This is a genomic window from Sphaerisporangium sp. TRM90804, from assembly GCF_029846175.1.
Taxonomy (GTDB): domain Bacteria; phylum Actinomycetota; class Actinomycetes; order Streptosporangiales; family Streptosporangiaceae; genus Sphaerisporangium.
In genome coordinates, this window is the sequence record NZ_JARWAC010000021.1 from 56,164 (window position 1) to 113,834 (window position 57,671).

48 protein-coding genes and 1 pseudogene (2 of these 49 only partly in view) are annotated in these 57,671 nt (G+C 72.2%); 26 read left to right on the forward strand and 23 right to left on the reverse strand.

Annotated elements, in window-relative coordinates; translation table 11 throughout:
• Both PYR91_RS25415 and PYR91_RS25420 read right to left on the reverse strand, forming a co-directional pair.
• Positions 1 to 1,060: the 5' portion of a PQQ-binding-like beta-propeller repeat protein gene (locus tag PYR91_RS25415; RefSeq protein ID WP_279783535.1), read on the reverse strand. Its footprint begins 293 nt before the window's first position; only the first 1,060 of its 1,353 coding nucleotides appear in the window; the start codon lies at positions 1,058 to 1,060; its stop codon lies off the left edge, out of view.
• Between the two features lie 51 nt (positions 1,061 to 1,111).
• Positions 1,112 to 2,116: an SGNH/GDSL hydrolase family protein gene (locus tag PYR91_RS25420; protein WP_279783537.1), complete on the reverse strand. Its 1,005-nt coding sequence runs from the start codon at positions 2,114 to 2,116 to the stop codon at positions 1,112 to 1,114.
• Positions 2,117 to 2,412: 296 nt separating this feature from the next.
• On the opposite strand from PYR91_RS25420, the gene PYR91_RS25425 reads away from it, so the two are divergent.
• The gene (locus tag PYR91_RS25425) at positions 2,413 to 3,792 is read left to right on the forward strand and encodes a cystathionine beta-synthase (protein ID WP_279783539.1); all 1,380 of its coding nucleotides are present in this window, start codon (positions 2,413 to 2,415) and stop codon (positions 3,790 to 3,792) included.
• Positions 3,793 to 3,799: 7 nt separating this feature from the next.
• Here the strand turns inward: PYR91_RS25425 and PYR91_RS25430 are convergent, their stop codons facing one another.
• Positions 3,800 to 4,945 carry a histidine kinase gene (locus PYR91_RS25430; RefSeq protein ID WP_279783541.1) on the reverse strand — a complete coding sequence of 382 codons (1,146 nt, stop codon included), beginning with the start codon at positions 4,943 to 4,945 and terminating at the stop codon, positions 3,800 to 3,802.
• A gap of 196 nt (positions 4,946 to 5,141) precedes the next feature.
• Positions 5,142 to 6,524 (reverse strand): MMPL family transporter, encoded by a 1,383-nt coding sequence (locus PYR91_RS25435; RefSeq protein WP_279783542.1) that lies wholly within the window; start codon positions 6,522 to 6,524, stop codon positions 5,142 to 5,144.
• A gap of 217 nt (positions 6,525 to 6,741) precedes the next feature.
• Here PYR91_RS25435 and PYR91_RS25440 point away from each other — a divergent pair, with 217 nt between their 5' ends.
• A complete protein-coding gene (locus PYR91_RS25440) occupies positions 6,742 to 7,887 on the forward strand; it encodes a cystathionine gamma-synthase (protein WP_279783544.1) in 1,146 nt (381 codons plus the stop codon).
• 39 nt (positions 7,888 to 7,926) lie between these two features.
• Here the strand turns inward: PYR91_RS25440 and PYR91_RS25445 are convergent, their stop codons facing one another.
• From PYR91_RS25445 to PYR91_RS25460, 4 genes are all read right to left on the reverse strand, one after another.
• Positions 7,927 to 8,364: a hypothetical protein gene (locus PYR91_RS25445; protein WP_279783546.1), complete on the reverse strand. Its 438-nt coding sequence runs from the start codon at positions 8,362 to 8,364 to the stop codon at positions 7,927 to 7,929.
• 105 nt (positions 8,365 to 8,469) lie between these two features.
• The gene (locus PYR91_RS25450; RefSeq protein ID WP_279783548.1) at positions 8,470 to 8,622 is read right to left on the reverse strand and encodes a hypothetical protein; all 153 of its coding nucleotides are present in this window, start codon (positions 8,620 to 8,622) and stop codon (positions 8,470 to 8,472) included.
• 252 nt (positions 8,623 to 8,874) lie between these two features.
• Positions 8,875 to 10,833 (reverse strand): hypothetical protein, encoded by a 1,959-nt coding sequence (locus PYR91_RS25455; protein WP_279783550.1) that lies wholly within the window; start codon positions 10,831 to 10,833, stop codon positions 8,875 to 8,877.
• Between the two features lie 54 nt (positions 10,834 to 10,887).
• A complete protein-coding gene (locus tag PYR91_RS25460) occupies positions 10,888 to 12,366 on the reverse strand; it encodes a sigma 54-interacting transcriptional regulator (protein ID WP_279783552.1) in 1,479 nt (492 codons plus the stop codon).
• 167 nt (positions 12,367 to 12,533) lie between these two features.
• Between PYR91_RS25460 and PYR91_RS25465 the strand changes: the two genes are divergently transcribed.
• From PYR91_RS25465 to ilvA, 3 genes are all read left to right on the forward strand, one after another.
• Positions 12,534 to 13,745, forward strand: coding sequence for an FIST N-terminal domain-containing protein (locus tag PYR91_RS25465; protein WP_279783554.1), 1,212 nt, complete (start codon positions 12,534 to 12,536; stop codon positions 13,743 to 13,745).
• Positions 13,742 to 14,914, forward strand: a complete 1,173-nt coding sequence (locus PYR91_RS25470; protein ID WP_279783556.1) for an ROK family protein — start codon at positions 13,742 to 13,744, stop codon at positions 14,912 to 14,914. Before PYR91_RS25465 ends, PYR91_RS25470 begins: the two co-directional genes overlap by 4 nt.
• A 777-nt stretch (positions 14,915 to 15,691) precedes the next feature.
• The gene (gene ilvA / locus PYR91_RS25475; protein ID WP_279783558.1) at positions 15,692 to 16,906 is read left to right on the forward strand and encodes a threonine ammonia-lyase; all 1,215 of its coding nucleotides are present in this window, start codon (positions 15,692 to 15,694) and stop codon (positions 16,904 to 16,906) included.
• 21 nt (positions 16,907 to 16,927) lie between these two features.
• Here the strand turns inward: ilvA and PYR91_RS25480 are convergent, their stop codons facing one another.
• Both PYR91_RS25480 and hppD read right to left on the reverse strand, forming a co-directional pair.
• The gene (locus tag PYR91_RS25480) at positions 16,928 to 18,376 is read right to left on the reverse strand and encodes a M1 family metallopeptidase (RefSeq protein ID WP_279783560.1); all 1,449 of its coding nucleotides are present in this window, start codon (positions 18,374 to 18,376) and stop codon (positions 16,928 to 16,930) included.
• Positions 18,377 to 18,497: 121 nt separating this feature from the next.
• A complete protein-coding gene (hppD, locus tag PYR91_RS25485; protein WP_279783562.1) occupies positions 18,498 to 19,571 on the reverse strand; it encodes a 4-hydroxyphenylpyruvate dioxygenase in 1,074 nt (357 codons plus the stop codon).
• Between the two features lie 129 nt (positions 19,572 to 19,700).
• Between hppD and PYR91_RS25490 the strand changes: the two genes are divergently transcribed.
• The 3 genes from PYR91_RS25490 (at position 19,701) to PYR91_RS25500 (ending at position 22,785) form a co-directional block, all read left to right on the forward strand.
• A complete protein-coding gene (locus PYR91_RS25490; protein WP_279783564.1) occupies positions 19,701 to 20,180 on the forward strand; it encodes an Lrp/AsnC family transcriptional regulator in 480 nt (159 codons plus the stop codon).
• A 214-nt stretch (positions 20,181 to 20,394) separates the two neighbouring features.
• Positions 20,395 to 22,509 carry a transglycosylase domain-containing protein gene (locus tag PYR91_RS25495; protein WP_279783566.1) on the forward strand — a complete coding sequence of 705 codons (2,115 nt, stop codon included), beginning with the start codon at positions 20,395 to 20,397 and terminating at the stop codon, positions 22,507 to 22,509.
• Between the two features lie 69 nt (positions 22,510 to 22,578).
• Complete coding sequence (locus PYR91_RS25500) at positions 22,579 to 22,785, forward strand: DUF397 domain-containing protein (protein ID WP_279783568.1); 207 nt, start codon at positions 22,579 to 22,581, stop codon at positions 22,783 to 22,785.
• Positions 22,786 to 22,848: 63 nt separating this feature from the next.
• Here the strand turns inward: PYR91_RS25500 and PYR91_RS25505 are convergent, their stop codons facing one another.
• Positions 22,849 to 24,816, reverse strand: coding sequence for a thioredoxin domain-containing protein (locus PYR91_RS25505; protein ID WP_279783909.1), 1,968 nt, complete (start codon positions 24,814 to 24,816; stop codon positions 22,849 to 22,851).
• 521 nt (positions 24,817 to 25,337) lie between these two features.
• Here PYR91_RS25505 and aspS point away from each other — a divergent pair.
• Both aspS and PYR91_RS25515 read left to right on the forward strand, forming a co-directional pair.
• Positions 25,338 to 26,636, forward strand: a complete 1,299-nt coding sequence (gene aspS, locus PYR91_RS25510; RefSeq protein ID WP_279783570.1) for an aspartate--tRNA(Asn) ligase — start codon at positions 25,338 to 25,340, stop codon at positions 26,634 to 26,636.
• 594 nt (positions 26,637 to 27,230) lie between these two features.
• Positions 27,231 to 27,698 carry a hypothetical protein gene (locus PYR91_RS25515; RefSeq protein ID WP_279783572.1) on the forward strand — a complete coding sequence of 156 codons (468 nt, stop codon included), beginning with the start codon at positions 27,231 to 27,233 and terminating at the stop codon, positions 27,696 to 27,698.
• A gap of 122 nt (positions 27,699 to 27,820) precedes the next feature.
• Here the strand turns inward: PYR91_RS25515 and PYR91_RS25520 are convergent, their stop codons facing one another.
• The gene (locus tag PYR91_RS25520; RefSeq protein ID WP_279783574.1) at positions 27,821 to 29,710 is read right to left on the reverse strand and encodes a helix-turn-helix domain-containing protein; all 1,890 of its coding nucleotides are present in this window, start codon (positions 29,708 to 29,710) and stop codon (positions 27,821 to 27,823) included.
• A 112-nt stretch (positions 29,711 to 29,822) separates the two neighbouring features.
• The gene (locus tag PYR91_RS25525) at positions 29,823 to 30,698 is read right to left on the reverse strand and encodes a helix-turn-helix transcriptional regulator (RefSeq protein WP_279783576.1); all 876 of its coding nucleotides are present in this window, start codon (positions 30,696 to 30,698) and stop codon (positions 29,823 to 29,825) included.
• 170 nt (positions 30,699 to 30,868) lie between these two features.
• Here PYR91_RS25525 and PYR91_RS25530 point away from each other — a divergent pair, with 170 nt between their 5' ends.
• Entirely contained in the window at positions 30,869 to 31,645 is a 777-nt protein-coding gene (locus PYR91_RS25530; RefSeq protein WP_279783578.1) for an SDR family NAD(P)-dependent oxidoreductase, read from the forward strand.
• Positions 31,646 to 31,715: 70 nt separating this feature from the next.
• Here PYR91_RS25530 and PYR91_RS25535 read toward each other — a convergent pair whose 3' ends face one another.
• From PYR91_RS25535 to PYR91_RS25545, 3 genes and pseudogenes are all read right to left on the reverse strand, one after another.
• A complete protein-coding gene (locus PYR91_RS25535; RefSeq protein WP_279783911.1) occupies positions 31,716 to 32,231 on the reverse strand; it encodes a deaminase in 516 nt (171 codons plus the stop codon).
• 12 nt (positions 32,232 to 32,243) lie between these two features.
• Positions 32,244 to 32,960: pseudogene (locus PYR91_RS25540) on the reverse strand (RibD family protein); the annotation flags it as partial.
• 102 nt (positions 32,961 to 33,062) lie between these two features.
• Positions 33,063 to 33,794 carry a hypothetical protein gene (locus PYR91_RS25545; RefSeq protein ID WP_279783580.1) on the reverse strand — a complete coding sequence of 244 codons (732 nt, stop codon included), beginning with the start codon at positions 33,792 to 33,794 and terminating at the stop codon, positions 33,063 to 33,065.
• 161 nt (positions 33,795 to 33,955) lie between these two features.
• Between PYR91_RS25545 and PYR91_RS25550 the strand changes: the two genes are divergently transcribed.
• From PYR91_RS25550 to PYR91_RS25565, 4 genes are read left to right on the forward strand one after another with little or no spacing between them, the layout of a single operon-like run.
• Entirely contained in the window at positions 33,956 to 34,162 is a 207-nt protein-coding gene (locus PYR91_RS25550; protein ID WP_279783581.1) for a hypothetical protein, read from the forward strand.
• Positions 34,163 to 34,198: 36 nt separating this feature from the next.
• Entirely contained in the window at positions 34,199 to 35,839 is a 1,641-nt protein-coding gene (locus PYR91_RS25555; protein ID WP_279783583.1) for an alpha/beta hydrolase, read from the forward strand.
• Positions 35,840 to 35,844: 5 nt separating this feature from the next.
• Positions 35,845 to 36,795, forward strand: coding sequence for a sensor histidine kinase (locus tag PYR91_RS25560; protein WP_279783585.1), 951 nt, complete (start codon positions 35,845 to 35,847; stop codon positions 36,793 to 36,795).
• Entirely contained in the window at positions 36,792 to 37,481 is a 690-nt protein-coding gene (locus PYR91_RS25565) for a response regulator transcription factor (RefSeq protein WP_279783587.1), read from the forward strand. The genes PYR91_RS25560 and PYR91_RS25565 overlap by 4 nt, the downstream gene beginning before the upstream one ends.
• 4 nt (positions 37,482 to 37,485) lie before the next feature.
• On the opposite strand, the gene PYR91_RS25570 is transcribed toward PYR91_RS25565, so the two are convergent.
• A complete protein-coding gene (locus PYR91_RS25570; protein WP_279783589.1) occupies positions 37,486 to 38,163 on the reverse strand; it encodes a helix-turn-helix domain-containing protein in 678 nt (225 codons plus the stop codon).
• Between the two features lie 145 nt (positions 38,164 to 38,308).
• On the opposite strand from PYR91_RS25570, the gene PYR91_RS25575 reads away from it, so the two are divergent.
• Complete coding sequence (locus tag PYR91_RS25575) at positions 38,309 to 39,148, forward strand: methyltransferase domain-containing protein (RefSeq protein WP_279783591.1); 840 nt, start codon at positions 38,309 to 38,311, stop codon at positions 39,146 to 39,148.
• Between the two features lie 318 nt (positions 39,149 to 39,466).
• On the opposite strand, the gene PYR91_RS25580 is transcribed toward PYR91_RS25575, so the two are convergent.
• Entirely contained in the window at positions 39,467 to 43,957 is a 4,491-nt protein-coding gene (locus tag PYR91_RS25580; protein ID WP_279783593.1) for an HAD-IC family P-type ATPase, read from the reverse strand.
• A gap of 104 nt (positions 43,958 to 44,061) precedes the next feature.
• Here PYR91_RS25580 and PYR91_RS25585 point away from each other — a divergent pair, with 104 nt between their 5' ends.
• The 3 genes from PYR91_RS25585 to PYR91_RS25595 all read left to right on the forward strand — a co-directional run bounded on the left by PYR91_RS25585 (position 44,062) and on the right by PYR91_RS25595 (position 46,308).
• A complete protein-coding gene (locus tag PYR91_RS25585; RefSeq protein WP_279783595.1) occupies positions 44,062 to 44,721 on the forward strand; it encodes a hypothetical protein in 660 nt (219 codons plus the stop codon).
• 24 nt (positions 44,722 to 44,745) lie between these two features.
• Positions 44,746 to 44,889 carry a hypothetical protein gene (locus PYR91_RS25590; protein ID WP_279783597.1) on the forward strand — a complete coding sequence of 48 codons (144 nt, stop codon included), beginning with the start codon at positions 44,746 to 44,748 and terminating at the stop codon, positions 44,887 to 44,889.
• A gap of 273 nt (positions 44,890 to 45,162) precedes the next feature.
• The gene (locus PYR91_RS25595) at positions 45,163 to 46,308 is read left to right on the forward strand and encodes a hypothetical protein (RefSeq protein WP_279783599.1); all 1,146 of its coding nucleotides are present in this window, start codon (positions 45,163 to 45,165) and stop codon (positions 46,306 to 46,308) included.
• Positions 46,309 to 46,418: 110 nt separating this feature from the next.
• On the opposite strand, the gene PYR91_RS25600 is transcribed toward PYR91_RS25595, so the two are convergent.
• The 3 genes from PYR91_RS25600 to mca form a co-directional block, all read right to left on the reverse strand.
• Positions 46,419 to 46,727 (reverse strand): GNAT family N-acetyltransferase, encoded by a 309-nt coding sequence (locus PYR91_RS25600; protein WP_279783601.1) that lies wholly within the window; start codon positions 46,725 to 46,727, stop codon positions 46,419 to 46,421.
• A 28-nt stretch (positions 46,728 to 46,755) separates the two neighbouring features.
• On the reverse strand, positions 46,756 to 46,956 hold the full coding sequence (locus PYR91_RS25605; RefSeq protein ID WP_279783603.1) for a hypothetical protein: 201 nt from the start codon (positions 46,954 to 46,956) through the stop codon (positions 46,756 to 46,758).
• Between the two features lie 81 nt (positions 46,957 to 47,037).
• Positions 47,038 to 47,922: a mycothiol conjugate amidase Mca gene (gene mca / locus PYR91_RS25610; protein ID WP_279783605.1), complete on the reverse strand. Its 885-nt coding sequence runs from the start codon at positions 47,920 to 47,922 to the stop codon at positions 47,038 to 47,040.
• A gap of 134 nt (positions 47,923 to 48,056) precedes the next feature.
• On the opposite strand from mca, the gene PYR91_RS25615 reads away from it, so the two are divergent.
• The 7 genes from PYR91_RS25615 (at position 48,057) to PYR91_RS25645 (ending at position 55,941) form a co-directional block, all read left to right on the forward strand.
• Positions 48,057 to 48,494 (forward strand): DUF4307 domain-containing protein, encoded by a 438-nt coding sequence (locus PYR91_RS25615; protein ID WP_279783606.1) that lies wholly within the window; start codon positions 48,057 to 48,059, stop codon positions 48,492 to 48,494.
• A gap of 91 nt (positions 48,495 to 48,585) precedes the next feature.
• Positions 48,586 to 49,083: a transcription elongation factor GreA gene (gene greA / locus PYR91_RS25620; protein WP_279783607.1), complete on the forward strand. Its 498-nt coding sequence runs from the start codon at positions 48,586 to 48,588 to the stop codon at positions 49,081 to 49,083.
• Positions 49,084 to 49,300: 217 nt separating this feature from the next.
• Positions 49,301 to 50,635: an NlpC/P60 family protein gene (locus PYR91_RS25625; RefSeq protein WP_279783608.1), complete on the forward strand. Its 1,335-nt coding sequence runs from the start codon at positions 49,301 to 49,303 to the stop codon at positions 50,633 to 50,635.
• A gap of 81 nt (positions 50,636 to 50,716) precedes the next feature.
• Positions 50,717 to 51,238, forward strand: coding sequence for a hypothetical protein (locus PYR91_RS25630; RefSeq protein WP_279783609.1), 522 nt, complete (start codon positions 50,717 to 50,719; stop codon positions 51,236 to 51,238).
• Positions 51,239 to 51,603: 365 nt separating this feature from the next.
• Positions 51,604 to 53,406, forward strand: a complete 1,803-nt coding sequence (locus PYR91_RS25635) for a phosphoenolpyruvate carboxykinase (GTP) (protein WP_279783610.1) — start codon at positions 51,604 to 51,606, stop codon at positions 53,404 to 53,406.
• 190 nt (positions 53,407 to 53,596) lie between these two features.
• The gene (locus PYR91_RS25640) at positions 53,597 to 54,358 is read left to right on the forward strand and encodes an isoprenyl transferase (protein ID WP_279783611.1); all 762 of its coding nucleotides are present in this window, start codon (positions 53,597 to 53,599) and stop codon (positions 54,356 to 54,358) included.
• A 245-nt stretch (positions 54,359 to 54,603) separates the two neighbouring features.
• Entirely contained in the window at positions 54,604 to 55,941 is a 1,338-nt protein-coding gene (locus PYR91_RS25645) for a PhoH family protein (RefSeq protein ID WP_279783613.1), read from the forward strand.
• 181 nt (positions 55,942 to 56,122) lie between these two features.
• Here the strand turns inward: PYR91_RS25645 and PYR91_RS25650 are convergent, their stop codons facing one another.
• Entirely contained in the window at positions 56,123 to 56,704 is a 582-nt protein-coding gene (locus PYR91_RS25650) for a hypothetical protein (protein WP_279783614.1), read from the reverse strand.
• Positions 56,701 to 57,671, reverse strand: partial view of a sensor histidine kinase gene (locus PYR91_RS25655; protein WP_279783616.1) — the 3' portion only. 469 nt of this gene lie beyond the right edge of the window; only the last 971 of its 1,440 coding nucleotides appear in the window; the start codon falls outside the window, past its right edge; its stop codon occupies positions 56,701 to 56,703. The genes PYR91_RS25650 and PYR91_RS25655 overlap by 4 nt, the downstream gene beginning before the upstream one ends.

Consider the following 57,671-nt stretch of genomic DNA (forward strand, 5'->3'; position numbering starts at 1 on the left):
CGCCGGCGGTGCCCGGCTTGAGGAAGCCCAGCCGGGACATGTCGGAGGGGAACGCGAGCCACCAGCCCGCGCCCGGCACCTGGTCGGCGGTGATCTGCCCGACCACCCGGCCGGAGGCGGGGTCGAGGCGGGCGAAGCCGCCGTACTGCCCCTGCTGGTCGACCGGGCGGACGACGGGGGCCATGCCCGGGTTGCCGCTCGGGTAGACGCGCACCACCGAGGGGCGCAGCCAGTTGACGGCGCCGTCGGCCAGCTTCACCGAGAACAGCCCGAAGGTGGACGTCCGGTCGTCCTTGGGGTTGGTGTACGGGGCGACGTAGCCGATGAGGTCGCCGCCGGCCGTGCCGAAGGCCCAGCCGCCCGACAGGTCGATGCCGGGGCTCAGTGCCTCCTCCAGGGGGAGCCGCCAGCCGAGCTTGCCCGTGCGCAGGTCGTAGGAGGCCAGCAGGGGGTGCTTGGCCAGGCGCAGCACGACGACCCTGGAGGAGTCGGACCACTCGACCTCGGCGATGCCGGGCAGCTTCCACAGGACCTCGCCGGTGAGCGCGTGCAGCACCACCATGCGGGCCGAGGCGAGGGAGGTGTTCTCTGCCAGGCAGATGTGGACGCCGCACCGCTGGGGGCCGAAGGTGGACTGCAGGGGGCGGGCCCAGAGCTGCCGCCCGCCGCGCGCGTCGCGGACCACGAGGGTGGCCTTCGCCTTGCCGGACGCGGCCGGGGCCACCGCCGCCACCACCGCGCGCCCGGGAGCTGCCTCTACGGCGGCAGGCGGCTGCACGCCCATGCCGGGCAGGCGCCCGGCGATCGCGGCGGGATGGCTCCACAGCCGCCTGCCGGTGGCGAGGTCGACCGCGGCGGTCTCCAGCGTGCCGTCCGGCCTCATCGAGGTGACCGCGGCCGCCCCGGCGGCCACGGTGGCGCGGCTGACGGCGTTCACCCCGGCGTTGTGCCAGGTGGGGAGGGTCTCCTCGGTGGCGGCCTTACTGCCGGAGCAGGCGGCCAGGGCCATGGCCCCGGCGAGCGCCAAGGCCGGTTTCACGAGGGGCCGGATCACGGGCATTCCACTCCAATGCGTGCAGAGTGACGACTGCGTCGCGGAGGGTGACCGGATCTAGGCGTGCCGAGGCGTCACCCCCGGCCGGCGGCGAAGTATCGTGGCCCATCTTCCGTAGGGGCCGGTCGCACGGCCGGCGACGCGGGTCGCGGTGACCTCGGTGCCGGGCTCCTCCGCGGCGATGGCCGCCGCGAGGTAAATCGGTTGCGATCCCTCGCCGCGCTCGGACGGTGGCGTGAGCCCCAGCCCCAACGCGGCGCATACAGAAGGTAGCACCGCGTGAGCGGCTTGTTCGTAGCCTCGGGCAGATGGGTGGAATCGATCGGGACCGAACATCTCGCCCGGATATGTGGAGAATTCCGGGCCGAGGATGTCCGCGAAAGCCACCGTACGGCCGCCCTCCTCGACCACGGCCACGGTCTGCGCCGCCGCGAGCTGGCGGCTCCAGTAGCGCGTGAGCCAGCGCAGCGGCGGCGCGATCAGGCGCACCGTGCCGAGGTCGGGGCACGTCCCGACGACGACCTCCGCGCCCGCGGCGCGCAGGCGGCGCACCGCCTTCTGCAGTTCGGCCACGGCGTGCGCCGGCTTGGTCTGGGTGGTCACGTCGTTGGCGCCCACGAAGACGACCGCCACGTCCGGGGTGTCCTTGATCGCGCGGTCCACCTGCCAGGCCAGGTCGGCCGAGACGGCCCCCGACCGGCCGAACACGCGCAACCGCACGGGCCTGCCCGCCACCTCCGCCAGGCCGGTCGCGATCAGCACGGCCGGCGTGGCGGCCGGTTCTGAGACGCCGAGCCCGACCGAGGTGGAGTCCCCCAGCATCGCCAGGGTGATCGGCCTGCCGCCCGCGGGCCCCTCGCCGCCGGGCGGCGGCGTCACGTAGAGGCCGTCGGACGCCGGCCCGTCCATGCCGTGCGGCTGCCCCACCAGCCTGCGCGCGATCATTCCCTCGGCCACCAGCAGGCCGTACACCGCCGCGCCGAGCGCGGTGACCCCCCCTCCGCCGACGGCGGCCGCCGTCGCGATGCGGCGGGCGGCCCGGGCGGTTCCCGGCGTCCACATGGATGACGAACCTCCTCTCACAACAGCGGACCGGCGTCGCGCGCGTCCCCCCGGTGCCCGTTCTCGCCGTGCCGGGGTCCAGCGCCGCCCCATCGGGGTGCCCCGGCGCCGTCCCCTGGTCAGGCCCGTCTTGTTCATTCCCCATGGCTCGGGGTCACGACTCGCACCGGAGGTCCCAGGTCCTGGTAGCCATAGCGGTACGGTGAGGAGTTGAAACCAGCCGGTGACCAGATAAGCCATCCGATATCCGGCATAGCAAAGCTGACAAAGCTCTGGCAAATGAGGTGTTATACCCGGTGCGCGTACACGACTCGCTCATCGAGCTCATGGGCGACACACCGCTCGTGCGGCTGCGCAAGGTCACAGCCGGCGTGCCCGCGCAGGTGCTCGCCAAGGTGGAGTACTTCAACCCGGGCGGCTCGGTCAAGGACCGCATCGCGCTGCGCATGGTCGAGGCGGCCGAGCGCTCCGGGGCGCTGCGCCCCGGCGGCACGATCGTCGAGCCGACGTCCGGCAACACCGGCGTCGGGCTGGCCATCGTGGCGCAGGAGAAGGGCTACCGCTGCCTGTTCGTGGTGCCCGACAAGGTCGCCCAGGACAAGATCGCCGTGCTGCGCGCGTACGGGGCAGACGTGGTGGTGTGCCCCACGGCGGTGTCGCCCGACCACCCGGACTCCTACTACTCGGTGTCCGACCGCCTCGCCCGCGAGGTGCCCAACGCCTGGAAGCCCGACCAGTACTCCAACCCGGAGAACCCCGAGAGCCACTACCGGACCACCGGGCCCGAGATCTGGGAGCAGACCGAGGGGCGCGTCACGCACTTCGTCTGCGGCGTCGGCACCGGCGGCACGATCAGCGGCACCGGGCGCTACCTCAAGGAGGTCTCCGGCGGCCGGGTGCAGATCATCGGCGCCGACCCCGAGGGCTCGGTCTACTCCGGCGGCTCCGGCCGCCCGTACCTGGTCGAGGGCGTGGGCGAGGACATCTGGCCGGCCACCTACGACACCACGATCGCCGACCGCGTCATCGCCGTCTCCGACAAGGACTCCTTCGGCATGACCCGCCGCCTCGCACGCGAGGAGGCCCTGCTGGTCGGGGGCTCGTGCGGCATGGCCGTCGTCGCGGCCCTGCGGGTGGCGGCCGAGGCCGGGCCGGACGACGTCGTCGTGGTCCTGCTGCCGGACGGCGGCCGGGGCTACCTGTCCAAGATCTTCAACGACGACTGGATGGCCGACTACGGCTTCCTCACCACCACGAGCGACGAGGGCCTGGTCGGCGACGTGCTCGGCCGCAAGGGCGCGGGCCTGCCGGAGTTCGTGCACACCCACCCGTACGAGTCGGTCAACACCGCCATCTCGATCATGCGGGAGTACGGCGTCTCCCAGCTCCCGGTGATGAAGGAGGAGCCCCCGGTCATGGCCGCCGAGGTGGTCGGCTCGATCGTCGAGCGCGACCTCCTGGAGGCCCTGTACCGCGGCCGGGTGCGCGGCGATGACCCGCTCGCCGACCACATGTCGGCCCCGCTGCCCACGATCGGCGCCGGAGAGCCCCTCTCGGTCGCCATCGAGGCCCTGGAGAAGGCCGACGCCGCGGTCGTCCTGGACGACGGCAAGCCCGTGGGCCTCATCACCCGCCAGGACCTGCTGGCGTTCCTCGCCGGGGGAGGCTCGCACTGAGGCGTGCTCAGCCCGCGGGGAACCAGGCGCGGACCTCCCAGGCGCCCTCGGGGGTGGGGCCGGCGCGCAGGTCGCCGCCGAGGGCGGTGACCCGCTCGGCCATGCCCACCAGGCCGTAGCCGCCGCCGAGGGCGGAGACCCGCGGGTCGGCGATCGAGTGGGGGTTGCGGATGCGCAGCAGCACGCCCTGGTCGGCCGTCCTGAGGTCGACCTGGGCCCAGCGGGCGCCCGGCGCGTGCCGCCGGAGGTTGGTCAGCGACTCCAGCAGCACCCGGTGCAGGGTGGTGACCACCTCGGGCGGCAGCGCGGAGTCGCTGACGCCCTGGCCGACCTCGTACGCCACCGGCGGGCCGTCCACGCTGAACTTCTCGACCAGGACCCGCAGGTCGGTCAGCGAGGAGCCCGGACGGCGGGACGCGTCGTCCTCCGACCGCAGCACGCCCACCAGGCGCCGCATCGACGTCAGCGCCTCGGCCCCGGCGCCCGCTATCGCGTCGAGGGAGGTCGTCACCGCTTCCGGATGCTGGTCGGCGACCGTCCTGGCCGCCTGGGCCTGGACGACGATCCCGGTGATGTGGTGGGCCACCAGGTCGTGCAGCTCACGGGCCAGCTCCAGCCGCTCGGCCCTGCGGACCGCCTCGACGGTCTGCCGGCGACGCTGGAGCTGGTAGCGCAGGTAACTGCCGATGCCCACCGCCGTGGCCCAGGCGACGAAGAACAGGAACCCGAACGAGACGGCGTCCCCCTCGCCTTCGGCGCGCAGCACCGCGGCGAGCTCCAGCACGACCATGACGGCCGAGGTGATCCAGACCGCCCGCCGCAACGGGGCGACCCACCGCAGCACCCCGATCGTGATGAGCAGCAGCGACCCCGCCTCGGCGAACCCGGGGAACCCGCTGCCCAGGCCGTGCCGGCCGACGGACAGGGAGATCGCGGCCGACAGCGAGATGAGCAGCACCGCGCCCCCGACGCGGTGGCGGCGCCGCAGGACGTAGGCGCCGGTGCCGACGAGCCCGCACAGGGGGACGGCGAGGTCGGCGCCCCCCAGCGACAGCCCGCGCGCGGTGTCGGCGAGCAGCAGCAGGCCGAGCACGCCGACCAGCACGACCTCGCTGATCCGCTCGACCCACGACACGAACTCCGGCTCCCTCACGGCATCCGAGCGTAAGCCGAACGACCGAGAAGCGGGATCGGCCATTCGGCCGAACCCCCGCGCCGGGCCCCGTGGGCGAGGCGGCCCGTCGCGTGAAGGCGGCGGGGCGGGGCGGCCGGGCGCGTGAAGGCGGGACGGGGCGGCTCACCGCGTCGTGAGGGGGCCGGGGGATCAGCGCGGGGTGGGGCCCGGCGGGTCAGCGGGTGGCCAGGACGGGCGCGGGCTCGTCGGTGGTGGCGGTGCCGGGCCACCAGGCCCTGGTTCCGAGCAGGGCGGTGAGGCCCGGGACGACGACCAGGGACAGCACGCCGCAGCCGGCGACGAGCACGAAGGCGGGCACGACGCCGTAGACCAGGGCGGTGAGCGTGCCGGCGGCCAGCGGCGCCGCCAGCGCCGCCGGGCCCGCGTACCTGACGGCGAGCGCCGAGGACGTGCGGGGATCACGGCCGGCCCTGGCGGTCTCCCGGACGCGCGCCAGCATGAGCAGAGCCGTGGAGACGGCCGTGACCAGCCCGAACATGAAGACCACCGCCCCGCCGCCCGCGCCGGTCGCCGCGCTGCCGGTGGCCCAGGCCACCGCCGTCGCCCCGGAGGCGACGTAGGCGGGGGAGACCAGGCTGCGCCACACCAGCGCGAGCACCAGGGCGGTCAGCACGCCGGCGACCCCGACGACCTCCAGCGGGGGCGGGCTGGCGACGAGGCCGGCGGCGCCGAGGGCGGTGAGGAAGACGGCCGCGCCGGCCGTCCAGGGCCCCGGGCGGGCGGCCACGGCGCGGCCCAGGCGGGCGGCGGCCGTGGGCGGGGCGGCCCTCCGGCGCCTCGGCGTCCAGGACAGGCGGCCTCCGAGCGCCGCCAGCAGGGCCGGAAGCAGCGTGAGCGGCACGACGATGCCGACCGCGGCGGTCACGGCGAGCGCCGGGCCGAGCCCGGGCGTCCACGCGCCGGCCGCCAGCGGCAGCGCGCCGCAGGACGCCATCCAGGCGGCGCCGCCCGTCGCGACGACGCCTCCCACCTGGTCGAGCGAGGTGCGGACGGCCATGGGCGGCCGGTCGCCCGCGGTCAGCAGCTCCCCGAACCGGTGGGCGAGCATGAGGGCGCACCCGGCGGCCGTGCCGTAGGCGAACAGGGCGGGCGGCACGGGCAGCCCCATGGCCGAGACGAGCACCGCCGACAGTCCCTGGACGGCGACGGCGGCCAGCAGGACGCCCATCGCGGCGACGGGCGAGCGCAGGAAGGCCGTCAGCGCGGCGAACACCACGGCGGCCACCGCGGCCGTGACGCCGCCGCTCCCCGTCCAGAGCGGGACGCCGCCCCCCGGCGCCGCGAGGGCGCCTGTAAGGGCGCCCGTGGCGGCGTGGCCTCCAGGCACCGTGGCGGGGCCGCCGGACGAGAGCGGGCCCGCGGGGCCGGACGGGATGGAGCCCGCGGGGCCGGGGCCGGGGAGGGGCGGGGCGTCGGGTCCGAGCAGCACCGGCAGCGTGTCGAGCCAGGCCGGGACGGCGGCGGCCAGCGCGGCGGCCCAGGCGGCGAGTACCCACCAGGCGCGGCGAGTGGTGAAGCTGCCGATGACGTCGAGCATTCGCCCCCGATCCCCGTCGTGTCGCCTGACCCGGCGCGGGCGGCGAAGCGGCCTGGCTCCAGTGTCGGGGCGCAGGGGGCCGCGCGCGAGGGTCCAGAGCCGACGGTAGGGGGCGAAGGGGCCTCCGGCATCGGTCTAGGGGCTGATCCCCTTCTGCTACTTCGGCCGTAGTCCGTGGAGGCCGACGGGGCCACCGGGATGGCGGTAACGTTGGGCCATGATTGAGGGTTTCGAGACGCTGGCCATTCACGCAGGCCAGGAGGCCGATCCGTACACCGGTGCGGTGGTTCCTCCCATATACGCCGTGTCGACCTACAAGCAGGACGGCGTCGGCGGGCTACGGTCCGGTTACGAGTACAGCCGCTCGGCCAACCCCACCAGGACCGCCCTGGAGGAGTGCCTGGCCGCCATCGAGGGCGGCGCGCGGGGCCTGGCGTTCGCCTCCGGGCTCGCCGCCGAGGACACCCTGCTGCGCACGGTGTGCGTCCCCGGCGACCACGTCGTCATCCCCGACGACGCCTACGGCGGCACGTACCGGCTGTTCGCCAAGGTGCTGGGCCGCTGGGGCCTTGAGTACGACCCCGTGCCGCTCGGCGACCTCGCGGCGGTGCGCGCGGCCGTCCGTCCCGGCGTCACCAAGGCCATCTGGGTCGAGACGCCCACCAACCCGCTGCTCGGCATCGCCGACATCACGGCGCTGGCGGAGATCGCGCACTCGGCCGGGGCCGTGCTGCTGGTCGACAACACCTTCGCCTCGCCCTACCTCCAGCAGCCGCTGGCGCTGGGGGCGGACGTCGTGGTGCACTCCACCACCAAGTACGTCGGCGGCCACTCCGACGTGATCGGCGGGGCGCTGGTCGCCCGCGACGCCGCGCTGGGCGAGGAGCTGGTGTACAACCAGAACGCCATCGGCGCCGTCGCCGGGCCCTTCGACGCCTGGCTCACCCTGCGGGGCGTGAAGACGCTGGCCGTGCGCATGGAGCGCCACTGCGACAACGCCGAGCGGGTCGTCGAGCTGCTCCAGGCCCACCCGCGGGTCACCGAGGTGTTCTACCCGGGCCTGGCCGCGCACCCGGGGCACGAGGTGGCGGCCAAGCAGATGCGCCGCTTCGGCGGCATGGTGTCGTTCCGCGTGGCGGGCGGCGAGGAGGAGGCGGTGGCGATCTGCGACCGCACCACGGTGTTCACGCTCGGCGAGTCGCTCGGCGGCGTGGAGTCGCTGATCGAGCACCCCGGCCGCATGACTCACGCCTCGGCCGTGGGCACGCCTCTGGAGGTGCCCTCCGACCTCATCCGGCTGTCGGTGGGCATCGAGAGCGTGGGCGACCTGCTGGCCGACCTGACGCAGGCCCTCGGCTCCTGACGGCGGCGGGCGCCCGACGGTCGTCCGGGCGCCCGCCCGTCACGGGCCGGGGTTGAACCAGACCATCAGCACCAGGATGATCAGCCAGATCAGGGCCATGATCGCGGCGAGCGTGGCGATGCGGCCGGTCTGCACCTTGGCGTCGTCTTCTGGCACATCGTTCGAGAGCACCCTGACGGCGGTGCGCTGGTCGCGGTCGATGATGACCAGGAGCACCGCCGCCACGATGAAGAGCGTCATCGAGATCGACAGATAGGGCAGGCCGAGGTTCCTGCCGCCCGCGGCCAGGCCGAACAGGAAGACGCCCAGGGTGAGGAGGCCGAAGATCCTGGTGCTGCGATGCAGGTAGCGCAGCACGTTGAGATCTTTGGCTCTGATGTATCTCGGGGTGAACATGGTGGCGGCGGTGACCGGGCCGAGCGCGAAGATCGCGAAGCCGATGTGCAGCCACAGCAGGATTTTGTCGAGGAACGACATGTTGCCGAGGCTATCGCCTTATTGATCGACTAGGGAACTCTCCGGGCCCGGTCGAACCGATTCAGTGGGTCGTGCGGGTCGCCGGCGTCCGCGCCGACGGGGTGGTCAGGCGGTTGAGGGGTCGGCCGTCTCGTCGAGCTGCTCGGCGCGCGCGGGCTCGGGGCCGAGGCGAGGGGATCTGGGACGGTTGTTCACGCTGACCTCGAACAGCGCCACCGTGAGGATCATCAGTATCAGGAGAATGGCTGCCGCGAACATCGTTCTCTCCTTTCACGGCAGGCAATGGGCCGGGGGCCTGGAGACCGCCGGTCATTACCCTTGATGAATATCCTCCGGTATCGCATAAGAGTCGGCAATGGATTTTCAAGGCACGAATGCGCGTCCTTTAAGCTCGGCGATTGCCTGAATGGGACATACCCCCATGAACCCCATTCAGAACAAGCGGGCGGACGCCGAGCCGGCCGCCCCGCTCACCCGCGGGTGACGGAACGGCCGCCGCGGCCGGTGCGGTCAGCGCGAGCGGCGGGCGCGCAGGAAGTCGCTGACGACGTACTCGCCGAGGCGGTCGGCGCTGGGAGAGAAGACCCGGCCGCCGTTGCGGCGGGCGACCTCGTCGACGAAGTCCTTCAGGCGCTCGTCGGTGGCGAGCATGAAGACGTTGAGCGTGGCGCGGCGCCGGGTCATCTTGTCGACCTCCGACAGCGTGAGCTCCAGCGTCTCGCGCGACGGCGGCCACTCGAACCAGTAGCGGCCGTTGCGCATGAGGTGCGCCGTCGGCTCGCCGTCGGTGACCACCAGCACCACCGGCTCGAAGTCGGGGTGGCGGTCGAGGTGGCGCCCGGCGATCAGCAGCGCGTGGTGCAGGTTGGTGCCCTGCACCATGTCCCATTCGAGGCCGGCCAGCTCCTCGGGCTGCAGCACCCGGGCGTAGTTGGAGAAGCCGATGATCTGCACGGCGTCGCCGGGGAACTTGGAGGCCACCAGCGCCTGGAGCGCCAGCGCCGTCTGCTTGGCCGGGGCCCACGTGCCCCGCAGCGCCATCGAGTACGACAGGTCGACCAGCAGGCAGACCGCCGCCGCCGTCCGGCGCTCGGTCTCGGCCACCTCGAAGTCGTCGACCGACAGGGCCACCCGGCCGCCCTCGGCCCGGGCCGCGCCGCGCCGCACGCCGTTGACCACCGTGCGGACGACGTCCAGGGGCTGCTCGTCGCCGAAGCGCCAGGGACGCGAGCCGCCGGTCAGCTCGCCGGCCGCCCCGGCGTCGCGCTGGTCGTGGTCGCCGCGCCGCCCGCCGTCCAGGGAGTCGAACACCCGGCGCAGGGCGGTCTCACCGAGCCGGCGCACGCCCTTGGGGGTCAGCTCCAGCTTGCCGCGCTGCCGCCGCAGGTAGCCCTGCTGCTCCAGCTCGCGCTCGATCTGCTTGAGCGTCTCGAGGTCGTCCACGGCCGAGCGGCCGAGGGCGCGGCGCACGGCGGCCTCGTCGATGTCGTCCAGCCGGGCGCCCGGATAGTCCTGGCGCAGCGCCGACTCAAGCTGGTCGAGGTCGGCCAGCTCCTCCAGGGCGGTGACGGCGTCGCCCATGCCCAGCGGCTGCTGCCCCTCCATGCGCTCGGAGGAGTCCCAGGCGAGGTCGGGACGCCGGGCGTACAGCGACTGGCCGAGGCGGGCCATCTCCTGGCCCAGGCCGGCGTCCTCCAGGGTCTGCTCGATCAAGGACTGGAGCTCCTCGCGCTGCTCGGGCGTCATCGACGCGAGCATGCGCTGCGCCGCCGCCGCCCGGCGGGCCAGGATGTCGACCAGCTCGGCCAGGTCGCGCGGCTTCTCGGGGAAGAACTCCCCGTGCTGCTCCATGAACCGGTCGAAGTCGGCCTGGGTGTGCTCGCCGCGGGCGTCCCGGTCGAGCATGTCGTTCAGGTCGGCCATCATGCGCCGGACCCGCTCCATGGCCTCGGGGTCGGGGTTGGCCAGCGCGTCGCGCATGCCGCGGAACCGGCTGTCCAGGACCTCCCTGCGCAGCAGGTCGCGCAGCTCCTCGAACGTCTGGCGCGCCGCCGCCGAGCGCCACTCGTACGAGCTCAGCTCGCGCACGGCGCTCGCGGTCTCGCCGGGCAGCGCGTCCAGCTCGGCCTCGCGCAGACGGGCGTCGTCGGAGGGGTCGGGGAACAGCTCGGCCCGCTCCTGGCCGATCGCCTTGTCCAGCAGCGCCCTGGCGCGCTCCAGCGTGCCCGAAAGGTCGCCGCGCTCGCGGAGCTCACGGCGGCGCTTGCGCACCTCGCGCAGCAGCTCGTCCAGGCCCTTGCGGTCGGGGGCGCCCGGCAGGCCCTTCCTGAGCAGGTCGCGCAGGGAGTCGGCCGGGGTGGAGCCGGACAGGATCGCGTCGCCCATCTCGTCGAGGGCGGCGCGCACGTCGTAGGGCGGCGCCAGGGGGTCGGGCCCGTCGTGGTACTCGCCGTATCGGTAACCACTCATCTCTTGGCAGCCTAACCGTCGTATGTCCGATATACGAAGAAATGCGCGCCGAGGTCAGGTGCGGTAGACGGCGCCCGCTTCGGTCTCGTCCTTCGACAGGCGCCGCATGAGGTAGAGCCCTTCGAGGGCGAACTCCAGCGCGGCGGCGGCGTGGCCGGGGGACTCGTCGCCCTCGCCCATGCCCACCTGCGACATGATCTTCGACAGTCCGTTGACCGGCCCGATCTGGCGCAGCAGCTCGGTGGCGGTGGTCAGCTCGCCGGAGGAGATCTGGGTGCCCTCGGTGAACTTGTCGAGCAGCGCGGAGAGATCCATGCCGCCGAGCGTGCGGCGGAAGGTCTCGGCGACCGCGCGGCGCAGCAGGTGGGCGAGCACCTCGACCTCGCGGCCCTCCTCGCTGACCTCGAACTCCACCTTGCCCCGCAGGGTGGGCACCGCGCCGGGGAGGTCGGCGACCCGGGTCACGGGGCGCTCCTCGCCGGTGAGCGCGGCGCGCCGCACGGCGGAGGCGGCGGCCGTCTCGGCGGCGGCGATCGAGAAGCGGGCCGACACGCCGGACCGCGAGTCGACGGCCGTCGACTCGCGCACCAGGCGGGTGAAGCGGGCGATGATCTCGATGATGTGCTCGGGCAGCTCGGCGCTGAGCCCGGCCTGGTCGCCGGTGCCGGCGGCCGGGCCGCCCGCGGAGTCGAGCGCGCCCCAGGCGAGCGTGGCCTCCTGGCGGATCAGGCTGAGCTCGTCGTCCAGCGTGAGCGGGTAGTGCGTGCGGATCTCGGCCCCGAAGCGGTCTTTCAGCGGGGTGATGATGCGGCCGCGGTTGGTGTAGTCCTCGGGGTTGGCGCTGGCGATCAGCAGCACGTCGAGCGGCAGGCGCAGGTTGTAGCCGCGCACCTGGATGTCGCGCTCCTCCAGCACGTTGAGCAGCGACACCTGGATGCGCTCGGCGAGGTCGGGCAGCTCGTTGACCGAGAACACGCCCCGGTTGGTGCGCGGCACCAGGCCGTAGTGGACGGTCTCGGGGTCGCCGAGCGTGCGGCCCTCGGCGATCTTGATCGGGTCGACGTCGCCGATCAGGTCGCCGACCGAGGTGTCGGGCGTGGCGAGCTTCTCGCCGTACCTGTCGTCGCGGTGCTTCCAGGCGATCGGCAGGTCGTCGCCCAGCTCGCCCGCCAGGCGGACGCACCGGACGCAGGCGGGCGCGTACGGGTGGTCGTTGATCTCGCAGCCGTCGACGACCGGGGTCCACTCGTCGAGCAGGCCGGTGACCGTGCGGATCAGCCGGGTCTTCCCCTGACCGCGCTCACCCAGCAGCACGAGATCGTGCCCGGCGAGCAGGGCCCGCTCCAGATGGGGCAGGACGGTCTCGTCGAATCCGACGATGCCCGGGAATCGGGGAACGCCTGAGCGTAGTCTGGCCAGCAGGTTCTCGCGGATCTCGGCCTTGACCGTGCGGTAGGTGTGGCCACCTTCGCGCAGGTCGCGCAGGGTCCGTGCTCGCGGCGTCTCGCTTCGCGGTGTGGGCGATTCATGCACGGGAACGAGACTACGTCGCGATGCAGGGTTGTGGCAGCTTATGCACATTTCGGATCTTGACCATTGGGTGACGCTCCGCGTGCGTCGTTACTCCCGTAGTGGGGAGAATTCGTGCAAGAGGGGCAATGTATGACACGCGGCTCGGGAGGCAAGGGGAGGCGAGGCGTGTGGCAGTGCTGACAAGCCGGTTCGCGGACGGTCTCGCCGTGGGCTCCGACCTCGTCATCGCCGCCGAGACCGCCGTGCGCCAAGCGCTCTCCGGCCTGTCGGGGCCGCCCGACCTGCTGTGCTTCTTCATCTGCGGCGACGATCCCGACGAGGTCTCCCGGGCGGGGCTGCGCGCCATGCGCATGGCCCCCGGCGCCGAGGTGATCGGGTGCAGCGCCACCGGCGTGATCGGCGACAACCAGGGCGTCGAGCTGACGCCGGCGGTCAGCGCGTGGGCGGCGAGCCTCGACGGCGCCCGGGTCACGAGCTTCGTGCTGGAGACGCTCCGCATGGAGGACCGCTTCGTCATCATCGGCCTGCCCGACCGCGACCCCGACGACCGCGTGGCCGTCCTGCTCGCCGATCCCTACAGTTTCCCCACCGACGCCTTCGTGGAGAACTCCGCCGACGTGCTCGGCAACCTGCCCCTGGTCGGCGGGCTGGCCAACGGCATGGGCGGCCAGGGCTCGGTCCGCCTGTTCGCCGGCGGCGAGATGTACACCGAGGGCGCGGTCGGCGTCATGCTGAGCGGCTCCATCGACGTCAGCACGGTCGTGAGCCAGGGGTGCCGCCCCATCGGGCCGACGATGGTCGTCACCCGCTCGGAGGACAACCTGCTGCTTGAGCTGGCCGGGCAACCGGCCCTGGCCCGCCTGGAGGACATCGTCAGCGCCCTCGACGAGGAGGACAGGGAGCTGGTCGCGGCCGGGCTGCAGATCGGCGTCGCCATGGACGAGTACGCCGAGATCCACGAGCGCGGCGACTTCCTGATCCGCGGCATCCTCGGCATCGACCCCGAGCGCGAGGCCGTGGCCGTCGGCGACGTGCTCGACATCGGGCAGAGCGTCCGGTTCCAGGTGCGCGACGCCGCCTCGGCCGACGAAGATCTCTACGCGCTGCTGGACGCCCATGTGGAGCAGCGCGGGCGCATCGACGGCGCGCTGCTGTTCGCCTGCAACGGGCGGGGCTCGGCGATGTTCGGCAGCTCCGACCACGACGCGCTCGCCGTCCGCGACACGCTGGGCGCGATCGGCATGGCCGGGTTCTTCGCGGCGGGCGAGGTCGGGCCGGTGGCCGGGCAGAACCACGTCCACGGGTTCTCGGCGGCGCTGCTGGTGTTCTCCAGCTCCAACGGCTCGGGAGGCGCCAAGGCGGCGCGTGGGGCCAGATGAGCCCGGCCAGGCTGCCCTTTCCCGCAGGCGCGGCCGTGGAGGTCGTGCTGGCGATCGACGTCGGCGGCACCAAGTTCGCGGCCGGGCTCGTCGGCTCCGACGGTGAGGTGCTGGTCGCCGACCGCGTCCCCACGCCGCCCGGGGGAGACGCCGCCGCGCTGTGGAAGACGCTGACCACCTTGGTCGACTCCGTGCTCGACCGGTGGCCCCAGGCGGTCGTCACCGGGGTCGGCGCCGGGTGCGGCGGCCCGATGACCTGGCCCGACGGCGTCGTCTCGCCGCTCAACATGCCCGGGTGGCAGGCCTTCCCGCTGCGGGCCATGCTCGCCGCCCGGTTCCCCGGGATGCCGGTGCGCGTCCACAACGACGCGATCTGCCTGGCCGCCGCCGAGCACTGGCGCGGCGCCGGGCGGGGCAGCGCCGACATGCTGGGCATGGTGGTGTCCACCGGCGTCGGCGGAGGCCTGATCCTCGGCGGGCGGCTGATCGACGGCGGCACCGGCAACGCCGGCCACATCGGCCACGTCGTCGTCGACCCCGAGGGCCCCGAGTGCCGCTGCGGCGGCCGAGGCTGCCTGGAGGCCGTCGCCCGAGGCCCCGGCCTAGCCGCCTGGGCCCTGGCCCAGGGCTGGACCCCGGGCGCCGGGAACTCGTCGGGCAGCGGGGACACGTCTGGCACCGGGAACATCCAGGACGCAGGGAGCATCCCGGGCGTCGGACACACGTCGGGCACCGGGGACGCACCGGCCATTGGGGACGCGCCGAGGGCCGGGACCACGCCGAGCGCCGGGGATACGCCGGGGGGAGAGCCCTACGTCGAGGCGACGGCCGCGAGCGGCCGCCAGTTGGCGGCGGACGCCGCCGCCGGCGACGAGATCGCCCTGCGCGCCCTCACCCGGGCCGGGCGGGCGCTCGGCATCGCCATCGCCTCGGCCACCCACCTGTGCGACCTCGACATCGTGACCGTCGGCGGCGGCCTGTCCCAGTCCGGCCCCTTGCTCTTCGACCCCCTGGAGCAGGCCCTGCGCGCCCACGCCCGCATGGACTTCGCCCGCCGCCTCCGGGTGGTCCCCGCCCGCCTGGGCCAGGACGCCGGCCTCATAGGCGCCGCCGCCCTCCTCCACGCCGCTGCCCACTACTGGACCGCCCCACCCCAAGACGCGCCGTAGTCCCCGGCCATCGACGCCTTCGGGTGACCTCACCCTCGTCCGGCCGGTGGCCGGCCTTCCCCGCCATGCCACCCGAAGTACCTCCCGGGCCGGTGATCAACCGGTCGCCGTCCCGAAATGGTGCCTTCGGCGCGCTCTATCAAGGGCGACCCTCGACCTGAGCCCGCCCCACGGTGGCGCAGGGAACCGTCCATGACCGTAGAGGGAGCGGGCCGAGGCGACCGGTCGTGGTTACGCCTCATCCGAGTCCGCCTGGAGGTCGGCATGGTGTCGATGACCACCGCCTGTCGGACGACCGAGTCGACCGGGATGCGGTCGGGGCCGGTTGGGGCGTGGTCGGGGTCGACGACAACCGGGTTGCTCGGCGTACGGCGGCGCCGGCTTCGTCGTCCCAGCTCTCGCCGACGCGGCGCCGGGAGTGGGCAGTTGGCTGGCGGGGGTGATGTGGTCGCGCCCTGGGTGCGGGGGCGCTGGCTGCGTCGACCGGGTGCGGGCGGGGCCGGTTGGGGCGGGTCGGGGCTGGCTGGGGCGGGTCGGGCCGGTTGGGGGCGTGGTCGTGGTAGACGACAACCGGGTTGATGGCCGCCGTTTCCTCAACCACCTCGGGACGGTTGCCCGCGCGAGGCACAGGGGGGTGGGCGAGGGGCGCCTTCTAAAAGCGCGTCGAAGGCACCATGGTGGAGGCGGGGGGATCGTGCCGCACTGCTGGAGTGGGGGGATGATCTGCTGGGTGGGGCGGTGGTGGGTGGGGTTTCGGGTGGGTGGGAGACTTCGGGCATGGCGGTACCCGAGGTGACCTACGACGACGTCGTGGCGGCGCGCGACCTGCTTGACGACGTGGTGGTGCGGACGCCCATGTTGTACTCGCGCGTGCTGTCGGAGCTGGTCGGCGGGCCGGCGTACCTCAAGTGCGAGAACCTCCAGCGGGCCGGCTCCTTCAAGATCAGGGGGGCGTACGTCCGGATCGCCCGGCTCACCGACGAGGAGCGGGCGCGCGGGGTGGTGGCCGCGAGCGCGGGCAACCACGCCCAGGGGGTGGCGCTGGCCTCGGGGCTGCTCGGGTGCAAGGCCACGGTGTTCATGCCGCTGGGCGCGCCGTTGCCCAAGATCGAAGCCACCCGCTCCTACGGCGCCGACGTGATCTTCGCCGGGATCACCGTCGACGAGTCGCTGATCGCGGCCAAGGAGCACGCGGAGACCACCGGGGCCGTCTTCATCCATCCCTTCGACCACGCCGACGTCGTGGCCGGCCAGGGCACCCTCGGGCTGGAGATCCTCGACCAGCTCCCGGAGGTCGGCACGATCGCGCTGGCCGTCGGCGGCGGGGGGCTCGCCGCCGGGGTGGCGCTCGCGGTCAAGTCGATGCGCCCGGGCGTGCGGGTGGTGGGCGTGCAGGCCGAGCGGGCCGCCGCCTACCCTGCGTCGCTGGCCGCCGGCCACCCGGTCATGGTCGAGCCGGTGTCCACCATGGCCGACGGCATCGCCGTGGGCCGTCCCGGCGACATCACGTTCGAGATGATCCACTACCTGGTCGACAGCGTGGTGACGGTCTCGGAGGAGTCCCTGTCGCGGGCGTTGCTGCTCTGCCTGGAGCGGGTCAAGCAGGTGGTGGAGCCGGCCGGGGTGGCCGGGGTGGCCGCGCTGCTCGACCAGCCGCACGCGTTCGAGCCGCCGGTCGTCGCCGTGCTGTCGGGCGGCAACATCGACCCTCTGCTGCTGTCGAAGGTGCTCAGGCACGGCCTGTCGGCCGCCGGGCGCTACCTGGCCTTCCGCATCCGCCTGCCCGACCGCCCGGGGGCCCTGGCCACCCTCCTGGGCCGCCTGGCGGGCCTGGGCGCGAACGTGCTCGACGTCGTGCACGAGCGCATGGCGCCCCGCCTCCAGATGGACGAGGCCGAGGTGCTGATGCACCTGGAGACCAGGGGCCCGCTCCACTGCGACGAGGTGCTCGCGGGCCTGCGCGGCTACGGCTACAAGTTGATCTTCAACTGACGGGCCCGCCGGGGACGCCGGTCAGCGCAGGATGGTGGGGCGACGGGCCTTGAACAGCCAGGCGTCGAAGAGGTCGCCGAGGGGCTTGCCCGAGACCTTCTCGGCGAGCTCGATGAACTGCCCGGTGGTGGCGTTGCCGTACTTGTGCCGGTCGGTCCAGGTGCGCAGCAGCCGGAAGAACGCCTCGTCGCCGATCCTGCGGCGGAGCACGTGCAGCGTCATCGCGCCTCGGGTGTAGACCGACACGTTGAACAGGTCTTGGCGCCGGGCCACTCCGGGCGGGTACTCCCACAGCGGCGCCCGGGCGACCGCGTACATGTCCTCGAAGGTCTTCTGCGCGGGAACGCCCTTGTCGTGCTCGGTCCACAGCCACTCGGCGTAGGTGGCGAACCCCTCGTTGAGCCACAGGTCCTTCCAGCGGGTGATGCTGACGCTGTTGCCGAACCACTGGTGGGCGATCTCGTGGGCGATGATGTTGGCGTCCGGCTCGAAGCCGCCGTACATGGGCTTGGTCTGGTTCTCCAGCGCGTAGCCGCTGGAGAAGTCGTCGATCACGCCGCCGGTCGACTTGAACGGGTAGGGCCCGAACACCGTGGCCCAGTAGTCGGTGGTCCTCGCCGAGGTGTCGTACAGGAAGTCGAGCTTGCGGCGGAACGCCGGGTCGGTGGCGGCGTACATCGGGATGCCGCCGCGGGTCTTGCCGGTGCGGACGTCGAACCTGCCCATCGTGATCGTGGCCAGGTAGGTCGCCATCGGGTTGCTCTCGCGCCAGGCGAAGGTGGTGGTGCCGCCGGAGGTGGCGGGGGCTGCGCGCATCTCGCCGTTGGCGATGACCGTCGTCCCGGCGGGCACGGTGACGTCGAAGTCGAACGTGGCCTTGTCGGCGGGGTGGTCGTTGCAGGGGAACCAGGTCTTGGAGCCGTTGGGCTCGCTGGTGACGAACGCGCCGTCCGCCGTCGGGATGAAGCCGTAGGTGCCGAGGTTGGGGGACTCGCGCACGGGGTCGGGCCTGCCGGCGTACTCGACGGCGACCTTGAACGCCGCGCCCTTGGCGATCGGCGAGGCCGGGCTGACCACCAGCTCGTCGCCCCTGCGGGTGAAGCTCGCGGGCTTGTCGTCGACGCTCACGCGGTGGACGGTGTAGCCGTGCAGGTCGAGGTCGAACCGTGACAGGCCCTGCGTGGCCGTCGCCCTGACGCTGGCCGTGCCCGAGAGGTTCTTGGTCGGCGGATCGTAGGCGAGCTTCAGCGCGTAGTGGCCGACGTCGTAGCCGCCGTTGCCGTCCTCGGGGAAGTCGGGGTCGCCGATGCCCGCGGCGCCCGGGAGGGCCGCGGCCACGGTCGCCCGGACGCCGCCCGCGAGGGGGGCCGGAGTGGGCGCGGTCGCCCCGTTCGACGCCGAGCAGGCGGTGAGGGTGATCATCACCGTGGACAGGACGGCCGTCACCCGTCGGGGACCCCTGAGCTGCATGGCAGGCAGCCTACGCGAGAAAGGGCAGGTCATCAGGGATCTCCACCGCGACGGGAGATGCTTTGCCGCCTCTCCCGGGCTGCGGGAGAGGCGGCTTCACCACCTTCCGGGGCGAACCGGATTAAAGGTTGCCGCGCCGGTCCTGCTCGCGTTCGATGGCCTCGAACAGGGCCTTGAAGTTGCCCTTGCCGAACCCGAGCGAGCCGTGGCGCTCGATGAACTCGAAGAACACCGTCGGCCGGTCCTGGACGGGCTTGGTGAAGATCTGCAGCAGGTACCCGTCCTCGTCGCGGTCGACGAGGATGCGCTGCTGCTTCAGCTCCTCGACGGGCACGCGCACCTCGCCGATGCGGGCCCGCAGGGCGGGGTCGTCGTAGTAGGAGTCGGGGGTCTCCAGGAACTCCACCCCGGCGGCGCGCATTTGCGCCACGGTGCGCAGGATGTCGTTGGTGGCCAGCGCGATGTGCTGGACGCCGGGGCCGCCGTAGAACTCCAGGTACTCGTCGATCTGCGACTTCTTGCGGCTGATCGCCGGCTCGTTGAGCGGGAACTTCACCTTGCGGGTGCCGTTGGCGACGACCTTGGACATCAGCGCGGAGTACTCGGTGGCGATGTCGTCCCCGACGAACTCCGCCATGTTGGTGAAGCCCATCACGCGCTTGTAGAACTCCACCCACTCGTCCATCTTGCCCAGCTCGACGTTGCCGACGCAGTGGTCGATCGCCTGGAAGAACCTCTTGGCCGGCGGCTCCACCATCGGCTCCGCGGGGACGAAGCCGGGGAGGTAGACGCCGCTGTAGTTCGACCGGTCGACCAGGGTGTGCCGGGTGTCGCCGTAGGCGGCGATGGCCGCGAGCACGACCTTGCCCTTCTCGTCCTCCATCGTGTACGGCTCGGCCAGGCCCTTGGCCCCCGCGGCGACGGCGTGCGCGTACGCGGCCTCGACGTCGGGCACGTCCAGCGCGAGGTCGACCACGCCGTCACCGTGCTCGGCCACGTGGCGGGCCACCGCCGTGCCCGGGCGCACCGAGCCGCGCAGCTCGAACCGCGCGCTCCCGGAGGTCAGCACGTAGGCCACCTCGTCGCGGCTGCCGGTCTCCGGCCCCTTGTACGCCGTCAGGCGCATGCCGAAGGCCGAGGAGTAGTAGTGCGCCGCCTGCTTGGCGTTGCCGACGGCGAAGACCACTGAGTCCATGCCATGCACGGGAAAGACATCGCTCATGAGCCCACTGTCTGGCGTGGTGTCCTATATGCGCAAGTGTTACAGAAATAGGTGGTCAGATTGTCTAGTAACCGGGGTCTACCAGCGGCGATCCTGTGCAGCATGACGATCGACGAGCTGGACATCCGGTTGATCTCGCTGCTGGCGGCCGAGCCGCGGGTGGGCATCCTGGAGGCCTCCCGGCGGCTGGGAGTCGCGCGCGGCACCGTCCAGGCGCGCCTCGACCGCCTGGTCCAGACCGGGATCGTCACCGGCTTCGGGCCGGACGTCGACCCCGCCGCGCTCGGCTACGCCGTCACGGCGTTCGTCACCCTGCAGATCCGCCAGGTCAGCGGTCATGATCCGGTGGCGGGGCTGCTGGCCGCGATCCCCGAGGTGCTGGAAGTGCACACGATCACGGGCGGCGGTGACATGCTGTGCCGGGTGGTCGCGCGCAGCAACGCCGACCTCCAGAGGGTCATCGACCTCATCGTGGAGGTCGAGGGGGTGGTGCGCACGTCGTCGGTGATCGCCCTGGACACGCCGGTCGCCTACCGGGTGCTCCCGCTGGTGGCGGGCTCGCTACGGCGAAGATCGCCATAGCGTCGTCCGGGCCCGGCCTTGACCCCGGGCGCCGCCCGGCGGGTGCCGTCCGAACGTGCCGTTGACGCGTCCTATATGTGGCGGCTCGTGAGGCTCGACGCGCGCGGCAGTGTTATCTATCGTTTACTGTGGACGATCCGCCCAGCTCACGGGGTTTTGCTGAGTGGCAGATCGGGGGTCAGGCCGAATGCGGGACGTAGAGAAGAGGCGCCAGGTGAGGCGACGTCTTCTCCGCCGGTTCCTCATCGCGGGGGGCATCGCCGTCCTCGGCGTCGTGGGGGTCCTCGCCGTGGTCTGGGTTCTCACCCCGATCCCCGACACCACGCAGAAGCTGGCGACCGCCCAGGGGTCCCTGGTCTACTACCGCGACGGCAAGACGGTGCTGGCCCGCGAGGGCGTCAACCGCAAGAACGTCCCCCTGAAGCAGGTGCCGCAGGTCGTACGTGACGCGGTGATAGCCGTGGAGAACCGTACTTTTTACCAAGACCAAGGCGTCTCCCTGCAGGGCACGGCGCGCGCCATGTGGTCGACCGTCACCGGGAGCCAGCTCCAGGGCGGCTCGACGATCACCCAGCAGCTCGTCCGCAACTACTACAGCGGGCTGAGCCAGGAGCGGTCGGTCACCCGCAAGTTCAAAGAGATCATGATCGCGCTGAAGGTCGACCAGTCGCGGTCCAAGGGGTGGGTGCTCGAGCAGTACCTCAACACCATCTACTTCGGGCGCGGCGCCTATGGCGTCGAGGCCGCCGCGCAGGCCTACTTCGGCAAGAGCGTCGGCAAGCTGACCCCGGCCCAGGGCGCCTACCTCGCCGCGGTGATCCAGCAGCCGTCGCGGTTCGCCTCCCCCAAGGGCGCCGATCTGGACGCCGCCAAGGCCCGTTGGCAGGCGGTGGTCGACGCCATGGTGGGCACCGGCACGCTCAGCCCGTCCGACGCCGCCGCGCTGACCTTCCCCAAGCTGGCCAAGCTGAAGAACCCGCTGTCGCTGAGCGGGCAGAAGGGCTACATCCTGGCCCAGGTGCGCTCGGAGCTGAACAGCCGCGGGTACTCCGACGAGGACATCCAGCAGGGCGGCCTGAAGATCACGACGACGTTCGACAAGAACCTGATGACCGCCGCCCAGCGCGCCGTCGAGGACACGCTGCCGGAGGGCACGTCCGGCAAGGTGCGCACCGGCCTGGCCGCCGTCGTGCCCGAAACCGGCGAGGTTGTCGCCTTCTACGGCGGCAAGGAGTACACCGCCAACCAGTACGACAACGCGTTCTCGGCGAAGGTGCAGGCCGGGTCGACCTTCAAGCCGTACACGCTGGCGGCGGCGCTGGAGCAGGGGCTCGACCTGAACACCAGGGTCGAGGGCAACTCGCCCATCAGGGTGGCGTCCGCGAAGGATCCGATCCCCAACTCCGGCGGCACCTCCTACGGTTCGGCCATCGACCTGGTCGAGGCCACGCGCGACTCCGTCAACACCGCGTTCGTCGACCTCGCGCAGAAGGTCGGCCTGGAGAAGGTCGCCGAGGCCGCCGAGGCCGCGGGCATCCCGGCCGACCAGATCGCCCGGCAGAAGGACTTCCCCACCTTCCCGCTCGGCACGGCGTCGGTGAGCGCCGTCCAGCAGGCGTCCGGGTTCGCCACCTTCGCCGCCGAGGGCGTGCACCGCAAGGCGCACGTCATCCGCTCGGTGACCGACGCCGCCAAGATCACCCGCAAGTTCGCCGAGCCCGGCGTGCGCGCGTTCAGCGAGCACACCGCCGCCGACGCCACCTACGCGATGCGGCAGGTGGTCGAGGGCGGCACCGGCACGGCCGCCCGGCTCTACGACCGCCCGGCGGCCGGCAAGACCGGCACTAGCGACGCCGCCAGCTCGGTCTGGTTCGTGGGCTATACGCCGCAGCTCTCCACCGCGGTCAACATGTTCCGCGACGACAACAAGACCGTCCGCGTGCCCGGCTACGGCGCCCTCTTCGGCGGCTCCCTGCCCGCCCGCGTGTGGAAGGCCTTCATGGCCGAGGCCATGGCGGGCAAGCCGGTGAAGGAGTTCCCCGAGTCCACCTCGTACGACCCGTACAACGGCGGCTGGTACGACGAGGACAACGGCTGGGGCGGCAACGGCGACGAGTACCAGGAGGACGGCTGGGGCGACCAGCCCCCCACCCAGACCCCGCCCGGCGACGACCAGACGCCCCCGCCCTCGTCCCCGCCCACCGACACCGTCCCCGACCCCGACGCCACCCCTCCGCCCCCGCCGGACGCCCCCGACAACCCGCCGGACGACCCGCCCCAAGAGGAACCCGAGGTCCCCCCGATCGTCCCCATAGGCCCTCCGGGCTGACCTCTACCAGATCTCGCACGTCAGACTGGAAAAGATCAAGGAAGTGGCGGCTCAATGGAGTAAAAGGGCTTGACCTCGGCAGAGCTATCAAAGGCCGCGTGGAGGAAGAGTTCCCGCAGCGGGAACAACGGCGGCCAGTGCGTCGAGGTCGCAGGAAATCTCCCCGGCCTGGTCGCCGTTCGGGACAGCAAGAATCCCGCTGGGCCGGTGCTTGTTCTCGGGCCGGCGGCGTGGAGGGTCTTCGTCGGTGGGGTGAAGGGCGGAGAGATTTCCTGACCGGTGTGAGGCCGGGCCCTGCGCGGGCCCGGCCTTGCCGGAGTGGTCGGGGTGGGCTGCCTGTCAGGCGGGGTTGAGGAGTTCCTTGGTCAGTTCCGCCGGGGTGGTCACGGGGGCGTGGCAGGTGAAGTGGCGGCAGACGTAGGCGGCGGGGTGGCCGTTCACGAGGGTGCGGCCCTCCATGAGGGGGACGTCGCCGTCGCCCAGGGCGATGACGGCGCCGGGGACGGCGGCCATGAGGGCGGCGCGGTGCAGGGCGGTGGTGCGCGGGTCGTCCAGGGGGCCGGCGATGGCGATCTCGGCCGGGCCGGCCAGCACGGCCTCGGCGACCGCCAGGCCCCAGCCGGCGAAACGGGCGCTCTGGCGTTCGGTCAGGGCGGTCACGGTGCCGAGGGCGGCCTCGGCCGCCTCGCGGTGGCGGGTTGAGCCCGTGAGCGCGGCGTACGAGAGCAGGGCCCCGGCCGCCGCCGAGCGGCCCGAGGGGGTGGCGCCGTCGGTCGGGTCCTGGGGGCGCTGGAACAGCGCCTCGCCGTCGTCGGGGGTGTCGTAGAAGCCGCCGGAGCCGTCGGGGAAGTGTTCGAGCACGGTGTCGAGCAGCGCGCCCGCCCGGTCGAACCACCGCGTCTCGCCGGTCACCCCGTAGAGGGCGATGAACCCCTCCGCGACGTCGGCGTAGTCCTCCAGCACCCCGGCGTTCGCGCCCACCCGGCCGTCGCGGGAGGTCCGCCAGAGCCGTCCGTCCTGGACGTGCACCCGGTCGAGCAGCTTGGCGGCGGTACGGGCGGCCCCGATCAGGTGGGGACGGTCGAACAGCGCGCCGGCCTCGGCCAGGGCGGCGACGGCCAGGCCGTTCCACGCGGCCACCACCTTGTCGTCCCTGCCCGGACGCACCCGCTGCTCGCGTGCCGTGAGCAGCTCCGCGCGCACGTCGTCGAACACCGCCTTGTCCGGCGGCTCCGACAGGAGCTGGAGCACCGAGGCGCCGTGCTCGAACGTGCCCTCGGGGGTCACGTTGAAGACGGCGGCGGCCCACTCGCCGCGCTTCTCGCCCAGCACGCGGCGTAGCTCGGCCGGGGTCCAGACGTAGAACTTGCCCTCCTCGCCCTCGCTGTCGGCGTCCAGCGCCGAGGCGAAGCCGCCCTCGGAGGTGCCGAGCTCGCGGAGCATCCACTCGGCCGTCTCCAGGGCGACGCGCTTGGCCAGCGGGTTCCCGGTGGAGCGCCACCAGTGGGCGTACACGCGCAGCAGCAGCGCGTTGTCGTACAGCATCTTCTCGAAGTGCGGCACCACCCAGCCGGCGTCCACGCTGTAGCGGGCGAAGCCGCCGCAGAGCTGGTCGTAGATGCCGCCCCGGGCCATGGCCTCCAGCGTCGCGCCGGCCATCTCGGTGGCCTCGTGGGTGCCGTGCCGGAGCAGGAACTCCAGGACCATGGACGGCGGGAACTTCGGCGCCCCGCCGAACCCGCCGCGCGCGGCGTCGAAGCTCTTCGCCAGGTCGCGCACGGCCTGCTCGGTGACCTCCCGGGTCGGCGCCGGCCCCGACGGGGTGACGGCGAACCGGCCGAGCTGCTCGACGACCCTGCCGCCGGCCGCCGCGACCTCGTCGCGGTCCTGACCCCACGCCTTGGATATGGCTCCCAGCAGCTGCTGGAACTGCCGCCGGGGGAAGTAGGTGCCGGTGTAGAACGGGTGGCCCTCGGGGGTGGCGAACACCGTCATCGGCCACCCGCCCTGGCCGTTCATCGCGGTCGTGGCGTTCATGTAGACGGCGTCGACGTCGGGCCGCTCCTCGCGGTCGACCTTGACGTTGACGAACGCCTCGTTCATCATCCGCGCGGTCTGCGCGTCCTCGAAGGACTCGTGGGCCATCACGTGGCACCAGTGACAGGCGGAGTACCCCACCGACACCAGCAGCGGCACGTCTCTGCGGCGGGCCTCGGCGAAGGCCTCCTCACCCCATTCGAACCACTCCACGGGGTTGTCCGCATGCTGTAGCAGGTAGGGGCTCGTCGCGTTCTTCAGCCTGTTCATGAAGACCTCTCCCGCGCACGGCGCGTGCCCTCTCCCGGCGAGGTGGACGGAGACCGCGTCACTGCTCTTCATGCACGATCCTCAGCTCAGTAAACCGACCTCGACCCACCGACAAATGTCGCGAATGTAACGCTTTCTGGGGAACCGGCCGCGCGCCACGAGGCCGCCGGCCCCGGCAGCGGAAGCGTGATCGCCACGCTCGGTGACAGACCGTTCTCGGTTATGCTTTTCGGCAAAGCTGTGACGAAGCCGAGTAGGCCGGGCCCGGGCGAGTCACGAGAGAGCTGCCGACGCTGGAAAGGCGGCCTCGCTTCCCGGCCGAAGACCCTTCTGAGCTGCGGGGAGGAACGGCGGCGCCGCTTGCCGCGCCGTCCAATGCCCCGCCGGTCGGCCTCCGTGATCGGGCGCGATGAGGCTTCGCCGTCGGCGAGGCGAAGGTGTGGTGGCACCGCGAGCGAAACGTCCCTGCTCGCCCGCACCTGCCAGGGACTCCGCTTGTCGCTTGTGTCCGTGGAGTAGCCATGCGAATTCTTTCCTCCCAGGTGTCGAAGCACGTCGGGGACGAGGTGACCCTCGCCGGATGGCTGCATCGAGTCCGCCCGCTGAAGTCGGTGACCTTCGCCGTACTGCGCGACCGGGACGGGCTCGTGCAGGTCGTGGCGGCCGACCCCGAGCTCGTGACGCGGCTCGCCGACCTTCCCGAGGAGACCGTGGTCGAGGTGGTGGGCACGGCCACGGCCAACGTCCAGGCGCCCGGCGGCGTGGAGATCACCTCTCCGTCCGTGCGCGCGCTGTCGGAGCCGGCGCTCACGCCGCCGTTCGACCTCTACCGGCCGGTCGTCACCGCGGCCCTGCCCACCGTCCTGGACAACGCGGCGGTCGCCCTGCGCCACCCGCGGCTGCGCGCGCCGTTCGAGATCACCGCGGCGTCGGTGGCGGGTTTCCGGCGCGCGCTCGAACGGCTCGACTTCACCGAGGTGCACACGCCCAAGGTCGTCTCCTCGGCCACCGAGTCGGGGGCCAACGTGTTCGCGCTCGACTGGTTCGGCCGGAAGGCGTACCTGGCGCAGTCCCCGCAGTTCTACAAGCAGACCATGGTCGGGGTCTTCGAGCGGGTGTACGAGGTGGGCCCGGTGTTCCGCGCCGAACCGCACGACACGGCGCGGCACCTGGCCCAGTACACGAGCCTCGACGCCGAGATGGGCTTCGTGACCGACCATCGCGACGTGATGGCCGTGGTCCGCGAGGCCGTGGCCGACATGGTGGCCTCGGTCGCCGAGCGCGCCTCGGCGGCGGTCGACCTGCTCGGCGTCCGGCTGCCGGACGTGCCGCGCGAGATCCCCGCCATCCACTTCGCCGACGCGCAGGAGCTTCTGGCCCGCGAGACGGGGGAGGACCCGCGGGGCGAGCCCGACCTGGCTCCGGCGCACGAGCGATGGCTGTGCGAGTGGGCCCTTCGCGAGCACGGCTCGGAGTTCCTCTTCGTCACCGGCTACCCCATGGTCAAGCGCCCGTTCTACACCCACCCTGAGCCGGGCCGTCCGGAGTACTCCAACAGCTTCGACCTGCTCTTCCGCGGCCTCGAACTGGTCACCGGCGGGCAGCGGCTACACCGCCACTCCGACTACCTGGCCGCCCTGGAGGCCCGGGGGGAGAGCCCCGGCCCGTACGCCGGCTACCTCGCCGCCTTCGCGCACGGCATGCCGCCGCACGGCGGGTTCGCGCTGGGCCTGGAGCGGTTCGTCGCCCGGCTGACCGGCGCCGACAACATCCGCTGGACCACCCTGTTCCCGCGCGACCTGCACCGCCTGGCCCCCTGACCGGCGCGCCCCCGCTGTCGGAGGCGGGGGCGTCCGGGCGGTGGCCCCGGTGAACCCGGGACGTCGGAGAGACCGGGTGCGGCGGGATGCGCGGCGGCCACGCCGGAGCCGGCTGGAGTCAGCCGGAGGTGACGAGGTAGGCGACGCCGAGCAGGACGACGACCGGGATCAGCCACATGACAACCTCGACCGCGAACTCCTTGTTCATGCCCGAACTCTCCTCATGCACCTCGGTGGCGATATCCCCCCGCAGCTTAACGGTGTTCTCGGACGACGCGTTCACCAGCTCGGCGGACCCGCGAGGGAGGGGTGGCCGACCGTCATCTCCCGGCCCTGGCACGACCAGCCGTTCTGTTCCTGGAGCCTCGTGCGTTCGGCGGCCGACTGGACGAGCCTCGGTGATGCGAAGCTCGGCGCCCGTGAACGGGCACCGGTGAGATCTTGTCCCAGCGTGTGGTGGAATCCGCAGGTCAGGGGTGGGTTCGCATCCCAGATCATCCCAGCGTCCCGGCGCCCTTCCGCGTACGGGTTCGGCGTGGTTCTGTCGGGGGGCGGACGAGCCAGGGGCCGTCCGTGAAAGAGGAGAGGAGATCGATGCGTTCTCGACCTACCACCCTTGCGGGGAGTGCCGTGGTCCTGGCTCTGGGGCTGGGGGTGCTGCCGATGATGTCGGCTGGCGCCGCCCACGCGGGGACCACCGAGGCTCGGGCCGGGTCCGCCGGCGCGACCGCGCTGGCGCCGCTCTCGCGAGTGCACAACCGGACGAACATGAACATCACAGCCAGGAAAGACTGGACGTGCAGTTCGGGCACCACGGGGAGTTCCAGCACCGGATGCGTCGGTGGGGCGAGCAGAACGGTCGCGGCGTACGACAAGACGCCTTTGACCGAGGACTGGGACGTCGTCCAGGTGGACGCGGGCTGGTGCTACTCGATCAAGTTCGTCCTCCCGTACAAGGAGTGGACGCTCCAGTTCAACCGTGCGGGCGCGAGCAACCTGTACGTCAAGGTGGAGGACCACGGCGACGCGTACGTCATGTCGCAGAAGTACGGCGGCTGCTGAGTGGCCGACGGGACGTTCCAGCTGACACCGTCGGACACGGGGGCTCGCCGGTGCGCCGGAGGTAGCCGTCGGGAGGGGATCGCGTTCGCGTCGCGGACGCGATCCCCGTGCCCTACTACGGCTCAGGGACTCTCGGGCCGGTCCTCGATCAGGACGGGATCCTCGCCCACGGTGATCGTGTCTCCCGGCCGCACCGGGACGCTGGTGCCGTCGAGCCGGCGCGCCGCGTCGGCCCGGGGGCCGGCCGTGGTGGCGGCCGTTCCCGCGACGGCCCAGCGCAGCGTCGCGGTGTAGCGGCGGTCGGGCTCGGTGATGGTGAGCTCACACTGCCACACGTTCTCGGGCAGGCCGATCGCCAGGCCCTGCCCGCACGATCGGCTCTCGGCGTAGGCGAGCCAGCGCTGCAGCTGCTCCACGGCCAGCGCCGCGCGGGTGGGGGCACCCCCCTCTGCCTGCAGGACGATGGGGATCTTCGTGCCGCCCCAGTTGTAGAAGTACATCCTTTCGAGGTTGAAGTGTCGCGCGTACAGGCCGGTGAGGTAGAAGCGCACGGCGTAGTCGCGAGCCCGGACCTCGTCGAGCGGGCGTTCCAGCGGGATGGAGTACGCGGTGCCGGTGCTCCACAGCCGAGGCTGGACACCCGCCTCATGCATCACCCGGTCGACCGTCGCCGCGAGCGCGAGCATGCTCTCCGGCGGGTCCGAAGCGGTTCGCTGGTACAGCTTGATCCCCGCGACGTCGCAGTGGCCGTACCCGCCGAGCTCCGCGAACCGCCGCAGCACGGCGCGCCCCTCATTCGTCCACAACTGCCCCATCCCCGGGCAGACGACGGTCGCCGCGCGGTCCGCGGCCCTGATGATCGCGCTGGCCCGCCGGGTCATCTCGACCAGCGTCTCGACGCTTCCGGCGTAGAAACGGCGGTCGTTGGCGAGCACCCACAGCTCGTAGGCTTCGATGCGCCCCTTGTACCGCTCGGTGAGGGCGCGCACGAACGTGTCCCAGTCGGCCAGCGCGTCGGGCGGCGAGGCCCGCGAGCCGTCCGGGTACGGTGCCGAGGGCCCCGCGGGGCTGGCCCAGGGGGGCGTCCCGCCGAACACGAACAGCGCCGGCAGCCCCGCCTTCTGGGCCCCGCCGACCAGCCGGTCGAGGGCCGACCAGTCGAACTCGTCCCGCTCCGGCTGGAGCTGGGCCCAGCGCGTCTCGCCATCCCACAGCCGCACGGCGCCGACCCGGAAACCGGGCATGGTGCCGGTGGCGCTGTTGATGGTGACGCCGAACAGGGTGCGGGGCACCGGAGCGGGAACCCTGCTCCACGCGGGCCCGGTGATCCACTGGGTGGCCGTCTGACGCGCCGGCCCGCCCGGCGGCGGGGCGCTGGTGCTGAGCACCACGAGACACACGATCACGAGCGCCGCACCGAGGAGCGCCATCCCCAGCCGCATCGCGACGTGCGAGGGCGACCTCGGGCCACCGCCGGGCGCGTCCGGCGTGCCGGAAACGCCGGGCACGGCAGGCGTGTCGGGTAGAACGCGCACGTCGCGCACATCGGGTGCGTCACGCGGGTCGCGTGTGTCGGGTACGTCGCGCAGGTCGGGTGCGTCGGGCGTGTCACTCGCGTCGGGCGCGTCCGGCATGTGGGCCGTCGAGCCTGGCGCGGAGATCTCCGGCGTGGGCCGGTCCGCCGCCGGGGAGTCCATCGCGTGGGAGTCCGTCGCCCCGCGGCCGGGATCCGGGGAGGGGACGGCGTGGTCGGCGGACCGCGCCTCCCGCGAGGCCGGAGGGCCCCCGGCCGCGGCCCACCGCCGGTAGAGCTCGTCCAGCTCGTCCTTGGTCGCGCCGCAGGCCTTCGCGATGCGCTCCAGCGGCCCGTAGCTGTCCGGGATGATCGCGCCTCGGCAGTAGCGGTGCACGGTCGACCTGCTCATCCCCGTGCGCAGCCCCAGCGCCTCATATGTGCGGCCGCTACGGAGCTTCAGCTCCGACAGCAACTGGGCCACCCGCTCCGCAGACACTCCGCCACCTCGCCTCACCGAGCCCGGGGGTGGATTATCACAGAACAAGGTGAATGCCCGACAACACGTATTTCCGCGGCCCGTCCTCCGGCTCCGCCGGCGACCGTCGGACCTACGGCGCGTCCGTGCTGACGTGGGTGTTCACGGCGGTGACGCGGAGGAAGGCGAGCTGCTCCGCGGGCGGTGATCCGGCGGGCGCCGTGTATACGATGATCTTGAGGTCCGCCCCCGGGACGGTGAGGACGTCGCAGTCGAGGGTGACGTCCCCGACGAGGGGGTGGACGATGGTCTTCTTGGCGTGGAGGTGCTGCCCCACGGCTCCCTGGGACCAGAGCTGGGCGAAGCGAGGGCTGTGCGCCTGGCACTCGCCGATGAGCTGGTGCAGGCCCGGGTCGTCGGGGTAGGTGGCCTCCGCGGTGCGCAGGTCGGCGACGAGGGCGGCCTCCAAGTCGCCTTGGCCGTCTTGACCGCCTTCGGAGCGCACGGGCCAGTGCCCGCGGGTGGGCGGGGGCAGGAAGGTGTCGAGCACCAGGTTGCGCCGGCCCTCCGGGATCTGGGCGGGGTCGCCCAGCAGCGCCGACCACAGGGGCGTCCACGTCAGCAGGGTCCAGTCCGCGCCGAAGACGGCCAGGGGCTGGTCTCCGAGCCCGGCGAGCAGGCGCTGGACGCTGGGCGGGATGTGCGTCGAGACACGTCCGGGCGCGGGCGGCGGCAGGTGCGCGAGGCGGTAGAGGTGATCACGTTCGGCCGCCTCCAGTTGCAGGGCGCGGGCCAGCGCCTGCGCGACCTGCTCGGAGGGCCGGGTGGCGCGACCCTGCTCCAGGCGGACGAGGTAGTCCACCGACAGGCCCGCCAGCGTGGCGAGCTCTTCGCGACGCAGGCCGGCGGCGCGGCGTCCCCCGGTGCGCGGCAGGCCGACATCGGCCGGGGCGAGCCGGTCACGCCAGCGGCGCAGCGCGACGCCCAGCGGGTTGCGTTCGTTGGTCACGCCCCCAGTGTCGCGCAGGAGCGGCCGCCGAGAGTGGTACCGCGAGTCCTACCGCCGCGAGAGGCACTGGTTGACGGTCCGGCGCCCGACCACGCTGAAGGCACGACGGCGGGAGCCACTCGATCGAGGGTGACGCTCCGCGCCGCTTCCCCGAGAGAGGCGGTCCTCTGATGTCCACCACCACGGTCACCGGCCTGCTGGACGGCAAGTCCACCCTGGTCATCGGCGCGAGCCAGGGTATCGGCGCCGCCGCCGCCCGGCACTTCGCCGCCCAGGGCGCCCGGCTCGTCATCGGCTCGCGCAACGTCGAAGCGCTCGAAGCCCTGCGCGACGAGCTGCGGGGTCAGGGGCACGAGGTCGAGGCGGTCGGCGTCGACGTCACCGACCGCGCCACGATCGACGCCGCCGTGCGGAAGGCGTGCGACCTGTACGGGCGTCTGGACGCGGCGTTCAACAACGCGGGCGTCGGCGCCGTGGAGTCGTTCCACGAGTTCACCGAGAAGGCCTATGATCACCTGCTGGACGTCAACCTCAAGGGCGTCTTCCTGTCGATGCAGGCGGAGATCAAGGCCATGCTCGCCTCCGGCGGCGGCGCGATCGTCAACACCAGCAGCGTCGGAGGCCTGGTCGGCAACTTCGGCATGGCCCCGTACATCGCCGCCAAGCACGGTGTGATCGGCCTGACCAAGGCGGCCGCTTTCGAGTACGGCCGGCTGAACCTGCGCGTCAACGCCCTCGCGCCCGGTTCCACGGCCACCGAGATGTTCCTGGGCGGCATGGAGCACGCCCCCGCCGAGATCGTCGCCAAGTTCAACACCTTCAGCCCGATGAACCGCATCGGCCAGCCCTTGGAGATCGCCACCGCCGCCGCCTGGCTCCTTTCCGACCAGGCCGGCTACGTCACCGGCGCCACGATGCCCGTCGACGGCGGCTTCCTGCTCGCTTGACCCCGCGCGCCCGTACAGCGTGTCCGCCCATCGGCGAGGGAGCTGAGACGGCGGCCCGGTGACGCCTCCCCTACCCCGGGAAGAGGTGGGCGTTGACCTGCCGGGCTTCGGCGGCCAGGTCGGAGACCTCCACGACCTCCACACCCGCAGCGCTCAGGGTCTCGGCGCCGGTGCAGTCGGCGAAGAGGCTGGGCTCCCGCCAGGCGAAGACGACGCGCGGGATGCCCGCCGCGAGGGTCAGCTCGGTGCAGCCGCGCGGGCGGGACGCCCGGGTGGTGCACGGTTCCAGGGAGGTGTAGAGGGTGGCGGTGGCCAGGCGGGGGTCGTCGGCGGGGATCTTGGCCAGAGCCGCCTCCTCGGCGTGGTCCAGGGGGTCGCTCTCGCGGGAGTGCCCCGTGGCCAGGACGGTGCCCTCGCCGTCGACGACGACGGCCCCCACGGCGAACGCGGTGGTGGAGGTGGGACACCGGCGCGACAGCTCGATCGCGTACTCCAGCCACCGCCGATCCGTCTCACCCTGGCCTGGAGCACCGGCGGACGCCCGCTTCGCGCCGTTTTCGTGGACGGGCTTCGGGAGGTAGCGCAGCAGGACCACGTCGCCGATCTGGCGGGTCTCGGCCAGGTGCATGCGGTTGTCCGGGCCGTGGGGGAAGGGGCCGGTGCCGGTGAAGCGGGGAGCCGCGGGGTCGCCGACGAAGAACGGCGCGATCACCAGGTGCAGCTCGTCGGCCAGCCCGGCGGAGAGGAACAGGGTGTGGATCTCGCCGCCGCCCTCGACCATGAGGCGCCGCACGCCGCGCGCCGCCAGGTCGGTGAGCACGGCGGTCAGGTCGAGCGGGTCTCCGGCGTCGACCACCGTGGCCACGCCGGCGAGGCTCGCGCGGGCACGCTCGACGCTGGGGCTCGCCGCGTAGACGAGCTTCTCGACGTCCCCGAGGGTGAAGAAGCGGGCCGCCGGATCCAGATCCCCGTTGCGCGTCAGCGTCACCTTCAACGGCGTCGCGCCGAGCCCCCGCCGCACCCGCTCCGCCCGCCGCGCGTCCGACCGCACCAGCAGCCGGGGATCGTCCGCCCGCACGGTGCCCGCACCGACCAGGATGGCGTCACAGCCCGCGCGCACCTCGTCCACCCGGTCGAAGTCCGCCTCGTTCGACAACGCCAGCGGCGCCCCCGAGGCGTCGTCGATGAACCCGTCGACCGACATCGCCACCGAGAGCAGAACATAAGGCCGCACACCCACCACAACCTCCAAGAAGACGCCTCCCATCATGACCCCTCCCCAGCCCCCACCCGCATTCGCCTCGGACCGTGCCATTGAGGCTTGGATGACGCCCCTCAAACGCACGCTGAGGGCGTCAGTTGAGACACCCTGCCTCGCGGCCCTCTTGGTCACGCGCGAAGTGGCGGTGGTCGGTGCTCAACCGGTCTTGGGGGACCAGGTGGTGAAGGCAAGTAGAAGTCTTGCCTTGTCGAGGTCGCGGTCGACTATTCGGACCAGGGCGGTGCGCGCCTCGTCTGTCGCGACGCAGAGGCGGGTTCCCGGTGTGAGGCGGTCCAGCGGGATCTCGGTCAGGTGGTCGGCTTCATGGGTGAGTGCTTTCGCGCATTGGGTGTGGGTCGTGGTCGTGCCGGCGACGAGGGTGTAGCGGATCTTGGAGTCGTAACCGTGGATGCGGTCCTGCTCCAGGATGATCTCCGCCGGGCCGCCTTTGCGGGGAGGGCCCAGTTGGATGGAGGACTTGCCGTGGCCGGGATGGCCGGAGTCCAGGTCGACCTTGTCGACGTCGTTGGTGGCGATCCAGGAGGATGCTTTCAACGTGTGGGCGTTACGGGTGACGACGACCGGTGGCGTTTCCTCCTTGCCGACGGCGGACGGCGGCGATGCTTCCTCCCCCGGGGGGTGGGTGGTCTGGGTCGTCGGGCCGAAGACTTGGACGAGAAGCGCGGTCACGGCGACGAGAAAGCTGCCCAAACCGGCGATCCAGTCGCTCCGTTCTATCCACTTCCACGCCGTCGCCGATGACTGCTGCTTTCGCCGAACCCTCCTGATCAAGAAAAGGAGTAGAAAGGCGACAATCGCCACCAGTCCCGAGATCCATATGGTCAGCACGGTTCCCTCCTGGTGTGCGGCAAGCAAGGCGATCATCATGCCTTAACCGACGGGTGTGAATGGCTGACTTAATGAAATGTCTGTCTAAGTTACTCAATGACGGTATTCCGCTATATGACGGACGGGGTCATCCGGGCGAAGCGGAGGAGCGCCTGGCTAGGCGGGGCGGCACCAGCCCGAACGCCACCCACGCCGGGGTCGTGCAGAAGATCATCTATCTCCGGCAGAACTACCACTTCGGGCCGGAGAAGATCGCGATCGAGTTCGTCGACTACGTACTGCAGCGCATGCCCTTCCAGGTGCAGGTCATCCAGACCGACAACGGGGCCGCACACACATGCGGCGAGTCTGGTCCCGCATACGACTCAAGTCGTATGCGCTCCGATGAGCGCTTGCTTCCCGGCTAATATGCGGCGGGCGGTCCCGGTCCTAGCGTCAATCCCATGATCGACAGAGTCTCCACCCAAGATGCGGGCTTATTCCGCGTGCTGTTTCTTCTCGTCATCGCCAGCGCCGTCGGATTGTCCGCGACGCTGCGCTTCCCGGAGATACTGCTCGACCCGCGCTCGTTCGCGGTCACGCTGGTCACCGGCGACACCATCGGCGTCATCCTGAGCCTTGCCGGGTTGCTGGCGTCAGGGGTCGTGCTCGTGGTGCTCTCGCGCCGGACCGGCGCCACCCGCGTGCGTTCCCTCGGCACCGCCGCAGGAGCGTGCTGCGGGACGAGCGCGGTCCTCGGTCTGCTCCTGATCCCGCTGTGGGCGAATGACGTGGTCGCCGGGGTGCCCGTTCTGTCGTGGAGCGCCTTCGCCGCCGGGGCCATCATCGCGCCGGTGCTGCTGGCGGGCTGGACGATGACCGTCGTCAAGCAGGACGGTCGTGGCCGCGTGCTCGGTGTGCTCGGTGCGGCCGGGCTGCTGCTGACCGCCGCGCGCTCGGCGTTGTGGGCGCTCAACGCGACGCTGCCGCCAGAACGGGGCTTCCACCTCACCTCGGCGATCCTGACCGTCGCCGCATTGCTCGCGTTCTCGCTCTGGCCGGCCTGGCTGGCCCGCATGGGTACCACCCGAAGGCTCCTCTCCGCGCTGCTCGCGCCGATCCTCCTTGTCGGGTACGCCACGGCCACGATCGGCCTGGCCCCGGCACCGCGTGGCAACGGCGCTCCAGCCGTGCCGAGTGTCACCGGGTCGGCTCTCTACCTGGTGGCGATAGCCGTGCCGGCGCTCTTGCCGCTGCCGACGAACGAGACGGAACTGCGCGCCGATCGGCAGCGAGACCTGGACACCCGGCCCGAGCTCCCGGCCGGCGCGACAATGGAGCGGATCGATGCGGGCGGCGTTCCGTCCGAACGGATCTGCGCCAGCGACGCCACCACCGAACGGATGATCCTCTATCTCCCCGGCGGCGGGTTCATCGCGATCGCGGGCAACGGGCCTCGTCGATTCGCCGCGGCGATCTCGCGAGAGACCGGCGCGTGCGTGTTGCTGGCGCACTACCGCCTGGCGCCCGAACACCCCTATCCCGCCGCCATGCAGGATGGTGTGCGCGCCTACCGCTGGCTCCGCGGCCAGGGCATCGCGGCGTCACGCCTGGCGATCATGGGTGACTCCGCGGGCGGCAACCTCGCCTTGACGACCGCGCTCTCTCTCCGCCGGAGCGGTGACGCGCTGCCGGCCGCGCTCGTGTCGATCTCGGCCGTGACCGATTTCACGCTGCGGGGCGAGACCTTCCGTACGCTGTCCGATCGCGACCCCGTCCTGACGCCCGGTACGCGCAAGCTCACGTTCGACAGCTACACCCGCAACCGCACGATCGACCTGCGCGACCCGCTGCTGTCGCCGCTGTACGCCGACCTCGCCGCACTCCCGCCGACGCTGTTGCTGGCCGGCAGTCAGGAGGTCCTGCTCAGCGACGTGACCCGGCTCGGCGATCGGCTACGCGCAGCGGGTGTGCCCGGGCAGACACAGGTCTGGCCGGGCATGATGCACGCGTGGCCACTCGTGGCGGACGAGGTGCCGGAAAGCCGGATGACGACCGGGCAGATCGCCGGCTTCCTGTCGTGGAACTGGTCGACCTTACGATGATGTCCATGCCGGATCGGTGGCGGTGCTGGTGGGCAGTCGCGGTCTTCTGGGTCGTGATCGTGGTGGCGTTCACCCTCGCATTCGCCGGCGCGGTGAATCCGGTGCTGCTGATCGGCCCGATGGTCGCCTCGTACCTGGTGGCCCGGTATGGGCCCAGGCGTCATCTGTGGCTGGCCTGGTCGCCGGTCGTGCCGTTCATCGTCGGATGGGTGTCGAACGGAGGGCCTTGGTGGGACGGGGTCGTGATCGCCGTGTTGTTCAGCGTCTGTCTCCTGCTGGGGCTCATGAGGCAGACCCGGCGCGCCTATCGGGCCGCGTTGGAGGAACGTGCGAGATGGCTCGAACGGGACCGTGAGCAGCAGGCCCTCCTCAGCGCCGCGGCGGAACGTGCCAGGATCGCGCGCGAGGTGCACGACGTCGTGGCGCACAACCTCGCCGTGATGGTCGCACTGGCCGACGGGGCGGTCGCGTCCGCCGCCGTTCCCGAGCGTTCGGCCGACCTGATGGCCAAAGTGGCCGTGACCGGACGGGAGGCGCTGTCGGAGGTACGCCGGCTGGTCGGCGTGCTGCGTGACGGCGAAGCTCCGGATCTCCGGGTCGACGCGCTGGTCGATCAGGTCTGCGGCGCCGGGCTGCCGGTGACGCTGATCCGCGACGGCCCGGCTCGTACGGTGCTGGACCTGGTGGTGTATCGGATCGTCCAGGAAGCGCTCACCAACACCATGAAACACGCTGGACCAGGGGCCACGGCCACGGTGCGGTTGAGCTACGGCGAGGCCGACGTGGACGTCGAGGTCGTCGACGGCGGCGGCGACCGGCTCGCCCGGCCGGGGGACAGTGGACATGGATTGGCGGGCATGCGCGAGCGAGTCGCCTCCTACGGTGGCGACATGGACGCCGGGCCGGTGCCCGGCGGCGGCTGGCGCGTGCACGCACGACTGCCGGTACCGCCATGACGATCCGCGTGCTCCTGGTGGACGACCAGGCATGGCTGCGGCTGGGGTTCCGGGCGGTGCTGGAGCAGGAGCCCGACCTCGAGGTGGTCGGAGAGGCCGGCGACGGCGAGCGGGCCGTCGCCCAGACAAGGGCGTTGCGGCCGGACGTCGTGCTGATGGACGTGCGCATGCCGGCCATGGACGGTATCGAGGCGACGCGGCGGATCGTCGCGTCCGGTTCTGCGGCCCGGGTCCTCATGCTGACCACGTTCGACCTGGACGAGTACGTGTTCGCCGCGCTTCGCGCCGGCGCCAGCGGATTCCTGCTCAAGGACGCGCTGCCGGCGGACCTGCTGAGCGGCATTCGCGTGGTCGCGTCCGGCGACGCGGCCGTCGCCCCGGCGGTGACGCGACGGCTGATCTCGGCATTCGCCTCCCACCTACCGGTACCGGGCACACCGGCGCCGCTGGACGCCTTGACCGCACGAGAGCGAGACGTGCTGATGGCGCTCGCCCGCGCCCGCTCGAACGCCGAGATCGCCGCGCGCTTGCACATCTCCGAGGCGACCGTGAAGGTCCACGTTGGACGCGTGCTCGGCAAGCTCGGGTTGCGTGACCGCGCGCAGGCAGTGGTGTTCGCGTACGAGAACGGTGTGATCCGCGCCGGGGCTCCTGGGACGGAAACGTCAGGCATCTCATGGGACTAGACAGCTAGGCGGGGCGGGGGACGGAGGACCATTCGGGGAGGGTGAACCAGTGGGGGAGGGCGCGGCGGAGGGGTTCGGGGGCCTGGATTCGCAGGGTGTGGGCGCGTAGGGCGTCGGACCAGGTGCGGTCGCCGCGCCAGATCTCGGTCATGCTGCGCAGGGCGGTGGTGACGGTGACGGTTACGGGGTGGCCGGGGTCGGTGTCGCAGACGTCGACCTCGGGGCCGTTGATCACGAGCCACCAGTGGCGGCTGGCGGGCGGGACGTCGGGGAACAGGAACTCGATGACCGTCCGCTCGGCCGGGACGGCGGCGCGGTCGACGTTGCGGTGCATGTCCCACAGCAGCAGCTTGGGGTCCAGGTCCTCGTCGCCCAGCTCGCCGATCCAGCGGACGCCCCAGGCGGCGAGCGCCTCGACGACCGGGCGCAGCTCGTGGCCGGCCTGGGTCAGGATGTACCGCACGTCGTTGTCCTCGGCGTGCCTCTCGACGATGCCGGCGTGGGCGAGCTGGTGCAGGCGCCGCGACAGCAGGGTGGGGGACATGCGCGGCAGGCCGCGGCGCAGCTCGTTGAAGCGTTCCGTGCCGCACACCAGTTCGCGGATCACCAGCAGCGTCCAGCGTTCGTCAAGCAGTTCCACGGCCTTGGCGACCGGGCAGAACTGGTGATAGGAGGAGCCCATTCCCGCAGTCTAGGTTCGGCCGGCGTGAAGGAAAGGTGCGAGCCGAACCGGGTATGAGCCGCCGGTACAGATCGTGTACTAGATGGCGAGGCCGTCTCTTCCTACCGTCGGTCCCAGTCCACGAGGACGACGACGAGGGGGAACGATGAACGTACACGGCGACGCCCTTGAGGCCGACCGCGCTCTCAAGGCCAGGCATCGCGTCATGTGGGCGCTGGGCGACTATCCCGCGGTCGCCGCCGAGGTCATCCCCGACCTGGGCGCGATCCTGGTCGAGGCGTGCGGGGTGCGGCGGGGGGACCGGGTGCTGGACGTGGCGGCGGGCTCGGGCAACGCCGCGATCCCCGCGGCGCTGGCGGGGGCCGGCGTGGTGGCGGCTGACCTGACCCCGGAACTGCTGGAGGCGGGGCGGGTGCTGGCCGATCGGCGCGGGGCGCGGGTCGAGTGGCGGCAGGCGGACGCCGAGGCCCTTCCGTTCGGGGACGGCGAGTTCGACACGGTCATGTCCTGTGTCGGGGCCATGTTCGCCCCCCGCCATCAGGCCGCCGCCGGCGAGCTGATCAGGGTCTGCCGGCCGGGCGGCACGATCGGCCTGGTCAACTGGACGCCGGAGGGGTTCATCGGCCAGATGTTCGCGACGATGCGGCCGTTCGCGCCCCCGCCCCCGCCGGGCGCGCAGCCCCCTCCGCTGTGGGGCGACGAGGACCACGTCCGCGGGCTGCTGGGGGACGCCGTCACCGACGTCGTGGCACGCAAGCGGACGATCACGGTCGACCGGTTCGCCGGCCCGGACGCCTTCCGCGACTACTTCAAGGCCAACTACGGCCCGACCGTGGCCGTGTACCGGGCTTTGGCCGGGGACCCCGACCGGGTCGCCGCCCTGGACCGGGAGCTCGCCGACCTGGCGGGACGCCATCTGCACGGCGGGGAGAAGGCGGCGATGGAGTGGGAGTACCTCCTCCTCACGGCGCGCAGGCGAGGCTGACGGCGCCGACCGTCAGCCGAGGATCCGGGGTGGCACTGCCATGCCCGGTGATGGGCCGGGCCGTCGCGAGGGGCGGCGGCCGGCGGCGGCGGCTCGGGGGCCGCTGGGGATCAGGCGTGCTGGGGGATCGTCTTCTGGATCCAGACCTGGACCAGGCGGGCGAACAGCGCCTCGACGAGGATGACGGCAGCCTTCGCCAGCACGGTGGCGATGATGTGGGACATCGGAACCTCACAACTGGGAGTTTTGGTTGCTTTATACAGCATCAGGGAGGTTTGTAGCTATATGTCTAGTTCCGTGTGTCGTGTCGGTGAACAGCTAGTGACCGTTGGTGTCCCATGAGCTGATCAACCGGCTCACCGCGCCGGCCGCCGCGCCGCTGCCCAGCCCGATGGCCCAGCCCAGCGGGCCGACCGGGCGGCAGCCGAACAGGTGGCTGAGGCCGGGGAGGGACACGGCCAGCGCGAGGGCGGCCAGGGAGGCGGCGGTCGCGGCGAGCACCGTCCGGTCCCTGCCGCTGATCGCCAGCGTCTGGACGAGCTGCGCGGACACCAGCCCGATGAGGCCGATCGTGTCGGCCCGGGCGGCGCCGCCCGTGACCCGGCCGAACGTCCACGCCAGGAAGGCCGCCGACGCGGTGATGCCGGCGCGCAGGTAGATGTCACGGGTCAGCGCCGCCCCCAGCGAGGCCTCCGGGCCCTCGCGCAGGAGCTTCGCGGGGCTCGTCGAGGCCGGCGGGCGGACGGCGATGGCCAGGGCGGGCAGCATGTCGGTCAGCAGGTTGACCAGCAGGAGCTGGCGGGCGTTCAGGGTGTTGCGGCCGGACACCAGGTTGGACCCCACGGTGAAGACGATCTCCCCGAGGTTGCCGCCCAGCAGCATGCTCAGCGCGTCGCGGACCGAGCTCCACATCGCCCGGCCCTCGACGATGGCGTCCACGATCGTCTCGATGCGGTCGTCGGTGACCACCACGTCCGCGGCGGCGCGCGCCGCCGGGGTGGCCCGGCTCCCCAGCGCGATGCCGACGTCGGCCAGCCGGATGGCGGGCGCGTCGTTGGCGCCGTCGCCGGTCACCGCCACGACCCGCCCGGCACGCTGGAGGCCGTCCACGATCCGCGCCTTGTCGGCGGGGGTGGCGCGCGCGAAGACCGACACGTCGGGCAGGACCTCGGCGAGCTCGGAGTCGTCGATCCCTTCGAGCTCGGGGCCGGTCATCACACGCTGGCCGTTGAGCAGGTTCAGCTCGGCGGCGATGGCCTCGGCCGTGCTCGGATGGTCACCGGTGACCATGACGACCCGGACGCCCGCGCCCAGCAGCCGGCCGACGCTCTGGGCCGCCGTCGGCCGCACCGGGTCGGCCAGCCCCAGGTAGCCGAGGAAGCACAGGTCGTCGATGCGCGACTCGTCCAGGTCCTGGCGGCTGGACGCGGCCCGCTCGGCCACCGCCAGCACGCGGTAGCCCTGCTCGGCGAGCCGGTCCACCTCCTTGGCCAGCGACTCGGCGGCGGCCTCGTCCAGCGCCAGCACCTCGCCGTCGCTCAGCATGGTGGTGCAGCGGGTCAGCAGCACCTCCGGCGCGCCCTTCACGCTCAGCAGGTGGGCGGCCTCGCCGCCGCGCTCCGTCGGCACGATCACGCCGAGCACCGCGTGGTAGCCACGCGACGGCTCGAACGGCAGCTCGTCGACGCGCTCCCACCCCGGGACGTCCTCCTGCGGCGACACCCCCACCGCCTTGGCTCCGTCCACCACCGCCCGGTCGGTGAGGTGCGCGATCACCCGGCCGCCGCCGGACGGCGGGCTCGCCCGCAGCGCGGCGGCCAGGATGCGCCGGAAGTCGGCGGGCAGCTCCTCCAGCGGGCGCTCCACGCGACCGTCGGACACCCGGCGCAGGCTGATGCGCCCCTCGGTCAGGGTGCCGGTCTTGTCGAAGCACAGCACGTCGACCCGCCCGAGCGCCTCGATGGTCGACGGGTTGCGCACCAGCGTCTCGCGGACCGACAACCGCCGGGCCGCGGCCAGCTCCGCGAGGGTCGCGATGAACGGCAGGCCCTCCGGCACCGCGGCCACCGCCAGGCTGACCGCCGGGGCCAGCGCCGTGGCGGGCGACACGTTGCGCAGCAGGTTGGTGACCATGAGCAGGACGCCGGAGCCGAACGCCACCGGCATGATCTGCCTGCTGAGCGCGCGCAGCCGCAGCTCGACGCCGGACGGCGGCGCCTCCCTGTCCCCCAGCTCGGCCGTGCGCCCCGCTTCGGTGGCCGTCCCGGTGGACACCACCACCGCCGTGCCGAAGCCGGCGGCGACCGTGGTGCCCTCGTAGACCATGGAGCTGCGGTCGGCGACGGAGAGCGCGGCGGTCGGCGCGGGTGACTTGGTGACGAGCTGCGACTCGCCGGTCAGCGACGACTCGTCGACCTCCAGCCCGCGCGCCTTCAGCACCCGGCCGTCGGCGGGCACGGCGTCCCCGGCCCGCAGCTCGATGACGTCGCCGCGCACCAGCTTGTCGGCGGTGACGCCGACCGTCCCCTCGGGGCGGCGCAGCCGCACGGGGACGGCGGTGGCGCCTTCGAGCCGCCGCAGCGCCCGGGCGGCGCCGGCCCGCTGCGTCCCCCCGATGAGGCCGTTGACGGCCAGCACCCCGGCGATCAGCACGGCGTCCAGCGCCGACCCCACGGCGACCGAGACGGCGGCGGCGACGCCGAGCACCGGGGTCAGCGGGTTGGCCAGCTCCTCGGCCGACGCCCGCAGCAGCGAGGCGGGGCCCGCGACCGCGCGCTTGGCGGGACGCTCCCGGCGCCGCACGGCCTCGGCCTCGGGCAGCCCGGCAGCCGTCGAGGACACCCGCGACAGCACGTCGTGCGCGGGCAGCGCGTGCCACGGCGTGCGGTCGGCGCGCGGGGGCAGCGTGACGCGGTCCAGGTCGCGCCCGGCCCACACGCCCCAGGCGAGCGAGACGAGGGACGTGCCGTCGCCGGCGATCTGCACCCGCCGCAGCGCGCGCGGCCCCGGGCTGAGCACGGCCAGCAACCCCCCGGCCGTCGCGCCGACGGCGCTCACCCGCAGGCAACGCTCGCTGGTGGCCTTCACCCGCGAGACCGACTTCAGCAGCACGTACGCCGCGTCGGGCCCGCCGACGACGGCCGCGTCCCATGGCGGGCGCGCCGAACGCGACAGCAGGCCGATGCCCAGGTCGGCCTCGCCCAGGCCGCGCCGCGCCCGCTGCCCCACCACCGCGACGCGGTTCCCGGCGGCCTGCAGCTCCCGCACCGAGGCCGCCAGCCGGGCGCCGCCGGCCACGAAGCCGTCGGCGCCCAGCCGCCAGCCCAGGCTGCGGTCACCGCCCGCCAGCAGCACCCGGCACGTGTCCCCGGTGGCGCCGACCAGCGCCTCGGCGTAGGGATGGACCTCCGGCACCATGCCCACCAGCGCGACCCGCCTGCGGCCGTGCTTGACGGCGACCGGCCGCACGCCCTCCGGCCAGTGCGCCGCCTCCCGCGGCACCTGGGCCAGCGGTTCGGCGGCCCAGTCGTCCCGCCGTCGTGGCACGGTGGCGTCCACGCCCTCCAGCAGCGTGTACACCCGCGAGTGCAGGTCCTGCTCGTCCGGGACGAGCGGCAGCACCTCGTGGATGATCCACGGGCCCATGGTCAGCGTCTCGGCGTCGAACACCACCGTGTCGAGCCGGTCCATCACCCGCAGCGCGTCGCGGTTGAGCACGAGCCCGCCGCGCCGCGCGGTCGCCCGCCCGAGCGAGCTGAGGAAGGCGTCCCGGCCCAGCCGGGCCGCCTTGGGCGTCCCGGCCACCAGCATCGCCAGCGCGCGCCGCCCGTCGGAGGACAGCACCGCGGTCAGGCCGTAGGAGCCGAGCGCGCCGATGCTGACCACGTCGGCGTAGCGCTCGATGGGGCCGCGGGGCAGGGGGACGGGCCGCGGGGCGACGGCGGTCCTGATGAAGCGGTAGGAGCCCTTCCTGCGGGCGAACTCCTCCTCGCGCACCGCCCAAGCCTCACGGCCGGCCTGGGACTCGGTGAAGCGGCCGAGCGCCGCCAGCGAGTCGATGGCCAGCCCGAGCGGGCGCAGCGCCAGCGTCTGGGAGGCGTACCTGGTGGTGGCGAAGATGAAACCGGCGGTCTGCGCGCCGAGGCGGCGCTCCAGCGCGCGCCGCACGCTCGGCGTCGCCTCTGCGAGCTGCATCAGCGCCGGCAGGACCGGGGGCACGCGGGCCACCCCGGTGAGCTGGCCGGCGATGGACAGGCCGATGCCTGCCAGCCCGGCGCTCAGCTCGACGATGGCCCGGGCCTGGTGCTCGACGGCGTGCCGGTTGACGCGGTGGTGGTGGTCGCGCTCACCTTCGTCGGGCTCACCCTGGTCGGCCACGTCCGTCTGCTCGATGACCGACAGCACCCGCTGCCGGTCGACGGCGCCTGTGTCGCAGCAGACGAACACGAAGCGTAGGGCGCCGTTCACCTCGGCGCGCTCGACGTCGTCCAGCGCGCACAGCCGTTCCTCCAGGACGCGGGCGGCGGGCCCGGTGCCGGGCCCGCCGATGGTCCGCAGCTCGACGCGGACGCCGCCCGGGCAGGGGTGCAGCTGCCGGGGCCGGGGGAGCAGGTCGCGCACGGGCTCCGGCAGCAGGGTCGTCATCGCCCCCAGCGGGTCCTTCAGCTCCCGCACCAGGGAGGAGACCGCCCTGCCCGGGGCGCGCAGCACCGGGAGCGCCGCGCCGACGGCGCCTGCCGGGCCGGTGAGGTGCGGCAGAATCGACGTCACCGTTCCCAGCGAACCCCTGAGCACGCCGAGCGGGAACATGGTGCCTCCAGGAACTGGGCCGATACGCCGATCAGACCGCGAATACGCGATCTGACCGTTCGATCATAGAAAGTCCCAGGTCAGAGGCAGTTCAATGTCTGCCTGTGCGGCTTCCTCATTTCGGTGCCGAGGTGGAGCGCGGCGTCGTGGACGCCGTTCCGGTCGTGGATCCCGTTCCCGGCGTGGACCGGGTCGCCGCGGATCCCGTTCCGTTCGCGGGCCGGGTCGCCGTCCCCCCGGTGGACCGGGTCGCCGTGGACCCCGTGGCGCGGGATGCGGCGGCCCTCGTGCCGCTCGTGGCGCGGGAGGCGGCCGTCTTCGTGCCGGACGCGGCGCGCGATGCCGCGGCCCTCGTCCCGGACGTCGCGCGGGAGGCCGCGGCCCTCGTGCCCGACGTCGCGCGGGAGGCGGCGCTCCTCGTGCCGCTCGTGGCGCGGGACGCGGTGGCTCGCGTCCCGGTCGTGGACCGGGAACCGGTGGCCCTCGTTCCCGTGGTCGACCGGGATGCCGAGCCCGTGGCCGACCTGGACCTGGAGGACGGGGTCGCCGACCGCGTGCGGGACGACGTCGAGGACCGCGACGTCGTCGACGGGGTGCCGGTGCGGCTCGCCCGGGACGTCCGGGGCTCCGCGGGGGCCGGGGTCTCGCGCCCGCCGCCCTGCATTCGGCGCGCCCGCTGGGCGATCACGGTGCCGAGGCCGATCGCGGCGGCGACGGGCCACTCCAGCAGGCCCACGACCGTGAGCGCCCCGAGGCCGCCGTAGTAGAGGAGACGCTCGGGCGGAGGCATGAAGGTCTTGGCGGTCTCCACCGCCCGGCCCATCTCCTGGCGGCGGCCGCTCGTGGCGCCCTGCCCGCCGGCGCGGGCCGCGGGCCTGCGCTGCGTTCCCGGCATGCGCGGCATGCGCGGCATGTGCGGCCGATGGACGTGAAAGCTCACGACTGGCGTGTCCAGGGCGAGCAGGTCGCCGTTGGATGCGGAGCGCGATCCGGTGGCATCTCGGGTCGAACGGGATGTGGTGACCGTCATGGCCTCTCCTCGAGCAGCGAGCAATCTTCTTACTTCACCTTTTGCCCACGTCACCCATCCCCACCAGCACCTTTCGTCCTGTCCTGCAATGTCTTCTTTTACCGTCGCTCGCCCGAAGCCGCGCGCCCGGTGCCGCGCTGTCGCGCGCAGGCCCGGCAGCGTAGGCTCGCGGAGCGTGAGCGTGGATCTGGACTTCGTCAGCGAGTACGCGGGCCGGCCGCCGGCCGCCCTGACCCGGCGCGACGTCGCACGTGCCCTGCTCGCGGTGCCGAGCGGCCACGCCCTGGTCGCGATCCCCGACCTGCGGCTGGAGCTCCTGGCGGCCGGCAACCCGATGTCCGTGCCCTTCTGGGACTCGGCCAAGGCCGCGCTCGCCGGCATCGAGTCGGGGGCGGCGACCGTCGGCGACGTCCAGCGGTGGCTGGAGTCCACCGGCACCGAGCCGGTCCTCATCACCCGCGGCTACTTCGTCTGGCCCGAGGAGGGCGAGCGCGGCCCGGTGGCCGACGACCTGTACGAGCGGCTCGTCTCCCACCTGGAGGAGCGCGTCGCGAGCGGCGAGATCGACCCCGACCGGCTGGCGTCCGGCGACGCCGAGGCCCGCGAGGCGTACGAGGAGATCCAGGACCGCTGGCTGACCACCGCGCTGCCGGACGGCCGGGTGCCCAGCGTCGCGGTCGACGACGAGCTGAGCGAAGGGCTGTTCGCCTCCTGGGACGAGGAGGAGGCGTTCGCGCTGGCGGAGCTGCGGCGGGTGCTCGCCGACCTGCCGGAGCCCGACTGCCCGGCGGCCGAGCTGGCGGACGCGGCCGCGCGGCTGCGCCTGTTGCTGCGGGAGCCCGGCTACCCGGGCGCGGTGCTGCGGGCCTGCGCCGGGCTGGACGACGCTCCGCTGCCCGAGAGTGACACCGAGCTGTGGCTGGCCGCGGCGGCGGGCGTCGCCGCGCCCGTCGCCGACCTGCAGGACGAGGACGAGCACCGGTTCTGGAACATCTCCGGCGAGCTGGGCCCGGAGGACGCCGCGCTGGCGTCGCTGTGCACGATCCACCACGCCGACTGGCTCGCCGCCGTCACCGAGCTGGCCCGGCGCGGGCCCGGGGTGCTGGCCACGCCCGAGCGCATCGCCAGGTTCGTCGCCGAGTCGGAGGACATCGACGTCGACATGGACCAGCCGGAGGACCTGGAGGCGACCGAGGAGCTGTTCTCGGCGGTCATCCCGCTGTGGGAGCGCCTCGGCATCGTCGACACCAAGGCGATCTTGACGCCGCTCGGCTGGTGGGGCCTGCCCAAGGCGCTGGAGCGGGCCTGGACCCCCGAGTGACGCGGCCCCGGAGCGCGTACGGCCGGGCCGTCAGCCTCGCGCGGTGACGCCCGGCCGGCCTCACGGGGCGCCCGGCCGGCCTCGCGCGGGGGACGCCCGGCGGGGCCGGCTCAGGCCTCGGCGGCGGGCTCGGGCGCGGGGGTGATCAGGTCGGCGTACTCGGGGTGCTTCTCGACGTAGCGCGCGACGAACGGGCACAGCGGCACCACGTGCACGCCGGCCTCGCGGGCGCCGTCGAGCGCGCCGCGCACCAGGCGGCTGCCGAGCCCGCGGCCCTCGAACTCGTCGTCGATCTCGGTGTGCGTGATGACGAGCTTGCCCGGCTTGCGGCGGTAGTCGGCGAAGCCGGCGAGCCGGCCGTCGACGGTGACCTCGTAGCGGGAGGCGTCGGCGTTGTCGACGACGTCGACGGCTTCCATCTGGGGATTCCTCTCGTCGGGCACCGGGCTAGCGCTGCCCGTCGGGCTTCGGCGAAGGGGAGTCGGGCTCGCCTTCGTACGGAACCTCGATCTTGGAGATCTGCTTGTTCATCGACTTCACGAGGAAGTACAGGGCCACGCCGATCGCGGCGACCACGAGGAAGCCGAGGATGCCGGGCCCCACCGGGGTGGCGGGCGCGGCCAGGGCGTACACGGCGGTGACGTTCACACTTCAAGTCTGCCACCGGGCGGGTGTGGTCCGTGCCCCGGGCGGGGCCTCGCGGCGCCCCGCCCCGGCACGGCTCGCGCGTCAGGCCGTGGCGCGCGTGATCTCGCCCGCGTGGATGCCGGCGAACAGGTCGTCCTCGGGCAGCTCGGTGTCGACCAGCGACCGGGCCAGGTGGTAGTCCTCGGTAGGCCAGACCTCCTGCTGCAGCTCGCGAGGGCAGACGAAGAAGAAGCCGTCGGGGTCGACCTGGGTGGCGTGCGCCATCAGCGCGAGGTCACGCGTCTCGAAGTACTCGCCGCACCTGACCCGCGTGGTGACCTCCCACTTCTGCGGACGGTCCTCCCAGCGGGCGATCCAGTCGCCGTACGGCGAGCCGATGCCGCGTTCGGTCATGGCCTGGTGCAGGGCCTCGAACCGCTCGCGGGTGAAGCCCATGTGGTAGTAGAGCTTGAGTGGCTGCCAGGGCTCGCCGAGCCCGATGTAGCGGTCGGGGTCGCCCGCGGCCTCGAACGCCTCGACCGACACCTTGTTGGTCATGATGTGGTCGGGGTGCGGGTAGCCGCCGTCGTCGTCGTAGGTGAGGATCACGTGCGGCTTGAACGCGCGCACCGCGGCCACCAGCGGGGCCGCGGCGACCTCGACGGGCTGGAGCGCGAAGCAGCCGTCTGGCAGCGCCTCGTTCTCGTCCTCTGGCAGGCCCGAGTCGACGAAGCCCATGAACTGCTGGTCGACGTCGAGGATCTCGCGGGCCTTCTCCATTTCGAGGCGCCTGACCTCGGTGATGTTCTCCAAGATGTCGGGCCGCTCCATCTTCGGATTCAAGATCGAGCCGCGTTCACCGCCCGTACACGTACACACCAGCACGTCCACGCCCTGGCTACGGTAGAGCGCCATGGTGGCCGCTCCCTTGCTCGACTCGTCGTCGGGGTGCGCGTGGACGGCCATCAGCCTCAGCGGTGCACTCACGGCTCGTTTCTCCTCAGATGTTCCAGGCCGGTTGCCCGGAGAGGCTGGCTTCGCGCGGGGCGACGCGAAGGGCACGGCCCCTGCGGGGGACAATTGTCTCGTGCAACACCGAGGAACCGCAGGGAGATTCCACCATGACCGATAGTGATGCCGGTTCCCACGCCGGTGGCCCGGTTCTGGGGACCCCAGACTCCTATCCGGAGCGTCCTGGGCGGTTCGGTCGTCCGGGAAGATACCTCGCGTTCATCGTCCTCGGCGTCTTCGTGGCCGCGGCCATGGGCGGCTGGGGCTACGTGATGATGACCGCCAAGGGCAACCCCGAGGCGCTCAGCCAGGTGATCGCCTTCAAGCTGGACGGCTCCAGCGCGGTGACGGTAACCTTCCAGGTGCACAAGCCCGCCGAGCGGACGGCCGTGTGCAGGTTGCGCGCCAGCGACACCAAGCATGTCGAGGTCGGCGCCCGCGACGTCTCGATTCCCCCGGGCCGGGAGGACGTCCAGCTGACCGAGCGCGTCGAGACCAGCGCGCGTGCGACTTCGGGCCACGTCCAGTACTGCTATCTCGTAGAATAAGACTTTTGGGAAAGCGTTCGAGCCGGGATATTTTTGTTAGTCTCCCGGAATTCGGACGCTGGCAACTCAGACGAGGACGCAAGGAGAACCCGTGGTCGACTCCCGCGACGAGAACGTCACCTGGCTGACGCAGGAGGCGTACGACCGCCTGAAGGCGGAGTTCGAGCATCTCTCGGGGCCCGGCCGCGTCGACATCGCCAAGAAGATCGAAGCGGCCCGCGAAGAGGGTGACCTCAAGGAGAACGGCGGATACCACGCCGCCAAGGAGGAGCAGGGCAAGATGGAGGCCCGCATCGCCCAGCTGCGGCAGCTCCTCGATCTGGCGAGGGTGGGCGAGGCCCCGCGCATGGAAGGCGTGGTCGGGCCGGGCATGACGGTCACCATCCGGTTCGACGGCGACGACGAGGTCACGTTCCTGCTGGCGTCCCGCGAGGAGAGCGGCGCCCCGATCGACGTCTACTCGCCGCGCTCCCCGCTGGGCGCCGCGATCAACGGCAAGAAGATCGGCGAGCGGGCCACGTACACGCTGCCCAACGGCCGGCAGAACACCGTCGAGATCCTTGAGGCGGTGCCCTACATCGGCAACTGAGCCCGCGAGCGGCCGCGCACGCCGCGCCAGGATGATCCGCCTTGGGCGTGGCCCGGGCGGATCACGGCTGTTCCGGGCGGATCACCGGGCATTCAGCCGCGAAGTTCGCGACAATCGGCACTGACCGGGATACCGCACGCGCCTGGACGTTCGGGTACGAGTGCGGCACTCTCGTCATGGGCCAGACATGATGAACCACGGCGAAAGGGGGAGCCGCGTGCTCGATCGGCGACCGCGCGGCTCGACCGTCGTCCGAGAACGCCTCACCCGGGGTCTGGGCTCCGCCCGTGCCTACGTGGGCGGCGCCCTAGCCGAGGCCCGTGAGGATCTCAGCTACGGCCCCCGCCTGCGCCCGCGTCCCCGCGCGCTGTCGCCGGTGGTCCGCCGCCTGGTGCCTTCGGTCGCTGTGGGCCTGGTCGCCGTGCTGGCGGCCGACCTGATGCTGCTCGGCGAGATGAACGCCCGCTCCGACGAGATCGCGGCGGCCGCCCGGCAGGAGGTGCCCAAGCGTGTCACCGGGTACGTCGCGGCGACGCGCGAGCTGCCGGTCGCGGCGGCCCCGCCGCCCGCGGTGGCGCCGCTTTCTGAGCTGCGCAAGCCGCACCTGTTCGTGGTGGCGCCCCGCTCGCTGTCGAGTGCCGCCGTCGCCAGGGTGAGGGGGCACCGCCAGGTCGGGGCGGTCGAGGTGGTGGACGCCGCCGAGGTCGCCATGGCCGGCAAGCGCGTGCAGACCATGGGGGTCGACCCCTCGACGTTCCGCGCCTACACGCCGCGCTCCACCGCCAAGTCGGACGCCCTGTGGAACGGCGTGGCCGCGGGCGACGTCGCGGTGTCGTTCACGCTGGGGAGCGACGGCGGCGTGGCCCTCGGCTCCACCGTCGACGCGGGCGGCAGGAAGTTGCGCGTCGGCGCCTACGCCACCATGGGCATGGGCCTGATCAACGCCGTGGTCTCCCACGACATGGCGCGCTCGCTGGGCGTGCCGGCGGGCAACGCGCTGGTCGTCAGCGCCCCGGGGGCCGACTCGGGCAAGCTTCGGCTGGCCCTGCTCAAGCTGCTGCCCAAGGGCAGCCAGATCGCTCTGATCAACCCCGTGCTGAAGCCTCCGGCCTCGCAGGGCCGCACCGCCACCGCCTGGCCGCAGGGCTCGTTCATGACCACCGACCAGCTCCGGGTCGCGCTGACCGCCGCGGCGGGCAAGCTCGGACGGCCGTACGTCTGGGGCGCCGAGGGCCCGGAGACCTTCGACTGCTCCGGGTTGGTGCAGTGGGCGTTCCGCCAGGCGGGCGTGCTCATGCCACGCGTCACCCACCAGCAGTGGGTGGCCGGGCCGCAGGTGCCGCTCGCCCAGGCGCAGCCCGGTGACCTGCTGTTCTGGCGCAACGACCCGACCAACCCCGGGTACATCTCGCACGTGGCGATCTACTGGGGCAACGGCAAGATGCTGCACGCCCCCCGCACGGGCGACGTCGTGAAGATCGCCCCGGTATCCACCCGGAACCTCGCCGGAGTGGTGCGCGTCAGCCCCCAGGTGTCGGCCCGCGTCCGCTGAGCGCGGGCGGGCCCATCGACTTCGAAGCACGCCGGCCCGGCGGCTCTTGAGCTTGGCCTGTATCCATGTAATCTTCATTACATGGATACAGAAGAAGGGGTCATCGTCTCGTGGTTCACCGGGCGGCTGCCGGAGGGGTGGTTCTCCGGGCAGCCCGAGTTCGTGATCGACCGCGAGGAGATCGCGCTGGTCGGCGCGCTGCCGGTGCCGGCCGCGGCCGAGCAGGCGTCGGACGCCGAGCGGGCGGCCATGCTGGACGGGCACGTCCAGAGGTTCCGGGAGGAGACCCGCGAGCGGCGCATCGAGATCGCGCGGGAGGCTGAGCACCGGTTCCGCCGCAAGGTCTCCTGGGGCGTCTCCTGCGGGGACGAGAAAGTGATGTTCACCACGCTTTCCGTGCCGGTCATGACCCGGCTGCGGCAGCAGGAGCGCCAGGTGCTCGACACGTTGGTGGCGGCGGGCGTCGCGCGCAGCCGCAGCGACGCCCTCGCCTGGTGCGCGCGGCTTGTCGGCGCGCACACCGACACCTGGCTCGCTGACCTGCGTGATGCCCTCCAGCATGTCGACCGCGTGCGCTCGGAGGGGCCCGGCATGGGCCGGTGAATTGGCCTAAACCAATTCGTGAACAGGCCTAGACCATTCGCATTGGCCTATACCAATGTGTACTCCGCCCGCCGCCGGGGAAGCGGTCCCGGCGGCCGGAGCGGCTCTTTTATCTCGGTCAAACGTGGGTAAACTCCCACGAACCATCGCGGTTCCTGCCTGCAGTGACGTCGTTTGACGGGCGGCGGACAGGGGCCACGGCGGCCGTCCGAATTCACCGGTGTGAAACAGAAATGAAATACAAGGCTGGATCTCCCCAATAGAGGGGTCTGTTTAGCCGTGTATTCACCTACTGGTCTACGCCAATTGGATTCGGGACGGATTGTCGTTAATGATGTCTGGCCTGAGAGTAAGGAGCCGGCCCCGTGTCCGTTTCCAGCGAGAAGACCGCCCCGACGACCCACGCCGGGCTTGTGGCCTGGGTTCGCGAGATCGCCGAGCTGACCCGTCCCGACCGCGTCGAGTGGTGCGACGGGTCCGAGGGCGAGTGGACGCGCCTCACGAACCTCCTGGTCAAGCAGGGCACCTTCACCCGGCTCACCAAGCGCCCGAACAGCTTCCACGCGGCGTCCGACCCCTCCGACGTCGCCCGCGTCGAAGACCGCACCTTCATCTGCTCCGAGGACCCCGAGGACGCCGGCCCGACCAACAACTGGATCGCCCCCGACGAGATGCGCCGCACCTTCGGCGAGCTGTTCGACGGCTCGATGCGCGGCCGCACGATGTACGTCGTCCCGTTCTGCATGGGCCCGCTGGGCGGGGAGCTCTCCCAGCTCGGCGTCGAGATCACCGACTCGCCGTACGTCGCCGTGTCGATGCGCCTGATGACCCGCATGGGCCAGGACGCCCTGCGGCTCATCGAGGAGCGCGGCGCCTTCGTCAAGGCGGTCCACTCGGTGGGCGCCCCGCTCGCGGACGGCCAGGAGGACGTGCCCTGGCCGTGCAGCGATACCAAGTACATCAGCCACTTCCCCGAGACCCGGGAGATCTGGTCCTACGGCTCGGGCTACGGCGGCAACGCGCTGCTCGGCAAGAAGTGCTACGCGCTGCGCATCGCCAGCGTCATGGCACGCGACGAGGGCTGGCTCGCCGAGCACATGCTGATCCTCAAGCTGACCCCGCCCGGCGGCGAGCCGCGTTACGTGGCCGCCGCCTTCCCCTCGGCCTGCGGGAAGACCAACCTGGCCATGCTGGAGCCGACCATCCCGGGGTGGAAGGTCGAGACGGTGGGCGACGACATCGCCTGGATGCGCTTCGGCGAGGACGGGCGGCTGCGCGCGATCAACCCCGAGGCCGGCTTCTTCGGCGTGGCACCCGGCACCGGGCAGTCGACGAACGCCAACGCCGTGCGGACGCTGTGGGGCAACAGCATCTTCACCAACGTCGCGCTGACCGACGACGGCGACGTGTGGTGGGAGGGGCTCACCGACGAGCCTCCGGCGCACCTGACCGACTGGCGGGGCCGCGACTGGACACCGGACTCGCCGGAGCCCGCCGCCCACCCCAACGCCCGGTTCACCACGCCGGCGGCCCAGTGCCCGACGATCGCGCCCGAGTGGCGCGACCCCGAGGGCGTGCCGATCTCGGCGATCCTGTTCGGCGGACGCAGGGCGACCGCCGTGCCGCTGGTCACCGAGTCGCTGAGCTGGCAGCACGGCGTCTTCCTCGGGTCGAACGTGGCCTCCGAGAAGACGGCTGCCGCCGAGGGCAGGGTCGGCGAGCTTCGTCGCGACCCGTTCGCCATGCTTCCGTTCTGCGGCTACAACATGGGCGACTACTTCGCCCACTGGATCGAGATCGGCAAGACCGGCTCGCCCGGCAGGCTGCCCCGGCTCTACTACGTCAACTGGTTCCGCAAGGACGCCTCCGGCCGGTTCCTGTGGCCGGGGTTCGGCGAGAACAGCCGCGTGCTGAAGTGGATCGTCGAGCGCCTGGACGGCCGGGCCGAGGCCGTCGAGACGCCCATCGGCCTGGTGCCGCCGCTCGGCGCGCTCGACACCGAGGGCCTGGACATCGCCGAGGCCGACCTCCGGACGCTGCTGTCGGTCGACCGCGACGTCTGGAAGGAGGAGGCCGCGCTGATCCCCGGGCACTTCGACACCTTCGGCGCGCACCTGCCCAAGGAGCTGTGGGACGAGTACACCGCCCTGGTCGACCGCCTGAACTGACCCGGCGCGGCACCGGGGCCGCGCGGCGGGCGTTCCGCCGCGCGGCCCGTCCCCTCGCGTGTCCGCGAGGTGTCCGGCACGTGGCCTCCCGGGCCGGGCCAGGTGAAGCGGGAGGCGGCAGCCTGCGGGGCGCGTGATAATTGCCTGTGTCAACGCCCTTAAGCGGAAGGGCGGCGAAGGGGAGGCTCCCATGGGCGTGCGCGACCTCGTGTACCGGCTGTACGAGCGCCGGCTCGGGACGAGGCTGTCCGCCGACCAGATTCCCAGGCACGTGGGCGTCATCGTCGACGGAAACCGCCGCTGGGCGCGGGCCATGGGCCATCGCGACGTGCGTCACGGGCACCAGAAGGGCGCGGACAAGATCTCCGAGCTGCTCGAATGGTGCCGCGAGGCCGGTGTGGAGATCGTCACGGTCTGGCTGCTGTCCAGCGACAACCTCACGCGGCCGAAGGAAGAGCTCGACCCCCTGATGGAGATCATCGAGGACACCGTCCAGGGGCTGGTGGCCGGAGGATGGCACGTCAACACCATGGGCGCTCTGGACCTTTTGCCGGATCGGACGGCAAGAATCCTCAAAGATGCGAAAGAAGGGACATCACGGCGTCCTGGGCTGATTGTGAACGTTGCAGTTGGGTATGGAGGAAGGCGTGAGATCGCTGATGCGGTGCGCTCTCTCCTCCAGGAGCACGCCAGCACGGGCGCGAGCATCGAGGAACTCGTCGAGGTCCTCGATGTCGAGCACATCGCGGAGCATCTCTACACGCGCGGCCTCCCCGACCCGGATCTTCTCATCCGCACTTCGGGAGAGCAGCGACTCTCCGGATTCCTGCTCTGGCAGAGCGCACACTCGGAGTTCTACTTCTGCGAGGCCTACTGGCCTGACTTCCGCAGGGTCGACTTCCTGCGTGCGCTTCGCTCCTACGCCGCGCGGCACCGACGGTACGGCAGCTGAAACACCACGTGAACACCCCTACATGGCCATGATTGGTCTGTTGGGGAGGGGGAATTCACGACGTACCGTTAGCAGTAGGCAGTCCATACGGCCTACTTCGGGAGAGGGTCCGCCCTTGCGTCGCACGCGTGCGAGGAGGGCCGGTCTCCGGCACCGCCTCGCGCGAGCGTGGCCGAGTGCCGGGCCCGGTCCGTTCACCACCTCATATGGCAGGGCGCTTACTCCTGGCGCCCGGGGGAGAACGCGTGGCAGTGTCCTCGAGCAACCCGTCCACAACTTCGCGTAGTGACACGCCGTCCAGGCGTACCTACGTCGTGGACACCTCTGTACTCCTGGCCGACCCTGCGGCGATGAATCGCTTCGCCGAGCACGAAGTGGTTCTGCCGATCGTCGTCATCACCGAGCTGGAGGCCAAGCGGCACCATCCTGAGCTGGGTTACTTCGCCCGCAAGGCGCTGCGCTTCCTCGACGACCTGCGGGTGGAGCACGGCAGGCTGGACGAGCCCATGCCGATCGGCGAGGGCGGCACCATCAGAGTGGAGCTCAACCACAGCGACCCCGCGATCCTGCCCGCCGGCTTCCGGCTGGGCGACAACGACACCCGTATCCTCACCGTGGCGCGGTCGCTCGCGGCCGAGGGCTTCGACGTCGTGCTGGTCTCCAAGGACCTGCCGATGCGGGTCAAGGCCGCCTCGATCGGCCTCACGGCCGAGGAGTACCGCGCCGACCTGGTGGTCGAGTCCGGCTGGACGGGCATGGCCGAGCTGCAGGTGACCACCGAGGACGTCGAGAAGCTCTTCGAGAACGGCTCCTGCGACCTTGAGGAGGCCAGGGAACTCCCCACGCACACCGGCCTGCGGCTGCTGTCCAGCCGCGGCTCGGCGCTCGGGCGGGTGCTGCCCGACAAGTCCGTGCGGCTCGTGCGGGGCGACCGCGAGGTCTTCGGCCTGCACGGACGCTCGGCCGAGCAGCGCATCGCCCTCGAACTGCTCATGGACCCCGAGGTCGGCATCGTGTCGCTGGGCGGCCGGGCCGGCACCGGCAAGTCGGCACTGGCGCTCTGCGCAGGCCTGGAGGCCGTCCTGGAGCGCCGCCAGCACCGCAAGGTGGTCGTCTTCCGGCCGCTGTACGCGGTGGGCGGGCAGGATCTCGGCTACCTGCCGGGGTCGGAGAACGAGAAGATGGGCCCCTGGGCGCAGGCGGTGTACGACACGCTCGGCGCCGTCACCACGCCCGAGGTCATCGAGGAGGTCCTCGACCGCGGCATGCTGGAGGTCCTGCCGCTCACGCACATCCGCGGCCGCTCGCTGCACGACGCCTTCGTCATCGTGGACGAGGCCCAGTCGCTGGAGCGCGGCGTGCTGCTCACCGTGCTGTCGCGCATCGGCGCCAACTCCCGCGTCGTGCTCACCCACGACATCGCCCAGCGCGACAACCTGCGGGTGGGACGCCACGACGGCGTGGTGGCGGTGGTCGAGAAGCTCAAGGGGCACCCGCTGTTCGCCCACGTCACGCTCACCCGCTCCGAGCGCTCGCCGATCGCCGCCCTGGTGACCGAGATGCTGGAGGACATCACGGTCTGATCGGCGCCCGTCCGTGCCGCCGGCGACCTCGCGTCCCGGCGGCCACGGCGGTTCCCGGCGGTTCTCCGGAGGTCGGGGCGGACGGCGGTTCCCGGAGGTCCCGGCGGTCCTCCGGGGTTACGGCGGTCCCGGGAGGTCGGGGCGGACGGCGGTTGCCGGCGGCTCCCGGCGGTCACGGCGGTCACGGCGGGAGGTTGACGTTCGGGGCGGCCAGGTCGTGGTACTCGCGGCAGGTGTGCTCGCCCAGCGCCACGGGGCCCTCCGGCGTCGTCAGGGTGACCTTCACGGCCCAGATGTCCTCGCGCAGCCGCGCGGTGCAGGTGATCTGGGCCATCGCCGTCCTGCCGAGCGGGCCGGGGCCGTTCACGATCACGTGCAGCCGCAGGCCCACCGGGTTCTCCGGGTCGTTGCGAACCCCGCCCTCCACCCCGTACCGGCCGACGGGGCTCTGCTCCAGCCGGAAGCCCTCCAGGGCCGTCCCCCGGGTGGTCCCCGGGCGCGCGGTCACCGCGAACAGGGCCTTCATGACGTCCTGCGCGTCGCCGGAGATGGCGGCGACGTTCTCGGGCGCAAGGCGGCCCTCCCGCAGCACGTAGACGGTCGCCACGGCCGCCCGGGGGCTGATCACCGGCGCGGGCCCGGCGTCCTCCGCGTCCGTGCCGTCGACCCCGCACCCCGCGGCCAGGGCGAGCGCCAGCAGCGGCGCCAGGAGCCGCGCGACCCCGCGCGTGCCCGTGCCGCGCGTCCGGAGGCGGCGGCTCATGTGCGCGGGATCCACAGGGTGAACCGGGTGCCGGGCTCGCACAGCTCGACCTCGATGGTGCCGCCGTGCAGCTCGGCGTTGGCCTTGGCGATGGCCAGGCCGAGCCCGCTTCCCTCGCTGCGCGCACGCCCCGCGCCGACCTTGTAGAAGCGGTCGAACACCCGCGCCAGCGCCTCCGGCGGGATGCCGCCGCCGTGGTCGCGGACCCGCACCTCCAGGCCGCCGCGCCGCGCGCGTGCCGCCACGGTGACCGGCGGGGCGCCGTGGTGCAGGGCGTTGCCGACGAGGTTGGCCACGATCACGTCGAAGCGCCGCCGGTCGAGCGAGAACGACAGGCCGGCGGGCACGTCGATGCTCGCGCGGCCCGTCCAGGCGCGGATCTCCAGGCAGTCGGCGAGGGCCACGCCGACCTCGACGTTCTCCCTGTTCAGCACGGCGGCGCCCGAGTCGAGCCTGCTGACCTCGATCAGGTGGTCGACCAGCACCCGCAGCCGGTCGATCTCGCGGACCACCAGCTCGACGGCCTTGCCGGAGTCGGGCGGGAGGCGCTCGACCTCCTCGGTCAGCATGTCGGTCACCGCGGTCATGGCGGTGAGCGGGGTGCGCAGCTCGTGCGAGACGTCGGCCACGAACCGGCGGGACATGGCCTCCAGCGCCCGCAGGTCCGAGACCGTCTTCTCCAGGGCCGAGGCGGTGTCGTTGAAGGTGGCGGTCAGCGCGGCCAGCTCGTCGCGCCCGCTGACGGGCAGGCGGGTGTCCAGCTTGCCGGCGCCGAGCGCCCGGGCGGCGTCGCCGAGTCTGCGCACCGGCAGCAGGACGCTTCTCGCGGACACCAGCGCGACGGTGAGGGCCACCCCCAGCGTGATGCCGCCCGCCTGGGCGAGCGCGACGCGCAGCCGCGCGAGCACGCCGTCCTCCTCCCGGAGGGAGACGAAGACGAAGACCGTCATGCCGGTCGGGCGCACCC

Coding starts and splice junctions, on each gene's coding strand:
- PYR91_RS25420 (WP_279783537.1), bottom strand. CDS start 2,116: ATGTGGACGCCGGGAACCGCCCGGGCCGCCCGCCGCATCGCGACGGCG.
- PYR91_RS25435 (WP_279783542.1), bottom strand. CDS start 6,524: ATGCTCGACGTCATCGGCAGCTTCACCACTCGCCGCGCCTGGTGGGTA.
- PYR91_RS25440 (WP_279783544.1), top strand. CDS start 6,742: ATGATTGAGGGTTTCGAGACGCTGGCCATTCACGCAGGCCAGGAGGCC.
- PYR91_RS25445 (WP_279783546.1), bottom strand. CDS start 8,364: ATGTCGTTCCTCGACAAAATCCTGCTGTGGCTGCACATCGGCTTCGCG.
- PYR91_RS25450 (WP_279783548.1), bottom strand. CDS start 8,622: ATGTTCGCGGCAGCCATTCTCCTGATACTGATGATCCTCACGGTGGCG.
- PYR91_RS25455 (WP_279783550.1), bottom strand. CDS start 10,833: ATGAGTGGTTACCGATACGGCGAGTACCACGACGGGCCCGACCCCCTG.
- PYR91_RS25470 (WP_279783556.1), top strand. CDS start 13,742: ATGAGCCCGGCCAGGCTGCCCTTTCCCGCAGGCGCGGCCGTGGAGGTC.
- ilvA (WP_279783558.1), top strand. CDS start 15,692: ATGGCGGTACCCGAGGTGACCTACGACGACGTCGTGGCGGCGCGCGAC.
- PYR91_RS25480 (WP_279783560.1), bottom strand. CDS start 18,376: ATGCAGCTCAGGGGTCCCCGACGGGTGACGGCCGTCCTGTCCACGGTG.
- hppD (WP_279783562.1), bottom strand. CDS start 19,571: ATGGACTCAGTGGTCTTCGCCGTCGGCAACGCCAAGCAGGCGGCGCAC.
- PYR91_RS25490 (WP_279783564.1), top strand. CDS start 19,701: ATGACGATCGACGAGCTGGACATCCGGTTGATCTCGCTGCTGGCGGCC.
- PYR91_RS25505 (WP_279783909.1), bottom strand. CDS start 24,816: ATGAACAGGCTGAAGAACGCGACGAGCCCCTACCTGCTACAGCATGCG.
- aspS (WP_279783570.1), top strand. CDS start 25,338: ATGCGAATTCTTTCCTCCCAGGTGTCGAAGCACGTCGGGGACGAGGTG.
- PYR91_RS25515 (WP_279783572.1), top strand. CDS start 27,231: ATGCGTTCTCGACCTACCACCCTTGCGGGGAGTGCCGTGGTCCTGGCT.
- PYR91_RS25530 (WP_279783578.1), top strand. CDS start 30,869: ATGTCCACCACCACGGTCACCGGCCTGCTGGACGGCAAGTCCACCCTG.
- PYR91_RS25545 (WP_279783580.1), bottom strand. CDS start 33,794: ATGATGATCGCCTTGCTTGCCGCACACCAGGAGGGAACCGTGCTGACC.
- PYR91_RS25555 (WP_279783583.1), top strand. CDS start 34,199: ATGATCGACAGAGTCTCCACCCAAGATGCGGGCTTATTCCGCGTGCTG.
- PYR91_RS25560 (WP_279783585.1), top strand. CDS start 35,845: ATGCCGGATCGGTGGCGGTGCTGGTGGGCAGTCGCGGTCTTCTGGGTC.
- PYR91_RS25565 (WP_279783587.1), top strand. CDS start 36,792: ATGACGATCCGCGTGCTCCTGGTGGACGACCAGGCATGGCTGCGGCTG.
- PYR91_RS25570 (WP_279783589.1), bottom strand. CDS start 38,163: ATGGGCTCCTCCTATCACCAGTTCTGCCCGGTCGCCAAGGCCGTGGAA.
- PYR91_RS25575 (WP_279783591.1), top strand. CDS start 38,309: ATGAACGTACACGGCGACGCCCTTGAGGCCGACCGCGCTCTCAAGGCC.
- PYR91_RS25580 (WP_279783593.1), bottom strand. CDS start 43,957: ATGTTCCCGCTCGGCGTGCTCAGGGGTTCGCTGGGAACGGTGACGTCG.
- PYR91_RS25590 (WP_279783597.1), top strand. CDS start 44,746: ATGAAGGTCTTGGCGGTCTCCACCGCCCGGCCCATCTCCTGGCGGCGG.
- PYR91_RS25600 (WP_279783601.1), bottom strand. CDS start 46,727: ATGGAAGCCGTCGACGTCGTCGACAACGCCGACGCCTCCCGCTACGAG.
- PYR91_RS25615 (WP_279783606.1), top strand. CDS start 48,057: ATGACCGATAGTGATGCCGGTTCCCACGCCGGTGGCCCGGTTCTGGGG.
- PYR91_RS25630 (WP_279783609.1), top strand. CDS start 50,717: ATGGATACAGAAGAAGGGGTCATCGTCTCGTGGTTCACCGGGCGGCTG.
- PYR91_RS25640 (WP_279783611.1), top strand. CDS start 53,597: ATGGGCGTGCGCGACCTCGTGTACCGGCTGTACGAGCGCCGGCTCGGG.
- PYR91_RS25650 (WP_279783614.1), bottom strand. CDS start 56,704: ATGAGCCGCCGCCTCCGGACGCGCGGCACGGGCACGCGCGGGGTCGCG.